Source organism: Acidovorax sp. GW821-FHT09B03, from assembly GCF_059418305.1.
In genome coordinates this window covers 1-43,477 of record NZ_JBWKPP010000033.1, presented here as the reverse complement: position 1 = coordinate 43,477, position 43,477 = coordinate 1, and the positions used below count along the sequence as shown (strand labels likewise).

The window sequence follows — 43,477 nt, the reverse complement described above, 5'->3', positions numbered from 1 at the left end:
TCCTCGTAGAAGGTGGCAGGTGTGGAGAAGAGACGGGGGGCGGGCTGTGCCAGCACGCCCGCCCCGGCGCAGGCCAGGCACAGCACGCCCGCCACCACGCCCAGCAGGTTGGCGCCCAGCAGGCCATCGGTCAGCACGCGCGCCAGGGTGGCGACAAAGCTGAGCACGGCGCGCCAGCCGTCCAGGGCCGACTGGTGGTAGCCGCCCACGCCCGCAAACACCACGATGCGCAGCACCGCATAGCCCAGCGCTACGGCCAGGACCGGCGCAGCAAGGCGCCAGCGCGCCATGCCCCGGGGCGTGCCCGCAGGCAGCGGCAGCAGCAAATACAGGGCGATCCAGGGGACGTAGACCTCCTTGCACAGGGTGGACAGCAGGTAGAAGCCCGCGGCCAGCACCGCCCAGCGCCATTGCGCCTTCTGCACCGCATGCACATAGGCCCACAGGCCCAGGCAGGCGAAGAGCATGCCGTTCACGTAGTGTCCGGACATCAGCTGCTGGGCCATGTGCACGGCCGGGGCACCCACCAGCAGCAGCGCCGCGGGCAGCAGCGCCTGCCAGCGCCCGAGCCAGTGGCGCAGCAGCAGGTACAGCGCGCCTGCTGCGCCCGCCAGCGACAGCAGGTGGTGCACGTAGTAGGGCAGGGGCTTGAGGCCGAAGAGGGCGTGGTTGACCTGGTAGATGAACAGATTCCAGGGCGCGAACTGGTTGCCCGAGACGGCGCGCGTCACCTGCGGGTCCAGGAACACCGACCAGGGGCTGTACAGGCCCAGGTAGAACAGGTGCTGGCCGTCGTCCCAGCGCCAGGAGCCCTGCAGGGCGCTGCCGTGCACGGCAAACGCCAGCAGGCACAGCGCGCCCAGCACGGCCAGATCGGCCGCCCGGGCGGGTTTGGCGGGGGGGCTCATGCGCTGCTGTGTCACAGGGGGCGCGTCCTGGCCGGCATCAGCGCGTTCTGGCAGCGTGTGCCGCCTTCGATGGGCAGCATCAGGAACTGGTGCTCCTGCCCCGGCAACTGGCCGGCAACCACCGCGCACAGGCTGGCGGCGGCGGCCTGCGCGGCCTCTGGGCTGGCAAAGCGCAGCGTGGCGCGGAATCCCGAATCCAGCATGTCGGGGCGGCCGTGCGCGCCGGCCACGTCGGGCCGCTGCACGTTCTCGATGGTCACGGGCGGTACGCCGGTGAACCCGGTCAGGAACATTTTTCTGCCGGCGCCCAGCGTCGGCGTCCAGCCCCGCACATGCACCACGCCGTCTTGGGTGGTGATGGCGTCGATGGCACCGCCCCAGGCGTTGGCGATATAGGGCAAGGGCTGGCGCAGCGGTGCCGCAAAGGCCTGGTTGTCCAGCTGCGCCTGCAGTGCCGCCTGCTGCAGTGCGGGCGCCAGCGTGTCCAGGGGCGCAAGGCACTGGCAGCTGTCCTGCCAGACGCGGATGCGCGCGCGCTCGCCCGCATCCACCGGCCACTGGCGCAGCAGCGCGGGCTGGGCATGCGCCAGCCCGGGCTCCATGCGCTGGCGCGCGGCATGGGCGCTCATCGCCACCGCGGCCACATAGCCGGGCGTATTGAACTGGATGGGGAGCAGCACTTGGCCGGGTGGTGGCTGCAGGGCAAAGCCGTAATGTGCATCGAACATGGCCTCGATGGGGCGGTCATGCTGGCGCTGCACCCAGGCCTGCTGGCCCGCCGCCACCCCAAAAACCAGCAGCGCCAGCGCATGCCAGCGCGCCAGCCGCGGCGGCCAGGGCAGGCACCACAGCACGCACAGCGCCACCCACGGCACCCACAGCAGCCGGGCGTGGAGCTGCCACTCCAGGCCCGGGCGCGCCACGAACAGCAGCGGAAAGACCACCACCGTGATGGCCGCGCCCAAAGCCACCACCGCCCTCAGGCGCGCCTGCGGCGGCTGCGTGGCCAGGCTCACCCCGATGCATGCCAGGCCCAGGGCCGTGGCCAGCAGCCCCAGGGCGCCCGCGCCCACCAGCCCATGGGTCAGCATCAGGGCCACCGCATCCAGCACACCGGGCACGTCGCGCCAGCCTGTCAGCGTGCTGGGGTGGTACCCGCCCGCCCCGGAAAACACCAGCACGCGCACCGCGGCGTAGCCCAGTGCGACCGCCAGGGCCGGCAGGGCGTAGCGCCAGCGCTGCAGCCACGGCATGGGGGCCACTGCGGCGCCCAGGGGCATGAACAGCGCCAGCGCGATCCACGGCACATAGACCTCCTTGCACAGCGTGGACAGCAGGTACAGCACGGCCGCCAGCCAGGCCCAGCGCCATTGCCTGCGCTCCACCGCGCGCAACTGGGCCCACATGGCCAGGCAGGCGAAGGTCAGGCCGTCCAGGTAGTGCCCCACCATCAACTGCTGCGCCATGTGGAAGGCCGGCGCGCCCACCACGAGCAGGGCCGCGGCCAGCATCGCCCGCCACGCCGGGAACCACTGGCGCATCAGCACATACAGGGCGAAGGCCGCCGCAGCCAGCGACAGCAGGTGGTGCAGGTAGAACGCCCGCGGGTCCATGCCGAACAGGGCGCTGTTGACCTGGTAGACGAACAGGTTCCAGGGCGCGAACTGGTTGCCCGACACGGCCCGCGTCACCTCGGGGTTCAGGAACACCGACCAGGGCGTGTACTGCGTGCTGTTGAAGAGGTGCGTGCCGTCGTCCCAGCGCCAGTTGCCTTGCAGCGCGGCGCCATGCAGCACGAAGACCAGCAGTGCCAGCAGGCACAGGGCGATGAGGTTCTGGCGCCAGCCAGATGCTTGCGATAAAGGGCTCACGGGACTAGCGCACGCGGTAGGTGAAGAACCGGTGGCCCAGGTAGCTGAAGGCCGGTATCACTGTCACCACCAGGGCGATGCCCAGCGCATAGTGGCCGCCGGCCTGCTCCACCACCCAGGTGATGCAGGTGCTGACCACGCCGCCCGAACCCGCCACCAGGCCGAAGCGCCAGGCGGTAGTCGCGCTCAGCCGCTGGCCAAAGCTCAGCAGGGTGTTGGCCGTGTACGAGAACATGGTGGCCACGGTGAACGCCACCACATTGGCTACGGGCGGCCGCGCGCCCAGCAGCTCGATGCACAGGGTGGCAACGCACACGTGCGTGAGGGTGGACAGCACGCCGATCAGCGCGAATCCGATCAGGGACCGAGAAGTGTTCATGAAAAAAGACGGAAACAGGGCATGGCGCCGCTCAGCGGGCATCGCGCTGGGGCGGGGCATCGCCCTCGGCCGCCTCGCGCACGATGTAGACGGGACGCCCCTTGGACTCCATGTACACCCGGCCCAGGTACTCGCCCAGCACGCCCAGCCCGATGAGCTGCAGCCCACCCAAGAACAGCACCACCGTGATCAGCGAGGCATAGCCCGGCGCATCGCGCCCGAACAGCAGCACCTGGCCCACGATGAACAAGCCATAGCCGAAGGCCAGCAGCGCGACGACCAGGCCCAGGTAGGTCCAGATGCGCAGCGGCACGGTGGAAAACGAGGTCAGCCCCTCCACCGCCAGGTTCCACAGGCCCCAGCCCGAGAATTTGGTGTCCCCGGCCGAACGTGCCGGCCGGGTGTAGGGAATCGTCGCCTGGCGAAAACCCACCCAGGCGAACAGGCCTTTCATGAAGCGGCGCCGCTCGGGCAGGCGCTTGAGCGCATCCACCACCTGGCGGTCCATCAGCCGGAAATCGCCCACGTTGGGCGGTATCGGCGAGTCGGAAATCCGGTTGTGCAGGCGGTAGAACCACTCCGAGGTCTTGCGCTTGAGCACGCGGTCGGCGCTGCGGTCCGTGCGCTGCGCCAGCACCACGTCAAAGCCCTGCTGCCACAGCCGCACCATCTCCAGGATCAGCTCGGGCGGGTCCTGCAGGTCCGCATCGATGGGCACCACCGCCGCGCCCAGCGCATGGTCGATGCCTGCGGTCAGCGCCGCCTCCTTGCCGAAGTTGCGCGACAGGTCGATCACCCGCAGGCCCGGCACCGTGGCGCCCAGCGCCTGCAGCCGCGCCAGCGTGCCGTCGCGGCTGCCATCGTTCACGCACACGATCTCGAACGCCAGGCCGGTCTGCGCCAGCACCGGCAACAGCTGCGCAAAGAACAGGTCCAGCGTGGCCTCTTCGTTGAACATCGGGCAGACCACCGAGAGCAGGGCGGGCGCGTTGCTGCCGTCGCCGCTGCGCTGGCCGGTGTCTGACAGAGATGGAGGTACGGTGGGGCTCAATGGACTTCGTGGTGGTTGGCCACTGGATGGCGGATATCCCTGCGTGCCAGGGGCACCGCAAGTGGCTGGTCGTCGAAGATACTACATGCGCGACCGCACACGGCCCGTCCGAGGCAGAGCACCGTTGCCGGGGTGTGCCCCGGCGCACACGCACCGGCGCCTTGGGGGCTCAAGCCAGGGCCTGGTTTGTCAAGCACCTGCCGCAGCGCTGCTGCGCACCCCCCGCGGTGCCGACAGGTACAGCAGCTCGAACACCCGCCCCGCGGTGCCCGCTGGCGGTGGGCCCTGCCACAGCACCGTGCGGTTCACCTGCCAGCCCTGGGCATCCAGGCCCGCGAACACGCTGTGCACCCCCGGCGCGCTGGCCAGCTCGGCAGCGGCGCCACGCTCGTCGGCCGCGCGCTGCACCAGGTCCGTGGTGTCGGGCAGGTCCTCGAAGTACTGGGTGGCAAAGCGCGGCACCTGGCCGGCCGCCGGGCCCTGCAGGTGGGCGAGTGGGTTCCAGCCATGCACCACGGGGCGCCCGTAGCGGGCCTGCACCGCGGCAAAGTCGGGCGAGGTGACGAAGCCGGCCGCGCCGGCAGGGTCGTCCCACAGGTAGAAGGGCGCGTAGCGGTTGGGCGCCGTGGCCGTGCGGTCGGCCAGCAGAAAGGCCTTGAGGTGCAGGTCGGGCAGGGCGTCGAAGCGGCTGCCGATCTCCGGGATGCGGCGGCGCAGGGTGTGCATGTCGAAGTCATCGGGCAGGTCGAATCCGTATTGCATGGCCAGCATGTCAGGTGTCCTTCAGGGGTAGAGCAGGGTGGAGGTGCATGCACTGTAGAAACTACCGTTGCTTTAAACAATCGAATTGTTTTGATTGAAACGTTTAAAGCGGCTAACCTATTGGCCATGCTGCTCGACCTGCCCTCCCTGCAAACCCTGGTCACCGCCGTCGAACTCGGCGGCTTCGGCAAGGCCGCCGAACGCCTGCACCGCACGCCCGGCGCCGTGAGCCTGCAGATCAAGGCGCTGGAAGAGCGCGTGGGCACGCCCCTGTTCCGCAAGCAGGGCCGCCAGCAGGCGCTGACCGAGGCGGGCGAGCTGCTGCTGGGCCACGCGCGGCGGATCCTTGCGCTCAACGACGAGGCCGTGCTCTCGCTGCAGGGCGCGCGCATGCAGGGCAGCGTGCGCTTTGGCATGCCGCAGGACTTTGCCGATGGCTGGCTTCCCGCCACCCTGGCCCGCTTTGCGCGTGCGCACCCCGCCGTGCGCATCGACATCCGCGTGGACCGCAGCAGCGCGCTGCTGGCGCAACTGCAGGCCGGCGACGTGGACCTGGTGCTGGCGTTTGGCGAGCCCTCCGCTGCACAGGCAGGCGGGCAGGCAGGAGGTCAAACCATTGCGCGCCTGCCCACGCAGTGGATCGCGCAGCACGGCCTGCCGCTGCCGCAGGGGGAATCGGTGCCCCTGCTCCTGCTGGAGCAGCCCTGCAGCTTTCGCCAGGCCGCCATCGCCGCGCTGGAGCGCACGGGCCGGCCCTGGCACGTGGTGCTCACCAGCGCCAGCGTCTCGGCCATCTGGGCCGCCGCCCAGGCCGGCCTGGGCGTGGCACCCCGGGCCACGGCCCAGGTGCCCGCAGGCTTGGCCGCGGTGGGCAAGCCGCTGGGGCTGCCAGCGCTGCCGTCCGTGGGCGTGTCACTGCACCTCGACAGCGTGGGCACTGCCAGCCCCGCGGTGGAGCATTTGCGGGCGGTGGTGCAGGAAGTGGCGGCGGGGCAACTGGGGTCCGCTGCCTTACATTCAACGGCCTGACGCCGATGCAAAGCTCTGGGCGTACCGGGGCAACCGGCGCAGACCATTCCACAAGCAACCACCGGGAGGATAGAGACACATGAAGTTCTTTGGATTCTTGAGCCTGTTCGGCGCCATCGTCGCCGCGCTGGTGCTGCTGACGGGCATGTTCACCGCCCAGAGCGCTCCGCAGGAAGCGGCCATTGCGGGGCTGGCCATCGCCATCGCGGTGATCCCCTACGTGTTCTTCCGCGTGCTCCAGGCCCTGCGGCAGGCCGATGACCTGGCCGCCATCCGCCGCCTGCTCGAAGCCCGCCCCGGCGGGTCGGCCGCGGCCGCGGCACAGCCGCCCCAGGTCGCCGCGCCGGTGCTGGTGGCCCCCGAGCCCGCCCCGCCACCGCCTGCTGCCGAGGTGCTGCAAAGCGGGTCCATGGGCGTGGAGGGGTGGACCTGGCACCAGCTCAGCGATGGCAGCCTGCGCATCACCGATGCACACGGCTCCGACTATGCCTACCCCTCGGTGGCCGCGGCCCGCAAAGCCTTCACCTGGTGGCAGGGGCCGGGATCGGCATGAACCGCAGCTGCCCTCACATGCCTTTCAAGCCCGCATGCGCGTCGTAGTCGTCGGCACCAGCGGTGCCGGCAAGTCCACCTTTGCCGCCGCGTTGGCGCAAGCCACCTGCAGCCCGCACATCGAACTCGACAACCTGTACTGGGGCCCCGGGTGGGTGGCCGTGCCGCACGCGCAGTTCGAGGCCCGTGTGCGCGGCGCGACCGAAGGCGAACATTGGGTGGCCGACGGCAACTACACCGCCGTGCGCGAGCTGCTGTGGGCGCGCGCCACGCATATCGTGTGGCTCAACTATGGGCGCGCCACCGTGTTCCCTCGCGTGCTCTGGCGCACGCTGAGCCGCGGCCTGCTGCGCACCCAGCTGGCCCACGGCAACCGCGAATCGCTGCGCATGGCGTTCTTCTCGCGCGAATCGGTGCTGTGGTGGTCGTACACCACCTTTGCACGCAACCGGGTCAAGTTCGCAGGGCTCCGTCAGGACCCGGCGTATGGACACCTGCAGTGGGCCGAACTCACCAGGCCGGCGCAGGCGCGGGAGTTCATCCAGCGGCACGCTGCCCACGCGGCATAGCACCCGCCCGGTGCTGCCGCCTCAGATCGAATCGTCATTGTGCTGCGCCCACACCGGCGCCGCCGCCTCGTGCGACTCGACCCCGCGAAAGAACGCATCGCCCAGCACTTTGTAGTCCGCCGTGCCCGGCCCCTGCCAGCCCATGAACTTGGGCCGGTGCACGGCAAAGCCGGCGGGTGATTGCGCGTTGCGGTAGGGCACGGCCATGGTGAGCGTGGTCGAGGCCACCGCGGGCCTGGCATACGACCGCACCAGGATGATCAGCGCATCCGTGCGGCCCGAGGGCAGGGTGATGAAGCCGTCGTAGACCAGCGCTGCACGCTCCGCCTGGCCCGGGTTCTGGTCCAGATACTCCTGCGCCTGGGCCACGCCTTCTTCCAACTGGTCTGCCGCAAACCGCAGCATGTTGCGCCCATAGGCCGCCGACTCTTGCGCCAGCATGGGCGTCAGCGGCTCCCCCTCGGCCACGCACCAGATGCCGTGCGCGGCAAAGAAACCTGCGAGTTCGACGGCGCTTTCCATGGGGGCTCCTTGCGTCTCGGTGATCGCGGCATTCTGCATGAGGTGGCTGGGGCGCGGCCAGCCCGGCATCCTCTCACGGTCGTTATTGACCAACCGTTCCAATATGGCTATACTCGCCCTATGGCAAGACCCCGACAGTTCGATCCGCAGCAAGCGCTGGACGCGGCCGTTGGCGTCTTTCGCGAGCATGGCTATGCGGCCACCTCGGCCGAGATGCTGACCGAGGCCATGCAGATCGGCAAGCAAAGCCTGTACAACACCTTTGGCGGCAAGTGGCCGCTGTACTGCGCAGCGCTGGAGCGCTATGCGGCTGGCGAGACACAAAGCCACATCGCAGCGCTGCAGCTGGGCGCCACCGCCTGGGCCGGCATCGAGCACATGCTCAAGCGCGTAGTGGCCGAGGCCCACAGCCCCTGCCTGGGCGTGGGCTCGGTCAGCGAGTTCGGTGGCACCCACGAAGAGCTGGTGGCAATACGTGCAGTGGCGGCCAAGGTTTTGCAGACGGCCCTGGTCTCGCGCATCCGCGAGGCGCAGGCCGCAGGCGACGTGGCGGCCGATGTGGACCCTCGCCATGCAGCCAGCTTTGTGCTGGCCCAGGTGGCAGCCTTGCGCATCGCCGCGCGCGGCGGTGCGCCAGACGCGGAGCTGCGTGCCATGGCACGCCTTGCACTGCGGGCTCTGGGCTGAGAGGCTGAGAATATTTCGTCCATGCCCGCCTTGCCCGTCAAAACGCCCCGGCTCGTCGTTGCAAATGCTCGCCATAGCCCGAGCTATGGCTGTGCTTTGCGCCTGGATCCAGGGCGTTGTGGCGCGCCTTTCGGGCACGGTCAAAGATTCGCAGCCTTTGAGTTCCTTTTTTTTGGTTTGTTTTGGAACGATTGTTCAATTAAAGGAGTGAAACCATGGACAGCAATGCAGTAGCAGTAACAGCAGTGGAGACGGCGCGGCCCGGTGCAGCGCAGGGTTGGGATGCCGCACAGCGGCAGGCCAAGGCAACCGGTGGCCGTGGTGTGGCGCTGGTCTTCGGCGGCTCGCGCGGCATCGGCGCGGCAATTGCCGGCCGGTTGGCGCACGATGGTTACGACGTGGCCATCACCTATGTCTCGCGGCCCGACAGTGCCGATGGCGTGGTGGCCGCGGTCGAGCAGGCCGGCCGGCGTGGCCTGGCCATCCAGGCCGACAGTGCCGACCCGGCGGCGATCCGCGCCGCGGTGGACGCCGCAGTGCAGCGGCTCGGACCGCTGAGCGCGGTGGTTGTCAACGCAGGCATCCTGCGCGCAGCGCCCATCGGCTCTGTGGCGCTGGACGACCTGAACGCCATGCTCGATGTCAACGTGCGCGGCGTGTTCCTGGCCATCCAGGCTGCCGTAGCGCAGATGCACGATGGCGGGCGCGTCATCACCATCGGCAGCAACACCGCCATCCGCACCGGCTCGGCGGGCAGCAGCGTCTACGCCATGACCAAGGCCGCCGTGGCCGCACTGGTCAAGGGCGTGGCGCTGGACCTGGCGCCCCGGCGCATCACCGTCAACAACGTGCAGCCCGGCCCGACCGAGACCGACATGACCGCACCCATGGCCTCGTGGCTCAAGGACGTGATCCCACTCAAGCGCATGGCCGAGCCGGGCGAGATCGCCGCCCTGGTTGCGTACCTGGCCAGCCCGGAGGCGGGATTCGTGACCGGCGCCAGCATGACCATCGACGGGGGCTTTGTGCTGTAGCGCGGTGCGTGGCGCAAGCGGGCAAGAGGGCGGGCCAAACCTGCGTTGCCGAGGCTATGATGGGCCGAACCCGTCGCATCGGCCTGCCAGGGCGGGCCGATAGACAAGTGATCCACGGCTCCATCGCTTTCTTCCCATGACCTTCGCGACGACCTTTCTCCTCACGCGCGTGCCGTCCGCCGCACGCGCTTGCCCCGCGCCAGATTCTGTTCGACGCCGCGTTGTTCCACGCACCGCCGCCGCCCTGGCCGCCCTGGTGCTGACGGTCATCACCAGCGCACACGCCAAGGAGCCCATCGGCCCTGACGCTGCCAAGGCGCTGGCCGCTTTGCAGCAGCTGGCAAAGCAGGGCGCGCTGCCCAGTGTGCAAGTGCTGCCCGCCCAGGGCATCGTGCGCATCCAGGGCGCCTCGTTCGCCCGCAACAGCCATTGCCTGCCGGCCACCGTGCAGCAGGAACTGGCCACGCGCGTGGCGCCGGTGCTGGACGCCGCACTCCAGGCCGACCAGCGCCTGTCGCTCAAGGTCATCGGCTACAGCGACGTGTATGCCCCCGGTGGCCCTCCCCCCACGGTGGACGCCGATTGCCTGTCGGTCAACGCCGACGAGGCCCTGTCCGCCCGCCGCGCCAGCCGCGTGGCCCTCGCCGCCGCCGCCCGGGCCGAAAAGGAGGGGCGGGTGGACACCGTGGGCTATGGCTCCGACAACAGCCTGCTGGTCGAGGCCGAGCCGCAGTCGCCGCGCAACCGGCGGGTGGATATCGTGCTGGTGCGGGAGCCGGTGTATTGAGAGAGGCCGGTTCTTGTTGATGCAGGCTCTTGTGCGAGCAGCGTGCTCGGTGACGATGTGCCTGGCACGGCGGAGATCCGTGAGAGTTCCGGCTCCTTGCGGGTATGCCCGTCTCGCTAGCCCGCATGGATATGTCAGGGTCGGTTTGCGAATGCAAGTCGGGCGCACTTTGGCTGTCTGTGCGAGATGGATTTGCGCTTTCTTTTAAAAAGGCAAGCATGACGCAACGGGACTTCGGATTTCTCGCAGCACTGCTTGGGTGCATTGCCGCAAGCCTTTGACTCCCTTCATGGGCCATGCAAACGCGCTGGGCCGCGCCATTCCACGACCTGGATGCTGCACGTGGCCGATATGATGACGGGGCCAGGAGGGGGACGTCGGGGCACCAGGTCGAGGTGGCGTCTCGGTGCGCTGTGGCACCGCATTCAACGCCGCAGCCCCCGTCAAATTTGATCTTGAAACATCAATCATTCAATCGATGAAATTCAATACCGTCACGTGCGTCCGCCAATGCAATGCGGCGCTGCTTTTGCTGTCCGGGGTGTTGTCCGTTCCTGCATTCGCACAGAACCAGCCGCCTGCCACCAAGGCCGTGAATGCGGCACCGCCTAAACAGCAGGCAAGGAAAGTGGTCGAGCCGCCTGCGGTTGCGGTTCAGGCACCGGCGGCTGTACCTGAGGAGGTGCCCAAGGCCTTTGCTCCCGTGTTTTTCGATCCGGCAGTGCCGGTGCTCCAATACGCCCCCAATGATCCCAAGAAGGTGTATGAGTGGGTGGTGGGTCAATTGGCGTCGACTCCCGGCAAGCCCGACAAGTTTTCCAGCCCGGAGGAGCGCAGCGCCTACGATGCTGCCCTGGCTGCCCGCATGGGGGGCATTGGGCCGATCCCCATCATCGGCCGGTGCATCACGAAGTACGACCCCGCGCTGGAGGTGTATGAAGCCAAGGGCCATGCCGGGTCGATCAAGGCATCCATCGATGGCTTCAGCATGAAACCCGAGGCGATGAATCTGCGCCGGGTGTTTCTGGCGAGGATGAATGAAAAAGTCGATTCGTATGAGGCCAGCAATGCCTATGGTGCGGTCACCAAGGTCTTCCAAAAGAGCAGTGACACCTATGCCGTGGTGCTCCAGTCGGGGCCTGGCAACGAGCCTTCTTCGTCCATCGAGCGGGGCAACAGTCCCGGGTACGGGGGTTATCTGTACTCGTTCTACTATTACAAACAGACCTTCAAGATGCCCAGGGACCAGGCCCGGTCCGTGGAAAAGGACATTGGATGCCTGTACGTCGCTTCGCTCACCGCTCCCTGGGTGGTTGCGTACAAGGAGCAGACCTATCCCACGCGGAGCGAACCTTTTGACGAGACCGAACAGTACTTCGGCCTGTACGGAAAGCTCGACATGATTGCGGTGATCAACAAGGCGAGCGGAGAGATTTACGCGAAGGTCGAGCGAAGCCGGTAACTAACTAACGGCACGGTCCCTCAAGGGCATGGGCCCGATGGCGGTTGGTGGGTAGCTCGATAGGTTGGTACCGGCTGTCAGCCTGCCTGTTCAGCCGGTTGCGGCGCCTCGGGCGGCGCTGCTTCCTCCGCCACACCCCCCGCCTGCACCCTGAGCAACTTCCTGCGCACCATCTGGATATGGTTGCGCAGCGCATACAGCTCGTCCGCATACGACAGCGGCACGCTGATCTTCTCCACCTGGGCCTCCAGCGCGTCCAGGGCCTTGAGCATGTCGGGGTGGCCGGCGGGGTTGGTCTCCAGGGTGTCTTCGATCTCGCGCAGGCGGCCATACCAGCGGAACACGCGTGAGCGCACGCGGAACTGGTACAGCGGCGGCACGATGCGCGACAGGGGCAGCAGCACGGCGATCAACAGGCCCATCACCAGCCACATGCGGTCGATCAGGTTGGCGATCCAGAACGGCAGGTAGCGCTGCATCATCGGCACGGGCTCGTTGATGGCGCGCTCGCCCTCCTTGGCAATGGGCAGCTCGCTGTGGCGGGTGCTGGGGAACTCGCGCGCGCGGTTGAACCAGCTGGCGCCGCCGTGCAGCTTCTGCGCGGTCTGCGCAAACAGCGTGAGCAGGGCAGGGTGGGTGCCGTCGCGTGCCAGCAGCGAGGTGGTGGTGGCCACCAGGCGCGCGTCCAGCGGCGGGATGTTGCTGGCCAGGTCGACCACGCCGCGCGGCAGGGTCACCGGCGTCAGGTACGGAAAGCGCCGCGCGTAGGCCTCGTGCTGGGCAAAGTCCATCAGGTGCACGCCGGGGGTCTGCAGCAGCATCTGCACCATCAGCGATTCGGGGGCCGAGGCGAACACCAGCGCATCGAGCTTGCCGTCCAGAAAAGCCACGGTGGCGGGCGTCTGCTCCAGCTGCGACAGGCGCACCTGTTTGGGCTCCACGCGGTTGGCCTCCAGCAACTGCTCCGTCAGGCGCGGCACGCCACTGCCTTCGGACCCCACGTTCACGCGCAGGCCGCGCAGCTGGCGCAGGCTGTCCAGCCGGCCAGTGGCCGTCACGCGCAGGGCCGAGTCGGCGCGGTAGAACAGCCAGATCGGCTCGACGAACAGGCTGCCCAGCGATGCCAGGTTGTCCGGGTCATCGGGCAGCAGCTCGGCCGTGCCGCCCTGCACAAAGGCCAGGTCGGCCTCGCCGTCGCGCAGCAGCTGCAGATTGTGCGACGAGCCCGCGCTGGGCTTGAGCACCACCTCGATGCCATCGACCGCCAGCGCCTTCTGGTAGCGCTTGCCGAACTCTTCGTACGCGCTCTGCGCCGGGCCGGTGGCCAGCGTGACGGTCTTGGGCGGGTTGGGGTTGAGCCACCAGTAGGCGGCGATCAGCAGGCCCACGGCCAGAAAGGCCAGCGGGCCGGCCGAGACGATCAGGTCGCGCAGCGTGAGGAAGGTGTTGCGTAGGGCCTGGGGCATGGGGGTGGGTACAAAGGAGGGAGGGGGTGGTCTTGTTCTGGCTGCGCCGGCGCTGGGCCGATGGTGGCGGTACCTGCCGCCCCCGATTGGCGATGGCGCGATTATCCGTGCAGGTGGCCGGGCGCTGGTCGGGCGGGCCGGGTTCAAGGTATCCCAAGGTATCCATTCGTACGGCCGGGCCTGCGGATCGACACGGCCATGGCAAACTTGCGCCTTCTCCTCTCTCACGAGCGATCCTGGCGTTCCCTTGCTCCATGACCATCCTGACCCGCGAGAACCTCCGCAACGGCAGCTTGCGCCGCCGCATGAATCTGGTTGCCCACCCGGGGTGGTCCGACGAGCGGGTGGAAGAATCCTTTGCCCACGCCTGGGACAGCCGGCCCGAAGGGCCCACCTGGGTGTTCGGCTACGGTTCGCTGATCTGGAACCCGCTGATGCCGTTCGAAGAGCAGCACACGGCCACGCTGGCGGGCTGGCACCGCAGTTTTTGCCTGCGCTCCATCTCCGGGCGCGGCAGCCCCGAGCGCCCGGGCCGCGTGCTGTCGCTCATGCCCGGCGGGGCCGTACAGGGCGTGGCCCTGCGCCTGCCCGAGGCCGATGCGCGCGACGAGGTGCGCATGCTCTGGACGCGCGAGATGACCGGCGGCGGCTACCACCCGCAGTGGCAGGCCGTGCAGCTGGAGGACGGCCGCAGCGTCACCGCCATCACCTTCGTGGCCAACCCCGACCACCCGCAGCACGAGCACGACGCCTGCGCCGAGACCGTGGCCCGCCTGGTGGCGGTGGCCAAGGGCGTGTTCGGTCCCAACATCGACTACGTGCTTTCGCTGGACCAGGCGCTGCGCGAGCGCGGGCTGCACGACCCGTATGTGGAAGCCATCGTGCAGGGGATCCGCGAGGCGCAAAGCCAGGGGCAGGAGCAAAAGCAGCAAGGCTAGGACCGCATGGTCTGCCGACAGGCAGGCGACAATGGCTGCCAACTGCGCCATAACCCGCCCCATTTTTCTTTTTGTACCCTCCGCCCGCATGCCTGCCATCCACGCCGCCATTCCCAGCCGCACCCTGTTGATCGCCGTCGACCCCGATGGCAGCTGGTCCCTGGCGGACGAGGGCACGCCGGGCTCGGCGGACGTGGACTTCCGCCTGGAGATCACCGATGACGGCGGCAGCGGCTGCCTGCTGGTGTGCTCGTCGCTCGATGGCCGGCTGGCCGCCGACCACTGGTTCGCCACGCTCGGCGAAGCCCAGGCCTTTGCGGCCGATGCCTTTGGCATCGAGGCACAGGAGTGGGGCAGCGGCGGCTGAGGGCCGCCGCAAGCCGGCCCGCCCGCCCTCCCAGGACACCCTGCGCGTTGTTTGTTGTTTGTTTTACCCGGACAAAGACCTTTCGATGATCCAGCCCCCCATACCCTACGAGCCCGTGGAACCCGCCACGCAACCTGCGCAGCTGGCCGCCGACGACTACGACGATGCGGAAACCACACAGCCCGCCGGGCTCGACGAGGGATCAGCGCAGCCCGCCGAGCCGGACCAGGACGCCCCGGCCGAAGTGGTGCGCCTGATCGCCGCGCTCACTGCCGTACCGGGCGTGACCCAGGCGCAGCTGGACAACACCTACCTGCCCGAGGTGGCGCTGGCTGACCTGTCGCTGCCCAACGGCCCGCATGCCGACCTGCCGATTGCCGCGCTGCGCCGATCCAATGGCGCGCTGGAGAACGAGGTGCTGCTGTCGCTGGAATTCCGCATCCAGCGCAACGAATCGGGGCTGCGCGCCGCGGAATTCCTGTCGTGGTGGGTGCGCGAGCAGTCGCGCCTGGGCGAGAACATGCAGCTGCGCACCCTGGGCCAGCCCCCCATGGTGGCGGGCGAGCAGCAGCTGGGCCGCACCCTGCGTTTCACCATCGACTGGTTCTATGCCGACACCTCCGAGGACATGGCCAACGTGCTCAGCGCCGTGGGCGGCAAGGCCCTGGCGCTGGAGCTGGCGACCGAGATGTACAAGGATGCGTTCTAGCCGCCGCGCACCCTTGGTGCGCCAGCGGCACGCCCGCGTGCGGGCTGCCGCATGATCATCTACCCCACCGAACTCATCGCCCTGGGCCTGTGGCTGCTGGCGCCCGCGCTGGCGCTGGGCCTGCTGGTGCTGTATGCCGTGCATGCCCGCTTCGGCGCCCGCATGGGCCTGCGCCCCTGGCGGGCGGCCAGCCTGCTGGTGGTGTTCGGCATCTCCCTGGCAGCGATACTGCTGATGTATGCGCCTGCAGAAACGGCGCGGTCCCTGGGGCTGCGCGACATCCGCATCCTGGGCTGGCAGACCTTCTGGGCGCCCGTGGGCTTTGTGGCCGAGTTGCTGGCGCTGCCCATGGCGCTGTGGCTGGGCCGGGGGCGGTGATCCAGTCCCAGCCATCTTGCTTCAAATTGGCGGCTTTATATCGTCCAGCAAGGCGCGAACCGATTGCAAGGATTGCGAGGACGGATTTTTCTCGATGAACTCGTATGCCTTCGAGCGAGCCTTCGATATCTCAGCAGAGTACGTTTTTTCCATTGCCAACTCTCTCCCGCGGGCCGATATGAGAAATGCGATCGCGAAGCGAGGATCGGTATCCGCCATTTGAAGCTTGTCAAAAATGACTTGGTCGTTGGGCCTTGCTGAGGGGCCTTTCTTTTCGAATTCGCTCATGGCGCCGAGCCACTTTTCTACGCGAATGGCTTCAAACATGCTGAACGCGGTGGGCGCTCCAGTGAACAAAGGTTCGTTGGCTTTGAGGAAGCTCTTGAGCGCACCCAATTCGGCGGCGGTCAAAGCGCCCGCGTTTCCTCCGCTCATGTAGTCTGCAACGATGTCCGATGCATAGCGATTATGGCTTTCCGCCAGTTCCTTGATCATCGCGGCCCGGGTGTCCGGCGGTGCGCCAGGAAAGGCATGGGCCAACTCTCCGTAGTAATCGTCGAAGCTCAAGAATTTCTTTTTGTAGGATGCGGAGAGATTGTCCAAGGTATTGTTGTCGAAAAGAAGGCGTGAATGGCTCAATGCCAACTCTCGACCTACCTTGGCGTCGGCCTCTGCCCAAATCAACTCCGTCAGAGTGGCCGATATCTTCTCTCTCAGTTGCTGGTCTTCTGTATTGAAGTATGCGGAATTATAAAAGCGTGCCAATCGCAATCGCTCTTGCGGATCCTTGCTGTCCTTGAAGCGTTGGCTTATCTGGTTGATCATGCTGTCGCTCGCTGGGATTTTTTTGGACAAGAGTATGTCCAATTTGCTTGACAGATCATCCGCGCCGGAAGAGTCGATGAGCGAAGACAATGACTCCTGCTTTTTATCCTGGGCGCTTGCTCTTTGAGCTTCAGCCGCAAGCATCGCCCATTTGGGCGGATTGAGGGGGGCTTCATCTCCCTTGAGATTTATCGCCGCATATACCGCCAGGCCGGCCAGGCCGACGATCAAAACAGGAGCCATTATTTTCCTCAAAGATGCAGTGCCGTGGAGATTAATCCAAACCATGGTCAGTCGAGCTGCGTGCGCCCCCAGTGCGAATTCGAGCGAGCGCGGGTCCTGCCGCACCGATTCGCCCTCGCCATTGAAGTTGAAGCTCCAACTGCCACTGGCCTGGCTGGGGTAGTGGATCAAGCGCCGGTAGCGGTTGCCGGCCCAGCCCAAGAACCTGTTCACGCTCTTTGCGGGGTCGCGCAAGTCCCTTGCGCCCGGCACAGCAGGGTGGGCCAGTCGATGGCGGGCAATTGGTGGCCGGTGGTGTTGCGCATGGGGCTCTGCCTCGCTCAGTCCCGGTCCGGCGCGCCCAGCGGAAAGTACGGCCGGAAGTACCGCGCCTCGTCCACCGCGCGTGCGAACGAGGGGCGCGCCAGCAGCCGCGCGCGGTAGGCGCGCAGCACCGGGTAGGTTTCGGCGATCGGGTGTGTCCAGTCCGCATAGAACAGCGAGGGCGCCGCCGCGCAGTCGGCCAGCGTGAAGTGCTCGCCCGTGGCCCAGGTGCGGCCGGCCAGCCGGCCCTCCAGCCAGGCGTAGGCGCGGTCCAGCTTTTCCACGGCCAGGGCCATGCCGTCCTGGCGCTTGACCGCATCGCCCGTGAGCGCGCCGTTCACGGCCAGCTGCATGGCGTTCATCACATGCAGGTCGAAAAAGCGGTCCATGAAGCGCACGCCGAGTGCGTCCACCGGGTCGCTCGGAATCAGGCGCACCGGGCCGGGGTGGGCGATCTGCAGGTACTCGATGATGATGCTGGTCTCCACCACGTCGCGCGCCCCATCCACCAGCAGCGGAAACTGACGCAGCGGCCACTTCGCCAGCCATTCGGCCGCATGCTGCGGCGCATCGGGCCCCAGCACGCGGAACTCGAAGGGCGTGGCGTTTTCGTACAGCGCGGTCAGCACCTTCTGCGTGTACGACGAGAAGGGGTGGCCGTAGAGCACCAGCGGACCGGGAGCGGGTGGTTGTTGCTGCTGATTCATGCAGGGTTCCTCAGTGGCTGAGAGCGGGCTCATGCGGTGGTATTTGCTTGCGGGGACAACACGGCAGGCTCTGAAATTCTAGGCCCCCGGGCCGGTGCCCGATGGCGTTGCATTCGGTTACCAAGGGCTTGCGTAGACTCCCCCTCCCGCACCGCAGCCAGCGCCCTGGCGCACGCCCCCGCGCGTGCACTGTGCCCAGCCAACTTCCTTCGTTTGCCACAGGATGCTGATGAGCGCCCCCCTGCCAAGCCACCACCCCGACCCCCGCCCCCTGTCCATTGCCGATGTGCTCCAGCTGCACACCTTCCATGAAACCCATGGAAGCTGCTTTGCCTTTTCGCCCGATGGGGCCAGGCTGGCGTTTTGCGTGCAGCGCCCGCTGGCGCAGGCCACGCGGCATGCCGACGTCTTCTTCTCCGGCATTGCCCGGGGCGAGCTGTTCACAGCGGACCTGGCCACGCTGCAGGTCCGGCGTCTGGCGCTGCCGTTCGACTGCTTCGCACCCACCTGGTCGCCCTGCGGCAACTACCTGGCCTTGGGCCTGGCAGGTGAAGACGGTGCGTCCGTTCGCGTGGGCTGGCTGCATGCCGATGCAGCGGTGGCCGGTGGCGCGCAGCAGCCCGCCATGCCCGACCTGGGCCCGCTGCAACTGCTGGGCGTGCGCCCGTTCGAGTGGATCGGCGATGACCTCCTGGCCTGTGCCTGCGTGCCCGATGGCAGCACGCCCTGGCTGGCGGGGCTCGACGCGCGCGGTGCGCGCAAGGCCGCCGCCTTCTGGCAGGCGCTCGACGTGCCGGGCCAGCCCACGGTCAGCGTGCTGTCCTCTGCTGCAGTGGGGGCGCCGAAACATCTGGATGCACAGGCCACCATCGGGCTGGCGCATCTCCCCCGCGAACTGGTGGTTTGCGACGTGCGCCAGGGGCGGCGCCTGCCCCTGGCCGGGCACGCGGACAACCCGGCGCTCATCGCCTTCGGCGAGCGCCTGGCATCCGGCCACCAGGCCGCGCTGGAACGCAGGCAACTGGCCTGGAGCGGTGAGGCGCCGGCTGCCGATGCCAGCGAACTGGTGGCCGTGCACGGCGCATCGGGCCAGGCCCTGTTCCTGGTGCAGGACGGCCTGGGCAGCCGCCTGGTGCTGGCCGGGCAAGGCGGTGCAGCAGCCGTGCGCGGGCTTTTTCACACCAACACCCACCTGGCCGGGGTGCAGGAGGGCGAGGTGCGCGATGTCGATTTCACCGGCAGCGATGACGGCCAGCCGCGCAAGGCCCGTGTGCTGCTGCCGCCGGCCTGTGCAGGCGGCAGCGCGCCCTGGCCTGCCGTGGCCTGGGTGTACCCGGGCGCGGTGGCGCACCCGCGGCCGCGCCCGTGCTTCGGCCTGCACGAGGCCGGCCAGTTCAACGTGCAGCTGCTCGCGGCCCAGGGCTATGCCGTGATCGACGTGCCCTTGCCCCTGCCCGCAACGCCCGGCCCGCTGGACCTGGCCGCCGTGGTGGCCCAGGCCACGCAAGAGGCCATGGACGCCTGCGTGGCCACCGGCCTGGTCGACCCGGCCCGGCTGCATGTCTATGGCCACAGCCTGGGCGGCTGGGCCGCCATGAGCCTGCTGGCCACCACAGCGCTCTTTCGCTCGGGCATCGCGGCGGCGGGCATCTCCAACCTGGTCAGTTTTCATGGCGCGGCCGATCCGCGCATGCGCTACGACGACGGTACCGGGCATGGCATGCTCGCGCTGGCCGAGATGTGCGAGCGCCAGTTCCACCTGGGCGGCCCGCCCTGGAAGGACCCGGACCGCTACGTGCGCAACAGCCCCGTGTTCATGGCCGAGCGCATCACCGCGCCCCTCCTGATCGCGCAGGGCGACCAGGACTACGTGCCTATGGCCCAGGGCGAGGAGATGTACGCCGCCCTGGTGCAACTGGGCAAGGAAGTGCAGTTCGCGCGCTACTGGGGCGAGGGGCATGTGCTGGCCAAGGCCGCCCACCTCGAAGACCTGTGGACGCGGATCTTCGCCTGGCTGGGTGCGCATGGCGCAGGGGCTATATTGCCCCCCAACCACTCCGCCATGGAATGAAACGCCTGCTCCAACAACTTGCCATCGCTGCCCTGGCCTTGCTCCTGCTCGCCGCGGCAGGCCTCTTTGCGCTGTCGCTTCTGTTCCCGGATCTGTGCGGCAATACCGTGGTTGCCGAGGCCTTCTCGCCCGACCAGCGCCTCAAGGCCGTGGTGTTCCAGCGCGACTGCGGCGCGGCTACGGGATTCTTGACGCAGGTGTCGGTCATCGGTGCCACGGATGCCTTACCCAGTGCATCCGGCAACGTCTTCACGGCCGACGACAACCGGGGCGCCGTGCCCGTCAGCGCTGCAGGTGGCCCTGTGGTGCAGGTACGGTGGGCGTCGGGCCGCGCGCTGGTCATCACGCACCACGCGGGCGTCCGGGTCTTCACGCAGAAGGATTCGGTGTCCGGTGTCGCGGTGGCGTACGAGCGCCAGTGAGGCGGTGCCCCCAGTAGACTGCGCACATGGCCGCCACGCTGCTCTACCAACCCGACCGCCACGAACCGCTCTCCCTGCAGCCCTGGGACGAAGCCGCCGCCCGCGAGGCCATCGCGTGCACCGTGCAGGACACCGAGGCCCGCTTCACCCCCCAGGGGCTGTGGCCCACCCACCCCAACGACAGCCGCCACGCCGCGCCCTCGTACATGCTGTACTGGGGCGCCTGCGGCGTGATCTGGGCGCTGCACTGCCTGCAGGCCCGGGGTGCCTGCCGGCTGCAGCGCGACTACGGCCCGCATGTGCGCGCACTGCTGGCGCCCAACCGAGTGGCCATGGGGCAGGGTGAGGGTGAGGGTGAGGGCGGTGCGCCGTTTGGCAGCTACCTCATGGGCGATACCGGCATCGAGTTGCTGGCGCAGTGGCTGGCGCCCTCGGCCGACACCCTGGGCCGGCTGGGCGTGCTGGTGGATGCCACGCGCCAGCACCCGGCGCGCGAGCTGATGTGGGGATCGCCCGGCACCTTGCTGGCCTCGCTGTGGCTGCACCAGCAGACGGGCGATGCCGCCTGGGTGCAGCGCTACCGCGACACCGCGCAGCAGCTGTGGTCCGAGCTGCACTGGTCCGACGAGCACCGCTGCCACTACTGGACGCAGGACATGTACGGCCAGACCTCCAGTTACCTCGACGCGGTGCACGGCTTCGTGGCCACGGCATCGGTGCTGGTCCAGGGGCGGCACCTGCTGGCGCCCGCCGACTGGGCAGCGTGGCAGCAGCGCATCGCCACCACCATCCGCCAGACGGCCGAGTGGGACGGCGCCTGCGCCAGTTGGCGCGCGCGGCTCAGTTCCAAACCCCTGCGCGAGGCCCCGGGGCTCATGCAGTTCTGCCATGGCGCGCCGGGTTTCGTGATCTGCCTGGGGGATTTCCCCGGCACGGAGCTGGACGACCTGCTGCAGGCCGGCGCCGAGGCCACCTGGGCCGCAGGGCCGCTGCGCAAGGGCTCCAACCTGTGCCATGGCACGGGCGGCAATGGCTATGCCTTTCTCAAGCTGTACCGGCGCACGGGCGATGCGCTCTGGCTGCAGCGTGCCCGCGCCTTCGCCATGCACGGCATAGGCCAGACCGAGCGCGACCGCGCGCAGTTCGGCCAGATGCGCTATTCGCTGTGGACGGGCGATCCGGGCTTTGCGCTGTACCTGCTCGATTGCATCGAGGGCACGGACCGCTTTCCCACGCTGGACACCTTCTTTGTCCCCAGGGGCCACGCCAACGCAGCCGCCTGACCGATCGATCGAATCCCACGCGCTCGCCCACCATGCCCCGCAAGCCCGCACCGACCCCAGCCTCAACGGCGCCGAACCAGGTGGCCCAGCCGCAGCCCGCCGACCACCCGGCCTTCGACCTGCCGCGCGCCGCCAGAGCCGGCATGCGCCCGCTGCAGCCCTTCGACGGCGCGCTGCTGCTCATGCACTTCGCCTTCCGCGGGCTGGTGGTCAAGGCCGATGCATTCTTGGCAAGCCAAGGCCTGTCGCGCGTGCACCACCGGCTGCTCTACGCAGTGGCGCGGGCCGAGGGCATCTCGGTCGGGCAGCTCATCGAGCTGTTGGGCGTGAGCAAGCAGGCGCTGCACCGGCCGCTCCGGTTTTTGCAGGACGAGGGCTACCTGCTCGCGCAGCGCGACCCCGTGCAGCACCGCACCAAGCGCCTGTCGCTCACCGAGCGCGGCCGCGAGGTGGAGGCGACCGCGTCGCGCCACGAGCGCGAGGCGATGGAAGAGGCCATGCGCAGTGTCTCCCCCGAAGGGCAGGATGCCTGGCGCGAAGTGATGACGGCGCTGGCGCGCAAGGCCTGACGGCCAGGCCGGGTGCGGCTCAGCGCCCCGGGGCCACCATGGCCGTTGCCATCGCCATGGGCGGGCCTTCAGCCGCCGCTGCCGGGGCGAGAAAGCCCTCGGCGAACGAGAAGTTCCGGGCCGAGCGGACCACGTGCGCGTGGAACGCCAGCGGCTCCGTGGCCAGTGCCAGCGACAGGAACTTGACGGACAGCTCCAGCGTGACGACGACTGGCGTGTCGTACTGCCCCAGCCCCGCCAGCACGAAGGCGGCATCGAAACCCGCCGCGATGACGCCGCCATTGATGGCCGCCGTGCCGCCTCCACCCTGCAGGCCGGCACCTGCCCCGGTGAAGGTGATGAGCGCCGACCCTGGGGCCCGCAAGGCGCCCGCGAACCCGAACCACTGCACCTCCGCCCGTGCGTTGAACTGCGCCAGTTGTTCCGCCAGGCGATCGGCGGGCAGGCGAAACGGAACCGTGGGGCTTTGCATGGGCGGCGGATGGGCAAGGGCGTGTCTGCTGCCATGCTAGCAGCGGGGGCGGCTCCAGGCGCCTTTTTATGCCTTGACCATCAGCGTCGCCGACGCCATCGCATGCAGCTTGCCATCCGCCCCGCGGATCTCGGCGCTGCAGATGCCCAGGCTGCGCGTCTGCTCCACCAGCCGGCCGGTGGCGGTGTAGGCCACGCCTTCGGTCAGCGGCCGCACGTACTTCACATTCAGGTCCACGGTCGAATACTGCGCGCCCGGCCCCAGGGCCGAGAGCAGGGCCAACGCGGCCGCGCCGTCCAGGCAGGTGGCGGCAAAGCCGCCATGCACGGCGCCCGCGGGATTCAGGTGCCGGGCATCGGGGCTCACCTCCATGACCACCAGGCCGCGCTCCACGGTGACGAGCCGCATGGGCATGGTGGTGGCAATGCCCGAGGGCGGGATGCGCCCGGCCTGCATGGCCTGCAGGATCTGCAGGCCGGTGGGGCCCGAGGAGGTGTTGCCTGGGGGAAGGCTGTCTTCAGGATTTTTCATGTCAACATTATTGACTTGAAGGCGCGCGCAGGCAAGCCGTGCCGCGGGGTGGACGACCGACCGTCCAGCCATATTTCTCTGGCGCAAAGCCAAAGCGGTTTTGATAATCGCCGGGCGGCACCTGAAACAAGGATCCTGCCGCCGTCAAATCAAACCAACAGGGGTGTCTTCCATGCGTCGTCCACGATCTACCTCCCTCCGCAGGCCTGCGCGCCTGGCGCTCGCCACTGCCTTGCTGGCTGCCTGCGGGCTGGCCGGTGCCGCCACCACCTGGTCCCCCGACCGCCCCACCGAGGTGCGCATCGGCAGCCTGGTGGTGGGGGACAACAAGTACGACAACGTCGTCGTCACCCTGGGCGGCGTGCTGGGCTTCAGTGCCACGGGGCCCAACCGCAGTTATGACAGCTTCAATCCGTCCAACGGGCAGCTCACCATTGCCACCCTCACGGTGGGCAGCCAGTCGTTCTACGACGTGGTGATCACGTTGGGTGGGCTGGTCAGCGTGGGCGGCGGTGCGCCGCTGGCGGCGCTGGTGCCCAACGACCCGCTGTTCAGCCGCCAGTGGCACCTCAAGAACACCGGCCAGAGCGGCGCGGGCGGCCCGGCCGCGCTGGCGGGTGAGGACCTGAACATCGGCAAGGCCTGGCAGCTGGCCACGGGCACGGGCATCCAGATCGCGGTGATCGACGACGGCCTGGACATCTTCCACGAAGACCTGCGCGTGGTGGCCGGCAAAAGCTGGGACTACCGCACCAACGCCTATGGCGACCCCTCGTCCTCCACCAGCTCGCACGGCACCAGCTGCGGTGGCCTGGCGGCGGCCATCGGCAACAACAACCTGGGCGTGACGGGCGTGGCCTTCAACGCCCGCCTGGTGGGCTACAACCTGCTGGCCGCCACCACGGGCGCCTTTGGCGCCGACGCGGTGACCAAGGACCTGGCCAGCAACCACATCTACACCAACAGCTACGGCGCCGCCGACAGCAATGGCCTGCTGGCCCCGGCCGACGAGCTGTGGCGCGACGCCATCCGCACCGGCATCACCAGTGGGCGCGGCGGCAAGGGCGCCATCTACACCTGGGCGGCCGGCAACGGCGCGCCCGAGGACCGCTCGGACTACGATGGCCAGGCCAACTTCCAGGGCGTGCTGGCCATCGGCGCTCTCAACGACCAGGGCAAGCGCTCCTCCTACTCCGAGCCGGGCTCCAACGTGCTGGTCACGGCCTACGGCGGCGAGTTCTGCAGCACCCAGACGACCACCACCACCGACGTGTCGGGCGCGACCGGCTACAACGACGGCAACAAGCCCGAGGACATCACCGGCAGCCCCAACTACACGCGCTGCATGAACGGCACCTCGGCCGCCACGCCGCAGGCGGCCGGTGTGGCCGCGCTGCTGCTGGAGATCAACCCCGCGCTCACCTGGCGCGATGTGCGCGCCATCCTGGCCCGCACCGCGCGCAAGACCGATCCCGCCAACACCGGCTGGGCCACCAACGGCGGCGGGCTGCCAGTGAACCACGAGTACGGCTACGGCGCCATCGACGCGCTGGCCGCCGTGCGCGCGGCCGCGGGCTGGGCGCTGCTGCCCGCGCAGAAGACCGCCACCCAGGCCGCCCCCCTGGGCAGCCCCCTGGCCCTGGCGGACGACGGCCCGGCCGCCACCAGCAGCCTCACGCTGCAGGGCAGTGGCATCGGCAAGCTCGAGTTCGTGGACCTGTCCATCACCTCCAACCACACCAACGTGGGCAACCTGGAGATCACGCTCACCAGCCCTGCCGGCACGCGCAGCACGGTATCGGTGGTGCGCGACTGCAAGGACACCGGTGGCAATGCCGTGACCTGCGGCGCCGCGCTGGAAGGGGGCTTCACCTTCGGCATCGTGCGCCTGATGGGCGAGGCCGCCGACGGCAACTGGACCCTGTCCGTGCGCGACGGCAAGACGGGCGAGACCGGCAGCGTCTCTGCCTGGAGCATCAAGGCCTATGGCTACTGATGGGTTGCACCGCATGCCCTGCAGCACCCCATTCCATTCCCCCGAACACTTGCCGAGGTCCCGCACCATGAAGAAGCTCTCCCCACTCACTACCCTGCGCCGTGCCGCGGTGGTCCTGGCCGCCTGTGCCGCCGCCACCGGCGCGCTGGCCGCCACCACCGCCCACTACTTCGATGGCGACACCCAGCGCACCATCACGCTCGACACCAGCCAGGTCGCCATCATCACCCCCACGCCCGAAGCGGGCAGCACCCAGGCGCGCAGCGTGGGCGAGGGCAGTGCACCTCTGGTGCAACTGCAGCCCGCCAACCAGCCCGTGGCCAAGGGCGCCGGCACGCACATCTCGCCCGTGTACCGCGAGGGCAACTCCCCCGCGGGCCGGCTGATGGCGCTGCCCGGTGGCGTGATCGTGAAGTTCAACGCCGACTGGAGCGACGCCCAGGTGCGCGCCTGGGCCCAGGCCAAGGGCCTCACGGTGACCCAGCGCCTGGGCACCCTGGGCAATTGGTACATCATTGCCACGGCCCCTGGCAGCGCCGCGCTGGAGCTGGCCAACAGCCTCAAGGCCGGCGGCGAGGTGCTGGCCGCCATGCCCAACTGGTGGAAGCAGACCGCGGCCCGGTAACGGAGTGCTGAAAGGTCTGGCCAGCGCCGCAGCCCGCCCCCTGCGTGGGGCGCGGCTGTGCCATGATGCGCGCGCGGTGCACCCGCCGCGCAGGCCCTCGACGACCATGTCCCCCGTTCTCGCACGCCCGTTCTTCAACCTGTCAGTGGTCCGCACGCCCTTGTCCGGGCTGGTCGACCAGTTCGCCGGGCTGCCCCCGCTGGTGGCGCGGCGGGCGGAGCACACCGCGCTGGCCTTCCCAGTGCAAGGCTACCAGCGGGGCACTTTGCCGCTGCTGCTGTGGTCCCCTGCCTGCGATCCAGGGCTCACGGCGGTCATGCCGGGCGTCGCTTCGGGCGACTATTTCGTGGTGGCGTATGCGTGCGAGCGCTTTGGCCACGACGGTGTGGCCGTGCGCAGCAGCGGCACTGCGTCGGATGCAGAACCCATCAACGAATTCATCACCTACGCCGGCAAGCGCATGCAGCGCGCCGTGCGTGCGATGAAGGACTCGCCGCGCTGGGACTTCTACCAGCAGGGCGAGCCACTGCCGTTCGAGGCCGTGCAGGCCTACACCGCCCGCCGCGTGCGCGATCGCCTGCAGCGCGAGGCCGTGCTCGACTACCTGCACGCCTGGGGCGCGCCCGTGCGCGATGCCGCGTTCTGGCAAAGTGCGCAGCAGGCCGTCACCCTGGCGCCTGCCAACCCCCGGTGAAGCAAGGACCGATCGAACCATGGACGCAACACCGGCCGGATTCGCCGCCACCCTTGTAGACCGGTGCTATGGGCGCCTGGTGCTGCCCCTGCTGCTTGGCCTGGTGGCTGCCGTGGCGCTCACGCAGTGGGTCGCATGGTTCACGGGCGGCATGGGCATCTGGCTGGTGCTGGGGGCCGCCGGCATCGGCATCCTGTGGCACGCCGATGCCATGGCTGCCGCCGCGGGAAAGCCCGCGACCGTGCGCACCCCCGTCGGAACGCCAGCGGATTTTGCCTGGCAGGGCGAGCCCTGGAACATCTCCCGCCCCGTCGCCGCGCTCGGCCTGTGCCTGCTCGGCCTGGTCTGGGGCGGGTTGATCGGCTGGTGGACCGGCGCACTCTGGGTCGGCGCCGCCGCGGTCGCCGTGGCGCCGGTTCCCATCGCCTTTCTCTGGGCGCTGGGCAACGGCCGGCCCATGCCCTGGGGCTACACGGCGTTTGCGGCCTGCGCGCTGCTGTCGGGTGTCGGGGTGCTGTGGGGGCTGGTGCACGCGATGGGGTGAGCCATGGGGCGTTGCCGAATGGAGTCGCTCGGCCGAACTGCACTGGACAAATGCCCTGCGGGCCCAAGCAACTCAAGCGCCACTTGACCTGGCATGCTTGCCGGGTAGGTCGCGGCCACGCGGTGCAACAAAAAACGGGGCTGCGAAGCCCCGTTGTGCGTCCTGAAGGGTGCCTGGCTCAGGGCCGGGCGGCCCGGCGCTTCTTCTCGAAGGCCACGCACTCCTGCACCGACAGCAGGTCGTTGTTGTCCGCGTCGGCCGCCTCGAAGTAGGCCATGCGCGTTTCCACGACCTCCTTGAAGGAGAGCTTGCCGTCACCGTCCTTGTCGGCGGCGGCCAGGCGCTTGATGCGGCCCTTGCCCATGCGCGGCACCTGGGCCAGTTCGAGCAGCACGACGTGGCCGCTGGCGTCCGGCCCCAGGCTGTGCCAGCTCTGCACGATGTCCTGGTGGAACTCGTCGAGCGAGACATTGCCGTCGTGGTCCAGGTCGGCCGCCGTGCAGATGGCCTGCAGGCGGTCACCGGCAGCGCGGCCGGGGCCCTTCTTGTGGGCATGGGGGGCGGAGGCCGGCTTGGCTGCGGCGGGGGTGTCGGCGGTCTGTGCGATGGCCGCCGTGGTGAGTGACAGGGTGCACGCGGCAACGCAGAGCAGGGCGATAGATCGGTTCATCATTTTCATGAGGTAGTCCTCTTGGCTGTTTCTGCTGGGAATGAAAGCCGTTCAGAGCGGCTGAAAAAACTCAGCGAAGCGGTTCTGGCCAGGCGCTGTGTCGCAGGCAGTACGGTAGTACGACAAGACATAGCAACAACGCCAGAAGAGTTTTTTAAGACGCTCCTACCACCACCAGCGCTGGCTGGGGCTGCGATTGCACTGCCACACCATGGCGGGTTGCCCCTGGCGGATCTGGCCGTCCACCACGTCCAGGCACTTGCCGGACAGCTGGCTCACGATCTGCCCGCCGCGCGTCGTCCAGCTCTGGCTGGGGGCGCCCGAGCACGACCACAGCACCACCCGGGCGCCGTCGCGCGGGTCGCCGCGCTCCACGTCCAGGCAGAAGTCGCGCACGCGGATCTCGCCGCCGCGGCCTACGCGAAAGCGCTGCGAGTCGGTGCCGTTGCAGGCAAACACCTGCAGCGGGTTGCCAGGGCGGAAGTTGCCCTTGCTCACGTCCAGGCACAGGTTGCCGTTGACGCGGATCTCGCCGCCCCGGCCGCCGCCACCACCGTTGCCATAGTCGGGGTAGTCGGGCCGGCGGTCGTTGTCGTGCTTGTTGTGGTTGGCCAGCAGCGCAATGCCCGCAATGGCGGCCACGGCCGCGACGGCTGCGCCTGCGTTGTTGGAGCTGTTGTTGCCATTGCCCTGGGCATAGGTGCGCGTGATCTTGAAGCGCCCGCCGCAGCCGCCATTGGTCCACAGCTCGCGGTTGGTGAGGTCGTAGCCCCAGGTGCGGTTGAAGCGGCAGGCGCCCTGGGTTTGCTCGGCCAGGTCCACCTGGGTCACGTCGTCCGCCAGGCGGGCCGAGGTGTAGCCGCCGTTGGAGCGCAGGTCCACGAACTGGTCCTGTGCCTGCGCGGCATGGGTCTGGATGAGCATCAGCGGAACGCACAGCAGCCAGGCGTGCCGTGGTCGGGTCGGGTGTGTTTTCATGGCTTCTTTCCTCCTTGTCGCAATGGGCTACTTGCTGCAGCCGTACCGGTGCGCCCCGGGGCGGCTCGGCAGCTATCTCTTGTTGCGCATTATGTGGGTTCCGTGTGCTGCCATGGTGACTGCAAGGCATCCACTTGTTAACAGGCAGCCACTATCATCGATGTCCAACATCCCTGAGGCATTGCCACCCATGCTCGCCACCGCTGCTGTCCTGATCTGGCTGACCGGGCTGGCCCACTCCATCCTGGGCGAGCGCTACATCCTCGTGCGACTTTTCCGGCGCGAGAACAGCCTGCCCAGGGTACTGGGCAGCACGGCCTTCACCGCCGGCACGCTGCGCTTCGTGTGGCACCTCATCACCGTGGTGTGGTGGGCCCTGGCCTGCCTGGTGTTCGCGCTCGGCCGCGGCCCGGTATCCCGGGACGATGTGCTCCTGGTCGTCGGCGTGACCGCTCTGGTGTCTGCCGCCTTTCCGCTGTATTTCACCCGCGGCAGGCACCTGTCGTGGGTCGTGTTCCTGGCCGTGGGGGTGCTGCTGCTGGCCAGCCGAAGCGCAATGGCCTGACGCCCAACGCAGCCGCGGTGAAGCACCCCAGTCAGCAGGCCAGCACGACTGGTGCAGCCAGCGTCACGCGGGGGCGTCCTCCAGCAGGCAGCGACGTGCGCAAGCCAGGTAGTGGGCCAGCGGCGGCGTGGTGAAGTCGCTCTGCTTGGCCAGGTCGTCCCACAGCCGCACGCGCACCGCGTCGTGGGCGTGCGGGCGTGCGAGAAACTCCTGTGCCTCTTCGGGTTTGAACACGCCGCCCTGCAGCTGCAGGCTGCGCCGCGAATCCTCGGACAGGGCCGCCAGGTACTGCGGCTGTACCGCGCACAGGTAGCGCTTGGCATCCACATGCCAGCGGATCGCGTCGAGCACGCGCTCGGAAAACAGCCCGCGCAGAAAGGGCAGGGCGTAGAACTGGTGCAGGTCGTCGACGCCGCGCAGCGTGGGCGATTCGCCCAGGTCGTTGAGCAGATGGCCCAGGTCGTGCAGCAGCGCGGCGGTGATCAGCTCGTCGTCGGCGCCCGACTGCTCGGCCAGGTGGGCGCACTGCAGCGCATGTTCGAGCTGCGTGACCGGCTCGCCGCTGTACTGCGCCGCACCCTTGCGCGTGAACAGGGTGCGGATGTCATCCAGTGTCAGTGCCATGGCGTGCGCCCCTTTTTTGCGTATCTGTCTATCAGGCCGCGACCGTGCGCCGCGCGCCCGGGTTGGTAGCCGGTACCGCTTGCGCTGAGTGCCGGGCCTCGTAGTTCAGGCGCGTGCGCTCGCGGCTGTTCATCACGTGGTCGTGCATGGCCTGGCCGGCGGCCTCGGCGTCGCCCGCGGCGATGGCCTTGACGATTGCCCGGTGCTCGCGCGAGTACACGGCCATCGATTCCTCCGTGAGGTTCTGGCGGCGGAACAGCGACAGCTCGTTGACCAGCTTGCGGTAGGTGGCCACCAGCTTGGCATTGCCGGCCAGCTCCAGCAGCCGGTCGTGGAACTGCAGGTTGAAGCGGTGGTAGTCCTGCGCATTGCCGCCCTTGACGGCCTGGTCCATGGCGTCGACCAGCTGGCGCAGCTCGCGCACCTCGGTGGCGGTGGCGGTCTGCGCGAGCTTGCGACCCACGTACAGGTCCATCACGGCGCGCACCTCGAAGATCTCCAGCGCCTCCTCGATCGGCACGGCGCGCACGAACACGCCGCGGTTCTTCTCGGTGCGCACCAGGCCGGTTTCCTCCAGCAGGCGAAAGGCCTCGCGCACCGGCCCGCGCGACACGCCCAGCTGGTCGGCCAGCGTGGCTTCGGTGAGCTTGGCGCCGGGCAGCAGAGTGCCGTCCAGAATCATGCGCTCGATCTCGTTTTGCACCAGCTTGGGCAGCGAATTGCCCTGAAGCTGTGCAATGGTGGTCTGGGTGGTGGAAGGGGGTTTCGCCATGGGGTGCAATGGTACGTCGCAGAGTACAGATTGTCTACAATCTACGATATTCAATAGACAATCAACCGGGTTGGCCTGCATTTTGCATCAGCAATGTGTCATGAAGATGACTTGTCGCGTCGGCATATTCGCCGCTTCTCTGACCCGGAGTTCTTCCATGCAAATTGCCAAACACTTCATTGCCGCAGCCCTCGGGCTGGTTCTTGCCGCTGCCGCCCATGCGCAAAAGACCGAGCTCGTGGTCTACACCGCGCTCGAGACGGACCAGCTCAAGGCCTACCAGGAGGCCTTCAACAAGGTGCACCCCGACATCGCCATCAAGTGGGTGCGCGACTCCACCGGCGTCATCACCGCCAAGCTGCTCGCCGAAAAAGCCAACCCCCAGGCCGACGCCATCTGGGGCGTGGCCGCCTCCAGCCTGGCCCTGTTCGACAAGAGCGGCATGCTCGAGCCCTATGCGCCGTTGAACCTCGACGCCCTGATGCCGCAGTACCGCGACAAGAAGACCACCCCCGCCTGGTGGGGCATGGACGTGTTTGGCGCGGTGGTGTGCTTCAACACGGTCGAGGCCAAGAAGAAGAACATTGCCCTGCCCACGACCTGGAAGGACCTGCTCAAGCCCGAGTTCAAGGGCCAGGTGGTCATGCCCAACCCCGCCTCTTCGGGCACCGGCTATTTCGACGTGGCCGCCTGGCTGCAGCTGTGGGGTGATGACAACGGCAAGGGCGGCGGCTGGAAGTACATGGACGCGCTGCACGAGAACATCGCCCAGTACACGCACTCGGGCTCCAAGCCCTGCAACATGGCGGCGGCTGGCGAGTTCGTGGCCGGCATCTCCTTCGAGTACCGCGGCTACACCAACAAGGCCAAGGGCGCGCCCATCGAACTGGTGTTCCCCAAGGAAGGCCTGGGCTGGGACCTGGAAGGCTTTGCCGTCTACAAGGGCACCAAGAAGCTCGACGCCGCCAAGAAGCTGGCCGACTGGGCTTCGTCCAAAGACGCGATGATCCTGTACGGCAAGAACTTCGCCATCACCGCGCAGCCCGGCGTGGCGCCCAAGCTGGCCCACATCCCGGCCGACTACGAGGCGCGTCTGATCAAGATGGACTTCGACCAGTCGGCCACCAGCCGCGAGCGCGTGCTGGCCGAATGGACGCGCCGCTACGACACCAAGAGCGAAGCGAAGAAGTGATGTTCGCCCCCCGAGAGGCCCTGGACGGGCGCGGCGGTGAGCCGCTGCCCGCAAAGGCGACCATGCACACCACCACCACCCCCGCTGGCGATACCTACCTGGAACTGCATGGCGTGCACAAGCGCTATGGCGGTTTCACGGCGCTGGAGAGCATCGACCTGGCGATCGCACGCGGCGAGTTCGTGTGCTTCCTGGGCCCCTCGGGCTGCGGCAAGACCACACTGCTGCGCACCATCGCGGGCCTGGAGACGCAGACCACCGGGCGCATCCTGCAGGCCGGGCGCGACATCTCGGTGCTGCCGCCCGCGCAGCGCGACTACGGCATCGTCTTCCAGTCCTACGCGCTGTTCCCCAACCTCAGCATTGCCGACAACGTGGCCTACGGCCTGGTCAATCGGCGCCAGCCGCGCGCGCAGATTGCCGCGCGGGTGGATGAACTGCTGGCCCTGGTCGGCCTGCCCGGCAGCGGCGGCAAGTACCCGGCGCAGATGTCCGGCGGCCAGCAGCAGCGCGTGGCGCTGGCGCGCGCGCTGGCCACTTCGCCCGGGCTGCTGCTCCTCGACGAACCGCTGTCGGCGCTCGACGCCATCGTGCGCGTGCGCCTGCGCAACGAGATCCGCGCGCTGCAGCGCGAGTTGGGCGTGACCACCGTGATGGTCACGCACGACCAGGAGGAGGCGCTGTCCGTGGCCGACCGCATCGTGGTCATGAACCACGGCGTGATCGAGCAGGTGGGCACGCCCGCGCAGGTCTACCGCGAGCCGGCCTCGCCCTTCGTGGCCGAGTTCATCGGCAAGGTCAACCGCCTGCAGGCCGTGGCAGAGGGCGGTGGCTGGTTCCGCTGTGGCGACAAGCGCCTGCAGTGCGCCCCCGGCGCGGGCGCTGATTTTCGCGCCGGCCGGGCGGTGCAGCTGTACCTGCGGCCCGAGGACCGCATCGTCGGCACGCTGGGCGACGACACCCCGGGCCTGTGCACCGGCCGCGTGCTGCGCATCGAGTTCCTGGGCGGCAACTGCCTGGCCGAGGTGGATGTGGACGGCCTGCCGGGCCAGCCGCTGCAGCTGCAGTACTCGCTCAACCAGATGGACGAGTTCGGCGTGCGCGAAGGCGCGCTGCTGCGCTTTGCGCTGCGCATGGACCGGCTGCGCGTGTTCCCCGCCGCCGAAGGAGTGCAGGCATGAACGCCATGGCGGCCACCGTGGCCGCGCCCCCGCTGCGCCAGCGCCTGCACTGGAGCGACCGAATCGCCCACGGGGGGCTTCTGGCCATCGTGCTGCTGCTGGTGCTGGGCCTGCTGGCGCCGCTGGTGGCCATTCTCTCGCAGTCGCTGCAGGGCAACGGCGCGGGTGCCGGCCTGTCGGCTTTCACCTCCTACCTGGCATCGCCCGCGCTGCTGGGCAGCCTGTGGAACAGCGTCTGGGTGTCGCTGCTGGTCACGGCCATCGTGGTGCCGCTGGCTTTCACGTTTGCCTACGCGCTCACGCGCAGCTGCATGCCGGGCAAGGGCCTGTTGCGCAGCACCATGCTGCTGCCGCTGCTGGCGCCCTCGCTGCTGTCAGCCATCTCCATGATCTACTGGTTCGGCAACCAGGGCATTGCCAAGGACTTCTGGCAGGGCCTGGGTTTCAGCGGCATCTACGGCGCCCCCGGCATCGTGCTGGCGCAGTGCTTTGCCACCTTTCCGCATGTGCTGATGATCCTGGTCACGGCCCTGTCGCTGGCCGATGCGCGCCTGTACGAAGCCGCCGACGCCATGGGTACGGGCATGGTGCGCAAGTTCTTCACCATCACGCTGCCGGGCGCCAAGTACGGGCTGATATCGGCCGCGCTGGTCTGCTTCACGCTGGTGATCACCGATTTCGGCGTCCCCAAGGTGGTGGGCGGCAACTTCAACGTGCTGGCCACCGATGTGTTCAAGCTCGTCATCGGCCAACAGGATTTTCAGCGCGGTGCCGTGGTGGCCCTGTTGCTGCTGCTGCCCGCGGTGCTGACCTTTGGCGTTGATGCGCTGGTGCAGCGCAAGCAGACCGCCACGCTCACCGCACGTGCCGTGGCCCTGGTGCCCCGGCGCCGGCGCGGCTTCGACACGCTGATGGCGCTGTACTGCCTGGCCATCGCGGCGCTGGTGCTGGCCATGTTCGGCATGGCGGTGTTCGCCTCCTTCGCCAAGTTCTGGCCCTACAACCTGGCGCCCAGCCTCAACCACTATATCGCCGGCCTGGTGGATGCGGGCGTGTCCACCGCGCTGTTCAACAGCCTCCAACTCGCCGCCGGCACCGCCGTGGTGGGCACCGTGGTGGTCTTCGTGGGGGCCTACCTGCTGGAGAAGACGCGCGGCATGGACGCACTGCGCCCCGTGGTGCGCCTGCTGGCCATGCTGCCCATGGCCGTGCCAGGGCTGGTGCTGGGCCTGGGGTACATCTTTTTCTTCAATGCGCCCGGCAACCCGCTGAATGTGTTCTACCAGACCCTGCCGCTGATGGTGCTGTGCACCGTGGTGCACTTCTACACCACGGGCCATATCACCATGGTCACCGCGCTCAAGGCCATCGACGCGGAGTTCGAAGCCGTCTCGGCCTCGCTCAAGGTGCCGCAGTACACCACCTTCTGGCGTGTGACCCTGCCGATCTGCCTGCCCGTGCTGCTCGATGTGTCGCGCTACTTCTTCATCAACGCCATGACCACCATCTCGGCCGTGGTGTTTTTGTACTCGCCCGACACGCGCCTGGCCTCGCTGGCCATTCTCAACCTCGACGAAGCCGGCGACACCGGCCCCGCCGCCGCCATGGCCGTGCTCATCGCCGCCACCTCGGCCGTGGTCACGCTGGCGTACCTGGGCCTGGGTAAGCTCGTCGACAAGCGCACCCAGGCCTGGCGGGCACCGGCAAGATGAAGCACCCCCTGAGTCGCTTCGCGCCTTCCCCCTCTCTCGTCTCGCTACGCGAGTCGGGAGGGGGACGCTCCCGGTGCAGCGGGGCGGCCCTTGCACGGGAGCACTTGCCTTGGACGCGCCAGTTTCATGCCCCCTGGGTCATACGCAGCACTGTGGATATCTGAAATGCACCCCCGCCTTGCCATCTTCGACCTGGACAACACCTTGCTCACCGGCGACAGCGAGGTGCTGTGGCTCGACTACCTGCGTGCCAAGGGTCTGCTCGATGCCACCATGGCCGAGCGCAATGCCGACATGGACCGCCGCTACCACGCCGGCACCGTCGCGCCCGATGCGTTCTGCAGCTTCTACGCCGCGCTGTTCGCCGGCCGCACGCCGCAACAATGGCAGCCCCTGCTGGACGGGTGGTTCAGCCATGTGATCGCCCCGCGCATCCCCGAGTCCGCACACGCGCTGGTGCAGCGCCACCGTGATGCGGGCGACATGCTGGTGCTGAGCACCGCGTCGAGCCGCATCCTGGCCGAGCCCAGCGCGCAGGCGCTGGGCTTTGACCACCTGATCGCCACCGAGCTGGCACTGCTGCCCGATGGCTGCTTTGCCGGCCGCACCGAGGGCACGCTCAACATGCGCGAAGGCAAGCTGCTGCGGCTGTATGACTGGCTGGTTGCGCGCGGCGTGGATGCCGATGCCGATGCCGCGCTGGCCAGCGCCGCGTTCTACAGCGATTCCATCAACGACCTGCCCCTGCTGCAGGCCGTGGGCCACCCCGTGGTGGTGGACCCCGACCCGCGCCTGCTGGCCGAGGCCCAGGCACGCGCCTGGCCCGTGCTGCGGCTGGCGCGCCATTCTCTTGCCACCGAGACAACATGACGACAAGCAACCCTTCTGAATCCCACTTCGACCTCATCGTGGTCGGCGCCGGCATCGTCGGCCTGGCCCATGCCTACACCGCCGCAAAGCGCGGCCTCAAGGTCTGCGTGGTCGAGCGCGACGCCGCCTGCGTGGGCGCATCGATCCGCAACTTCGGCTTCATCACCGTCACCGGCCAGGGCGCGGGCGACACCTGGCGCCGTGCCCGGCGCGCGCGTGAGGTCTGGGGCGACGTGGCGCCGCAGGCCGGCATAGCGGCCGTGCACCACGGCCTGTACCTGAGTGCCTTCCGCCCGCTGGCGCACACCGTGCTCGAAGCCTTCATGCGCACCGGGATGGCCGAGGGCTGCGAGCTGCTGGACACGACCGAGGCCGCACGCCGTGCACCCGCACTGCAGTTGGGCGGCGCCCAGTCCGTGCTCTACAGCCCGCACGAGATGCGCGTGGAATCGCGCACAGCCATCGGCCTCTTGGCGCGCTGGCTGGCCGAGGCGCACGGCGTGCAGTTCCGCTTCGGCGAAGCCGTGCTGGAGGTGGCCACGCCGCGCGTGCGCACCTCGCGCGCCGTGCTGCATGCCGAGCGCGTGGCCGTGTGCACCAACACCGAACTGCACGGCCTGTTCGCCGAGCGCCTGGCGCCGCACGACCTGCGCCTGTGCCAGCTGCAGATGCTGCGCGTGGTGCCCGAGCCCGGCTTTCAGCTGCCCGGCTCCGTGATGGCCGACCTGAGCCTGGTGCGCTACCACGGCTACAGCCGCCTGCCCGAGGCCGCGCCCCTGCTGGAACAGATGCGCCGCGAAGAGGGCGAGTCGCTGGACCACGGCATCCACCTCATCGTGGTGCAGAGCGCCGACGGCTCGCTGGTGGTGGGCGATTCGCACCACTACGGCGCCGCCCCCGAGCCCTTTGCCAGCGAACGCGTGGATGCCCTCATCCTGCGCCACCTGCGCGAAACCCTCAAGCTGCGCGAGGCCACCGTCAGCGCGCGCTGGGTCGGCACCTACCCCTCGTCGGCCAGCACCGACTGCCTGATCGACGCCCCCGACGACGCCACCCGCGTGGTGCTGGTCACCAGCGGCACCGGCGCCAGCACCGCCTTCGGCATTGCCGAGGACGTGTTCGCCGCCTGGTAGAGCCCCTCACATATTCAAGCCACAGAACCATGAGCAACACCACCCCGTCCGTCCCCGCCGTATCGACCGCGCGCGACCAGTTGAGCGCCGTCGTCTTCGACTGGGCCGGCACCATCCTCGACTTCGGCTCCTGCGCGCCCATGGGCGCCTTCGTGCGCCTGTTCGAGCAGTTCGGCATCACCCTCAGCATCGCCCAGGCGCGCGGCCCCATGGGCATGGCCAAGTGGGACCACATCCAGGCCCTGGGCCGCCTGCCCGAGGTCGCCGCCCAGTGGCAGGCCAAGTATGGCCGGCCCCTGACCGACGCCGACGTGGACCAGCTGTACGAAGTCTTCACCCCCCTCAACGCCGCCGTGGTGCCCGACTTCAGCGGCTTCATCCCCGGCGCACTCGATGCCGTGGCGGCCGTGCGCGCGCGCGGCCTCAAGGTCGGCTCCACCACCGGCTACAACCGGCCCATCATGGACATCGTCAGCCCCATCGCCGCCCAGGGCGGCTATGTGCCCGACAATCTGGTCTGCGCCGGCGACCAGGCCACCGGCCGGCCTACCCCGCTGATGATGTGGCAATGCTTTGCCGACCTGGGCATCTGCTGGCCCGCCACCGTGGTCAAGGTCGACGACACCGAAGTCGGCGTGCAGGAAGGCTTGGCCGCCGGCACCTGGGCCGTGGGCCTGGCCGTGAGCGGCAACGCCATGGGCCTGCCCCTGGCCGAATGGCAGGCCCTGGGCCCGGCCGAGCAAGCCGTGCGCCGCGCCGCGGCCGAGGCCAAGCTGCGTGGCGCCGGGGCGCACTACGTCATCGACTCGGTGGCGGAGTTGGCGCCAGTGCTCGATGCCATTGCTGCGCGGCTGGCGCGGGGGGAGCAGCCGGCCTAAGGTCGGCAGGACGTTGGTGGAGACGACCCCTGCGCCTGTGGCTGCAAAAACGACAGGCAGCAATCCCGCAGGGTTGTCCGCTGCCGCGGGTGCACAGGCGGGCGGACCGTCAAACCCGCCGCGCACTCACCAGCGAACACCCGCCGCCCTGCACCGTCGCCTCTCCCTCGAAGCGCGCCGTCGGCGCCCAAGCCCCGGCCAGGCCCGAATCGCTGACCAGGCCCTGCCAGGTCCAGTGGATGCGCACAGACGCCTGCTGCGCCGCCTGCGCGAGGTCGGGGAAGCTGCGCGACAGCGGCACCACGCCCTCGGCGTGACCGGAGGGCAGCACCCTGACCGAACCCGATGGGGTGGGGGCCACCGCTGCCGCAGGCCCCTGGAGCCGCTGCGCGCTGGTGCCCTGGCGCTCCGCCGTGATGCGCAGGCTGCGAGAGGAGGGCGTCCACGGCGCCGTATCACCCGACACCCAGACCGTGCGCTCGCTGCGGTTGCGCAGCTCGAACACCAGGTCGATGCCGGCCGTGCCGGCGACGCAACGGGTATGCACCTCCAGGATGTCCGGGGGTACGTCGGCGGAGAAGGCGGCGCCAGCCAGCAGGGCGAGCAGTGCGGTTGCCAGCAGGCGCCTGGACCTGGGCTTGGTCATGGAATCGGATGGCATCAGAGGGTGATGGACTACATTGGCCGGCAGTGTCCCACGAAACAGGATGCACATGCCAATCCGTATGCCGACGCGGCGCCAGATCTTTGTTCTTTTGCTCTTGCTGTTTGCAGTGACGGCAGTCAGCTACGGCTGGCTGTTCAACAGCGAACCATACCGTTTCGCACGGGATTTTGTGGTCCGCGATGAACGGGTCCTGCAGGTGACGGGAGTGCAAAGATCCAGCCGGTTGTCGCTGCTCTTTGCACGGGGCACTTTCGGGGAGCGGCGGGGCGAAGGGGCGCTTACCTTCGTGGTGAAGGTGGAGCGCGGTGATTTCGATGTGATTGTCGGGCTTGAAAGGCGCGACGGGCGCTGGGCCGTGGTCAGGGCGCAGGCGGTGCCTGCCCAAGGTGCGACGGTGGACATCGTGGGCAAACGGGACTGCGAGCCCTGCCGGCCCTGACACGAAGGTGGCCGCCCTGGCGCCATCGCCTCCGCGGATTGCCACCGGGCTTCTCCCCTGAGACGGCGTGTAAGCTGCCACACCGGAACCACAGGAGACAAGCCACATGGACGACCCGCAAGCACAACCCTGGGACCTCGGCCCCCACCTGCAGGTGCGCATCGCCGATGACGGCGTGGCGCACGTCATCTGCGGCCCCGCAGGCGGCATGCCCTTCACCGACATACAGGGCCATGCCCACCTGGGTACCGTGTGGGGCCGGCTGCATGCCACGCCGGGCGTGCGCAGCATCCTGGTGCGCAGCGAGGGCAAGGGCTTTTGCGCGGGCGGCTCGCCCGAGCTGGTGTCCGCCATGCTCGACAGCCACGACGCCCGGCTGCGCACCATGCAGGAGGCCCGCGCCATCGTGCAGGGCATGATGGACTGCGACCTGCCCATCGTCTCGGCCATCAACGGCGCAGCCGTGGGGGCAGGGGCTGCAGTGGCGCTGATGGCGGACATCACCGTGGCCGGCCAGCGTGCCAAGATCATCGACGGCCACACGCGCCTGGGCGTGGCGGCCGGCGACCATGCCGCCGTGCTCTGGCCGCTGCTGTGCGGCATGGCCCGGGCCAAGTACCACCTGCTGCTGTGCAACACCATCTCGGGCCAGGAGGCCGAGCGCATCGGCCTGGTCAGCCTGGCCGTGGCCGATGAAGAGCTGGACGCCCGGGCCCTGCAGATCGCGCAGGAGCTGGCGCGCGGCAGCCCCACGGCGCTGGCTTTCACCAAGCGCAGCCTGAACCACTGGTTGCGTGCGGCCTGGCCGGCCTTCGAGCATTCGCTCGCGCTGGAGATGCTGGGCTTTGCCGGCCGCGATGCGCGCGAGGGCTTTGCCGCGCTGAACGAGAAGCGGCCTGCCAGTTTCGGAGGGGCGCAGTAATGAAGTTCGCCGAATTCCATGCCGGCCAGGTCATTTCGGCCGGGCCTTATACCGTGACCGAGGGCGAGGTGCTTACCTTCGCCAAGTCGTACGACCCGCAGTGGTTCCACACCGACCCGGCCGCCGCGCAGGAAGGGCGCTTCGGCGGCCTCATCGCCAGCGGCTGGCACACCTGCGCCATCGCCATGCGGCTGGTGGCAGACAAGGCGCTGCACGGCTCCGAATCCTTTGCCTCGCCGGGCATCGAATACATCCGCTGGCCGCACCCGGTGCGCCCGGGCGACCAACTGGTGCTCACGGCCACGGTGCAGGAGGTGCGCCGCTCCGCCAGCAAGCCCGGCCTGGGCATCCTGCGCTGGCGCTGGGAGTTGGTGAACCAGGACTCGGCCGCAGTGCTGGACCTGGTGGCGACCAGCCTGTTTCAGCTGGATGGTGAAGCTGTGGGCTGAGGCTGCAAGGCCACGGACCAGCCCGTCACCGTCTCTCGCTCGCCCACCAACTCCATCCCCGCCACCCCGACCTGCACGATGACATTGCGCCGGGGCCGGGCGCTGGTGTTGCCGGGGCCACCGTGGACCACCTTGGGGTGGATCAGCACCAGGTCGCCCGGTGCGCATTCCGCCGCCACGCCGTGGTGCGCGGCGTAGCGGTGCTTGCCTCCGCCACGTTGCTCCGCGCTCGCGTAGCCATCGTCCACCCGGTGGCTGCCCAGTAGGAAGCGCGTGTCACCGCCATGCTCGGCCATGCCATCCAGGCACACCATCACGCGCAGAAAGCGCGAATCCGTGCCGCTCAGGTAGCCGTTGGGAAAATCCCGGTGCCAGCCGATGGCGCGGCCAAAGCCCGGGTGCTTGGTGGTCGCGTTCATGAAGTGCGCGACCAGCCCGGTGCTGCCCAGCGCGTGCGCGCAGGCATCGACCAGCGCTGGCAGTTGCAGCAGGGCGCCAAACTGCGGCGCATAGCGGCACAGGTCGCCCAGGATGAAGAGGGCATCGCCCACCTCGGTGGCTGGGATGCCGTTGCGCCCCGCGTCGGGCAGGTCCTTCTCGAACACCAGGTCGCGCGCCTGATCCTCGGCGCTGCATTGGAGCGCTGCGGCTTCGGCACGGGCCAGCCATGCGCCCATGGCGGTGAGCAGGTGGGCGGGCACGGCATCGGTCACCACGCCGTAGCCGGCGGATTCATAGCGGTGCAGATCGAATGGCATGCGGGGTGTGTTGCGGGCATATCCCTTGGCCTGCAAGGGCGCTGAGGCTATGAATTGAGAATTGTTCTCAATTATAATTTCTGCGATACCCCCATTCTCTTTGCCCATCCCTGCCGCATGAGCACCGCTGACCCCGGCCTGGTCCACACCGACCACGACACGCACACCCTGTACAGCCACCACCATGGCTGGCTGCGCGCGTGGCTGCAGCGGCGGCTGGGTTGCCGGGACGAGGCGGCCGACCTGGCGCAGGACACCTTCGTGCGCGTGCTGCTGCGCCCCCAGGCACTGCAGGGCCTGCGCGAGCCGCGCGCCTACCTCACCACCATCGCCAAGGGCCTGGTGTCCGACCTGTGGCGCCGCCGCGCGCTGGAGCAGGCGTACGTGGACGCACTGGCCCTGATGCCCGAGCCGATGGCCCCGTCGCCCGAAGAGCGCGCGCTGGTGCTCGAAGCCCTGCACGAGATCGACGCCATGCTCGACGGCCTGGCGCCCAAGGCGCGGCAGGCCTTTCTGCTGTCGCAACTGGAGGGCCTGGGCTATGCCGAGATCGCGCTGCAGCTGCAGGTGAGCGAGCGCACCGTCAAGCGCTACATGGCCCAGGGCTTTGAGTGCTGCCTTCTGGCAATGGAATGAGTGAACCAGCCATGGGCAGCGCCACCTCCGCCACCAATCCGGATTCCGCCCCTGTCAGCCGCGCCGCCCTGCGCGAAGCTGCGCAGTGGCTGGTGCGCCTGAACTCCGGCCAGGCCCGGCCCAACGACTGGCAGGCCCTGGCTGCCTGGCGCGCCCAGGATGCCGCCAATGAACAGGCCTGGCAGCGGGCCGAGCGCCTGTCGCGCACCTTCGGCGCCGTGCCCGCGGGCCTGGGCCTGCCGGTGCTGGCCCGGGCCGAACGCACGGCCGCCGCCAACCGCCGCGCCGCGCTGCGCGTGCTGGCCCTGGTGGGCACCGTGGCACCGGCTGCATACCTGGGCTGGCGCCACGCGCCCTGGCAGCAGTGGGCGGCCGAGCACCGCACCGCCACGGGCGAGCGGCGCAGCGTCACGCTGGCCGATGGCTCCGAGGTGCTGCTCAATACCGCCAGCGCGCTCGACGTGGCCTTCGACGCCCACGAGCGCCTGCTGCGCTTGCGTGCGGGCGAGGTGCTCATCACCACGGCCAGGGAGTCCGCTGCCCGCAGCTTCCGCGTGGAGACGCCCGGCGGCTGGCTGCGCGCCCTGGGCACCCGCTTTGCCGTGCGCCTGCTCGATGAAGACACAGTGCACCTGGCCGTGGCCGAAGGCGCGGTGGAGATCACGCCACGCCACGGAGCGCCCCAGCGCATCCTGCAGGCGGGCGAGCAGTGCCGCTTCACCGCCGCCGGCGTGCAGGCCCCCACCGCGCTGGGCGAGCAGGCCCTGGCCTGGGCGCAGGGCGTGCTGTATGCCGACGGCATGCGCCTGGACGACTTCGCGGCCGAGCTGGCGCGCTACCGCCCGGGTGTGGTGCGCTGCGACCCGGCCGTGGCGGCGCTGCGCATCTCGGGTGCCTTCCAGCTGCACGACACCGAGTACATCCTGGCCATGCTGCGCGAGACCTTGCCGGTGCAGGTGGTGACGCGCACGCGGTACTGGGTCACGCTGGTCCCGGCCTGAGGGGCTGCCTGCCAGCTCCCGCTGGCGCCATGCGTGCCTTTTTCTCACGCATGGCCGCTGCAAATCTCGTTTGTCCGTACGCCGGTCTGTGGCCAGCATGGAGGCCTTCACCATCCCCGGGAGGCCTTTGTCCATGCCTGCAGACAACAACAACAACAACAACGACCACAAGCTCGCCGCCACCATCAACCGGTCCGCCGACGGCAGCGCGGGCGACGTCAACTACGGTGCCGTGGGGGCCAGCTACTCCGCGTACCGCCAGCCCGAGCCGCGCATCGCCGCGCTGATCGAGCAGGCCCTGGGCGACGCGGCCGCCACCGTGCTCAACGTCGGTGCCGGGGCCGGGTCGTACGAGCCCACGGGCCGCACCGTGACCGCGCTCGAGCCCTCGCAGTCCATGCGCGAGCAGCGGCCTGCGCACCTGCCGCCTGCCGTGGACGGCGTGGCCGAGCACCTGCCGTTTGCCGATGGCGCCTTTGACGCAGCCATGAGCACGTTTTCCATCCACCAGTGGAGCGACGTGGAGGCCGGCCTGCGCGAGATGCGGCGCGTGGCGCGCGGGCCCGTGGTGGTCCTCACCTGCGACCCGCTGGCGGTGCAGAATTTCTGGCTGGCCGGCTATGCGCCCGGGGTGCTGGCGGCCGAGGCGCGGCGCTATCCGGCCATGGACCGGATGGCTGCGGCGCTGGGTGGGCGGGTGGAGGTGTTGCCGGTGCCGATTCCGTGGGATTGCAGGGATGGGTTCAATGAGGCGTATTACGGGCGGCCGGAGATGCTGTTGGTGCCGGCTGCGCGGACGGCTTGTTCGGCATGGGGGTTTGTGCCGGCTGTATCGGTCGATGCGAGTGTGGAGGCGTTGCGGGGGGATCTGGTGTCGGGGGCTTGGGATGCGCGGTATGGGTTTTTGCGCAGGCAGGCGGTTTATCAAGGGGCGTTGCGGTTGGTGGTGGCGCGTTGAGTTTTTGCTGCTCTTGCTGCCTTTGCTGCCCTTGCTGGCGGCGTGCTTTTGCTAAGTGCGGGGGCCGGGATGTGCGCCCGGCGGCGCAGTAACTTTCTCTTGCGTCGCCAAAGAAACGTACCCCAAAGAAAGGCGACCCCGCTGCCCGTGTCCCCCTCGCCTGTGGCGAGGGGGCAGCCTGTGATGCTCGGTCCTGGGGTGTGCCGCAGAACTCGCTGCGTTCTTCGAACTCCGCTCAGACAGCTGCGGCAAGCCAGACAACGATGCGCGTGTCCTTCGGCACGCGCTCACCCCAGGCCCTGCGCTTCTCGGCACG

48 protein-coding genes and 1 pseudogene are annotated in these 43,477 nt (G+C 68.7%); 32 read left to right on the top strand and 17 right to left on the bottom strand.

All coding sequences use genetic code 11. The annotated features are described in order from the left end of the window. The 5 genes and pseudogenes from AC07PA_RS31820 to AC07PA_RS31800 form a co-directional block, all read right to left on the bottom strand. A pseudogene (locus tag AC07PA_RS31820) lies at positions 1-908 on the bottom strand (hypothetical protein); the annotation flags it as partial. Between the two features lie 11 nt (positions 909-919). Continuing rightward, entirely contained in the window at positions 920-2,779 is a 1,860-nt protein-coding gene (locus AC07PA_RS31815; protein WP_494609573.1) for a glycosyltransferase family 39 protein, read from the bottom strand. A 4-nt stretch (positions 2,780-2,783) separates the two neighbouring features. Then, on the bottom strand, positions 2,784-3,158 hold the full coding sequence (locus AC07PA_RS31810) for a GtrA family protein (protein ID WP_494609572.1): 375 nt from the start codon (positions 3,156-3,158) through the stop codon (positions 2,784-2,786). Positions 3,159-3,189: 31 nt separating this feature from the next. Further along, positions 3,190-4,137, bottom strand: coding sequence for a glycosyltransferase family 2 protein (locus AC07PA_RS31805; protein WP_255344583.1), 948 nt, complete (start codon positions 4,135-4,137; stop codon positions 3,190-3,192). Between the two features lie 261 nt (positions 4,138-4,398). Beyond that, on the bottom strand, positions 4,399-4,980 hold the full coding sequence (locus tag AC07PA_RS31800; protein ID WP_007856823.1) for a DUF4865 family protein: 582 nt from the start codon (positions 4,978-4,980) through the stop codon (positions 4,399-4,401). 117 nt (positions 4,981-5,097) lie between these two features. Here AC07PA_RS31800 and AC07PA_RS31795 point away from each other — a divergent pair, with 117 nt between their 5' ends. The 3 genes from AC07PA_RS31795 (at position 5,098) to AC07PA_RS31785 (ending at position 7,121) form a co-directional block, all read left to right on the top strand. Then, entirely contained in the window at positions 5,098-6,000 is a 903-nt protein-coding gene (locus AC07PA_RS31795; RefSeq protein ID WP_494609571.1) for a LysR substrate-binding domain-containing protein, read from the top strand. Between the two features lie 79 nt (positions 6,001-6,079). Further along, positions 6,080-6,553 (top strand): hypothetical protein, encoded by a 474-nt coding sequence (locus AC07PA_RS31790; RefSeq protein ID WP_494609570.1) that lies wholly within the window; start codon positions 6,080-6,082, stop codon positions 6,551-6,553. A gap of 34 nt (positions 6,554-6,587) precedes the next feature. After that, positions 6,588-7,121, top strand: coding sequence for a P-loop NTPase family protein (locus AC07PA_RS31785; protein WP_494609569.1), 534 nt, complete (start codon positions 6,588-6,590; stop codon positions 7,119-7,121). A gap of 21 nt (positions 7,122-7,142) precedes the next feature. On the opposite strand, the gene AC07PA_RS31780 is transcribed toward AC07PA_RS31785, so the two are convergent. Continuing rightward, the gene (locus tag AC07PA_RS31780) at positions 7,143-7,643 is read right to left on the bottom strand and encodes a hypothetical protein (protein WP_494609568.1); all 501 of its coding nucleotides are present in this window, start codon (positions 7,641-7,643) and stop codon (positions 7,143-7,145) included. A gap of 120 nt (positions 7,644-7,763) precedes the next feature. Between AC07PA_RS31780 and AC07PA_RS31775 the strand changes: the two genes are divergently transcribed. From AC07PA_RS31775 to AC07PA_RS31760, 4 genes are all read left to right on the top strand, one after another. Beyond that, positions 7,764-8,330 (top strand): TetR/AcrR family transcriptional regulator, encoded by a 567-nt coding sequence (locus tag AC07PA_RS31775; RefSeq protein WP_494609567.1) that lies wholly within the window; start codon positions 7,764-7,766, stop codon positions 8,328-8,330. 215 nt (positions 8,331-8,545) lie between these two features. Beyond that, positions 8,546-9,364, top strand: a complete 819-nt coding sequence (locus AC07PA_RS31770) for an SDR family oxidoreductase (protein WP_494609566.1) — start codon at positions 8,546-8,548, stop codon at positions 9,362-9,364. A gap of 136 nt (positions 9,365-9,500) precedes the next feature. Further along, a complete protein-coding gene (locus tag AC07PA_RS31765) occupies positions 9,501-10,151 on the top strand; it encodes a hypothetical protein (protein ID WP_494609565.1) in 651 nt (216 codons plus the stop codon). Positions 10,152-10,629: 478 nt separating this feature from the next. Then, positions 10,630-11,613: a hypothetical protein gene (locus AC07PA_RS31760; protein WP_494609564.1), complete on the top strand. Its 984-nt coding sequence runs from the start codon at positions 10,630-10,632 to the stop codon at positions 11,611-11,613. Positions 11,614-11,690: 77 nt separating this feature from the next. Here AC07PA_RS31760 and AC07PA_RS31755 read toward each other — a convergent pair whose 3' ends face one another. Continuing rightward, the gene (locus tag AC07PA_RS31755) at positions 11,691-13,079 is read right to left on the bottom strand and encodes a TAXI family TRAP transporter solute-binding subunit (RefSeq protein ID WP_494609563.1); all 1,389 of its coding nucleotides are present in this window, start codon (positions 13,077-13,079) and stop codon (positions 11,691-11,693) included. A 254-nt stretch (positions 13,080-13,333) separates the two neighbouring features. Between AC07PA_RS31755 and AC07PA_RS31750 the strand changes: the two genes are divergently transcribed. From AC07PA_RS31750 to AC07PA_RS31735, 4 genes are all read left to right on the top strand, one after another. After that, positions 13,334-14,017, top strand: coding sequence for a gamma-glutamylcyclotransferase (locus tag AC07PA_RS31750; protein ID WP_494609562.1), 684 nt, complete (start codon positions 13,334-13,336; stop codon positions 14,015-14,017). A gap of 88 nt (positions 14,018-14,105) precedes the next feature. Next, positions 14,106-14,384 (top strand): hypothetical protein, encoded by a 279-nt coding sequence (locus tag AC07PA_RS31745; protein ID WP_494609561.1) that lies wholly within the window; start codon positions 14,106-14,108, stop codon positions 14,382-14,384. An 85-nt stretch (positions 14,385-14,469) separates the two neighbouring features. Next, positions 14,470-15,093 carry a hypothetical protein gene (locus AC07PA_RS31740; RefSeq protein WP_494609560.1) on the top strand — a complete coding sequence of 208 codons (624 nt, stop codon included), beginning with the start codon at positions 14,470-14,472 and terminating at the stop codon, positions 15,091-15,093. Positions 15,094-15,144: 51 nt separating this feature from the next. Continuing rightward, positions 15,145-15,471 carry a hypothetical protein gene (locus AC07PA_RS31735; protein WP_494609559.1) on the top strand — a complete coding sequence of 109 codons (327 nt, stop codon included), beginning with the start codon at positions 15,145-15,147 and terminating at the stop codon, positions 15,469-15,471. Positions 15,472-15,492: 21 nt separating this feature from the next. On the opposite strand, the gene AC07PA_RS31730 is transcribed toward AC07PA_RS31735, so the two are convergent. Next, complete coding sequence (locus AC07PA_RS31730) at positions 15,493-16,773, bottom strand: hypothetical protein (protein WP_494655419.1); 1,281 nt, start codon at positions 16,771-16,773, stop codon at positions 15,493-15,495. Positions 16,774-16,859: 86 nt separating this feature from the next. Next, the gene (locus AC07PA_RS31725) at positions 16,860-17,549 is read right to left on the bottom strand and encodes a glutathione S-transferase family protein (protein ID WP_494609557.1); all 690 of its coding nucleotides are present in this window, start codon (positions 17,547-17,549) and stop codon (positions 16,860-16,862) included. 229 nt (positions 17,550-17,778) lie between these two features. Here AC07PA_RS31725 and AC07PA_RS31720 point away from each other — a divergent pair, with 229 nt between their 5' ends. Genes AC07PA_RS31720 through AC07PA_RS31705 form a run of 4 tightly spaced genes read left to right on the top strand, consistent with a single transcriptional unit; the run spans position 17,779 to position 21,894 of the window. Next, positions 17,779-19,620: a S9 family peptidase gene (locus tag AC07PA_RS31720; RefSeq protein WP_494609556.1), complete on the top strand. Its 1,842-nt coding sequence runs from the start codon at positions 17,779-17,781 to the stop codon at positions 19,618-19,620. Beyond that, positions 19,617-20,042: a hypothetical protein gene (locus AC07PA_RS31715; protein ID WP_494609555.1), complete on the top strand. Its 426-nt coding sequence runs from the start codon at positions 19,617-19,619 to the stop codon at positions 20,040-20,042. Before AC07PA_RS31720 ends, AC07PA_RS31715 begins: the two co-directional genes overlap by 4 nt. Before the next feature lie 26 nt (positions 20,043-20,068). Beyond that, positions 20,069-21,325, top strand: a complete 1,257-nt coding sequence (locus tag AC07PA_RS31710; RefSeq protein ID WP_494609554.1) for a lanthionine synthetase C family protein — start codon at positions 20,069-20,071, stop codon at positions 21,323-21,325. 32 nt (positions 21,326-21,357) lie between these two features. Then, entirely contained in the window at positions 21,358-21,894 is a 537-nt protein-coding gene (locus AC07PA_RS31705; RefSeq protein ID WP_494609553.1) for a MarR family winged helix-turn-helix transcriptional regulator, read from the top strand. Positions 21,895-21,913: 19 nt separating this feature from the next. On the opposite strand, the gene AC07PA_RS31700 is transcribed toward AC07PA_RS31705, so the two are convergent. Both AC07PA_RS31700 and AC07PA_RS31695 read right to left on the bottom strand, forming a co-directional pair. Then, a complete protein-coding gene (locus AC07PA_RS31700; protein WP_007851074.1) occupies positions 21,914-22,366 on the bottom strand; it encodes a hotdog domain-containing protein in 453 nt (150 codons plus the stop codon). 66 nt (positions 22,367-22,432) lie between these two features. Continuing rightward, entirely contained in the window at positions 22,433-22,897 is a 465-nt protein-coding gene (locus AC07PA_RS31695) for a PaaI family thioesterase (protein WP_494609552.1), read from the bottom strand. A gap of 172 nt (positions 22,898-23,069) precedes the next feature. Between AC07PA_RS31695 and AC07PA_RS31690 the strand changes: the two genes are divergently transcribed. From AC07PA_RS31690 to AC07PA_RS31675, 4 genes are all read left to right on the top strand, one after another. Beyond that, positions 23,070-24,893: a S8 family serine peptidase gene (locus AC07PA_RS31690; RefSeq protein ID WP_494609551.1), complete on the top strand. Its 1,824-nt coding sequence runs from the start codon at positions 23,070-23,072 to the stop codon at positions 24,891-24,893. 67 nt (positions 24,894-24,960) lie between these two features. Continuing rightward, complete coding sequence (locus AC07PA_RS31685; RefSeq protein ID WP_494609550.1) at positions 24,961-25,518, top strand: hypothetical protein; 558 nt, start codon at positions 24,961-24,963, stop codon at positions 25,516-25,518. 106 nt (positions 25,519-25,624) lie between these two features. Continuing rightward, a complete protein-coding gene (locus AC07PA_RS31680) occupies positions 25,625-26,212 on the top strand; it encodes a hypothetical protein (RefSeq protein WP_494609549.1) in 588 nt (195 codons plus the stop codon). A 19-nt stretch (positions 26,213-26,231) separates the two neighbouring features. Continuing rightward, positions 26,232-26,756, top strand: a complete 525-nt coding sequence (locus AC07PA_RS31675) for a hypothetical protein (protein WP_494609548.1) — start codon at positions 26,232-26,234, stop codon at positions 26,754-26,756. Between the two features lie 178 nt (positions 26,757-26,934). Here the strand turns inward: AC07PA_RS31675 and AC07PA_RS31670 are convergent, their stop codons facing one another. Together AC07PA_RS31670 and AC07PA_RS31665 are read right to left on the bottom strand one after the other, a co-directional pair. Next, positions 26,935-27,435: an EF-hand domain-containing protein gene (locus AC07PA_RS31670; RefSeq protein WP_494609547.1), complete on the bottom strand. Its 501-nt coding sequence runs from the start codon at positions 27,433-27,435 to the stop codon at positions 26,935-26,937. Positions 27,436-27,591: 156 nt separating this feature from the next. Next, the gene (locus tag AC07PA_RS31665; protein ID WP_494609546.1) at positions 27,592-28,404 is read right to left on the bottom strand and encodes a lectin; all 813 of its coding nucleotides are present in this window, start codon (positions 28,402-28,404) and stop codon (positions 27,592-27,594) included. A gap of 190 nt (positions 28,405-28,594) precedes the next feature. Between AC07PA_RS31665 and AC07PA_RS31660 the strand changes: the two genes are divergently transcribed. Then, a complete protein-coding gene (locus tag AC07PA_RS31660; protein ID WP_494609545.1) occupies positions 28,595-28,969 on the top strand; it encodes a hypothetical protein in 375 nt (124 codons plus the stop codon). Between the two features lie 63 nt (positions 28,970-29,032). Here AC07PA_RS31660 and AC07PA_RS31655 read toward each other — a convergent pair whose 3' ends face one another. Further along, positions 29,033-29,593, bottom strand: coding sequence for a phosphonate degradation HD-domain oxygenase (locus AC07PA_RS31655; RefSeq protein ID WP_007858503.1), 561 nt, complete (start codon positions 29,591-29,593; stop codon positions 29,033-29,035). Positions 29,594-29,624: 31 nt separating this feature from the next. Beyond that, entirely contained in the window at positions 29,625-30,365 is a 741-nt protein-coding gene (locus tag AC07PA_RS31650) for a phosphonate utilization associated transcriptional regulator (protein WP_494609544.1), read from the bottom strand. A gap of 157 nt (positions 30,366-30,522) precedes the next feature. Here AC07PA_RS31650 and AC07PA_RS31645 point away from each other — a divergent pair, with 157 nt between their 5' ends. The 6 genes from AC07PA_RS31645 (at position 30,523) to phnX (ending at position 37,331) form a co-directional block, all read left to right on the top strand. Further along, positions 30,523-31,557: a putative 2-aminoethylphosphonate ABC transporter substrate-binding protein gene (locus tag AC07PA_RS31645; RefSeq protein ID WP_494609543.1), complete on the top strand. Its 1,035-nt coding sequence runs from the start codon at positions 30,523-30,525 to the stop codon at positions 31,555-31,557. Between the two features lie 62 nt (positions 31,558-31,619). After that, positions 31,620-32,738: a putative 2-aminoethylphosphonate ABC transporter ATP-binding protein gene (locus tag AC07PA_RS31640; protein ID WP_494609605.1), complete on the top strand. Its 1,119-nt coding sequence runs from the start codon at positions 31,620-31,622 to the stop codon at positions 32,736-32,738. Next, positions 32,735-34,450, top strand: coding sequence for a putative 2-aminoethylphosphonate ABC transporter permease subunit (locus AC07PA_RS31635; protein ID WP_494609542.1), 1,716 nt, complete (start codon positions 32,735-32,737; stop codon positions 34,448-34,450). Before AC07PA_RS31640 ends, AC07PA_RS31635 begins: the two co-directional genes overlap by 4 nt. Positions 34,451-34,615: 165 nt before the next feature. After that, entirely contained in the window at positions 34,616-35,320 is a 705-nt protein-coding gene (locus tag AC07PA_RS31630; protein WP_007858510.1) for an HAD family hydrolase, read from the top strand. Beyond that, a complete protein-coding gene (locus AC07PA_RS31625) occupies positions 35,317-36,453 on the top strand; it encodes a TIGR03364 family FAD-dependent oxidoreductase (protein WP_494609541.1) in 1,137 nt (378 codons plus the stop codon). The genes AC07PA_RS31630 and AC07PA_RS31625 overlap by 4 nt, the downstream gene beginning before the upstream one ends. A gap of 29 nt (positions 36,454-36,482) precedes the next feature. After that, complete coding sequence (gene phnX / locus AC07PA_RS31620; RefSeq protein ID WP_494609540.1) at positions 36,483-37,331, top strand: phosphonoacetaldehyde hydrolase; 849 nt, start codon at positions 36,483-36,485, stop codon at positions 37,329-37,331. 109 nt (positions 37,332-37,440) lie between these two features. Here phnX and AC07PA_RS31615 read toward each other — a convergent pair whose 3' ends face one another. Next, entirely contained in the window at positions 37,441-37,977 is a 537-nt protein-coding gene (locus AC07PA_RS31615; protein WP_494609539.1) for a hypothetical protein, read from the bottom strand. A 67-nt stretch (positions 37,978-38,044) separates the two neighbouring features. On the opposite strand from AC07PA_RS31615, the gene AC07PA_RS31610 reads away from it, so the two are divergent. From AC07PA_RS31610 to AC07PA_RS31600, 3 genes are all read left to right on the top strand, one after another. Further along, the gene (locus AC07PA_RS31610) at positions 38,045-38,437 is read left to right on the top strand and encodes a hypothetical protein (protein ID WP_494609538.1); all 393 of its coding nucleotides are present in this window, start codon (positions 38,045-38,047) and stop codon (positions 38,435-38,437) included. Positions 38,438-38,543: 106 nt separating this feature from the next. Continuing rightward, entirely contained in the window at positions 38,544-39,359 is an 816-nt protein-coding gene (locus AC07PA_RS31605) for an enoyl-CoA hydratase/isomerase family protein (RefSeq protein WP_494609537.1), read from the top strand. Beyond that, entirely contained in the window at positions 39,359-39,808 is a 450-nt protein-coding gene (locus AC07PA_RS31600) for a MaoC family dehydratase (RefSeq protein WP_494609536.1), read from the top strand. Before AC07PA_RS31605 ends, AC07PA_RS31600 begins: the two co-directional genes overlap by 1 nt. Here AC07PA_RS31600 and AC07PA_RS31595 read toward each other — a convergent pair. After that, positions 39,781-40,566, bottom strand: a complete 786-nt coding sequence (locus AC07PA_RS31595; RefSeq protein ID WP_494609535.1) for a phytanoyl-CoA dioxygenase family protein — start codon at positions 40,564-40,566, stop codon at positions 39,781-39,783. The genes AC07PA_RS31600 and AC07PA_RS31595 overlap by 28 nt on opposite strands. A gap of 117 nt (positions 40,567-40,683) precedes the next feature. Here AC07PA_RS31595 and AC07PA_RS31590 point away from each other — a divergent pair, with 117 nt between their 5' ends. From AC07PA_RS31590 to AC07PA_RS31580, 3 genes are all read left to right on the top strand, one after another. After that, entirely contained in the window at positions 40,684-41,202 is a 519-nt protein-coding gene (locus tag AC07PA_RS31590) for a sigma-70 family RNA polymerase sigma factor (RefSeq protein ID WP_494609533.1), read from the top strand. Then, entirely contained in the window at positions 41,199-42,203 is a 1,005-nt protein-coding gene (locus AC07PA_RS31585) for a FecR domain-containing protein (protein ID WP_494609532.1), read from the top strand. The genes AC07PA_RS31590 and AC07PA_RS31585 overlap by 4 nt, the downstream gene beginning before the upstream one ends. 133 nt (positions 42,204-42,336) lie before the next feature. Then, complete coding sequence (locus AC07PA_RS31580; protein WP_494609531.1) at positions 42,337-43,161, top strand: class I SAM-dependent methyltransferase; 825 nt, start codon at positions 42,337-42,339, stop codon at positions 43,159-43,161. Positions 43,162-43,477 lie beyond the last annotated feature (316 nt).

Excerpts from the sequence above, each read along its gene's own strand:
- AC07PA_RS31630 (WP_007858510.1), top strand. The coding sequence starts at position 34,616 with ATGCACCCCCGCCTTGCCATCTTCGACCTGGACAACACCTTGCTCACC.
- AC07PA_RS31635 (WP_494609542.1), top strand. The coding sequence starts at position 32,735 with ATGAACGCCATGGCGGCCACCGTGGCCGCGCCCCCGCTGCGCCAGCGC.
- AC07PA_RS31675 (WP_494609548.1), top strand. The coding sequence starts at position 26,232 with ATGGACGCAACACCGGCCGGATTCGCCGCCACCCTTGTAGACCGGTGC.
- AC07PA_RS31625 (WP_494609541.1), top strand. The coding sequence starts at position 35,317 with ATGACGACAAGCAACCCTTCTGAATCCCACTTCGACCTCATCGTGGTC.
- AC07PA_RS31650 (WP_494609544.1), bottom strand. The coding sequence starts at position 30,365 with ATGGCGAAACCCCCTTCCACCACCCAGACCACCATTGCACAGCTTCAG.
- AC07PA_RS31595 (WP_494609535.1), bottom strand. The coding sequence starts at position 40,566 with ATGCCATTCGATCTGCACCGCTATGAATCCGCCGGCTACGGCGTGGTG.
- AC07PA_RS31755 (WP_494609563.1), bottom strand. The coding sequence starts at position 13,079 with ATGCCCCAGGCCCTACGCAACACCTTCCTCACGCTGCGCGACCTGATC.
- AC07PA_RS31800 (WP_007856823.1), bottom strand. The coding sequence starts at position 4,980 with ATGCTGGCCATGCAATACGGATTCGACCTGCCCGATGACTTCGACATG.
- AC07PA_RS31780 (WP_494609568.1), bottom strand. The coding sequence starts at position 7,643 with ATGGAAAGCGCCGTCGAACTCGCAGGTTTCTTTGCCGCGCACGGCATC.
- AC07PA_RS31665 (WP_494609546.1), bottom strand. The coding sequence starts at position 28,404 with ATGAAAACACACCCGACCCGACCACGGCACGCCTGGCTGCTGTGCGTT.
- AC07PA_RS31695 (WP_494609552.1), bottom strand. The coding sequence starts at position 22,897 with ATGAAAAATCCTGAAGACAGCCTTCCCCCAGGCAACACCTCCTCGGGC.
- AC07PA_RS31715 (WP_494609555.1), top strand. The coding sequence starts at position 19,617 with ATGAAACGCCTGCTCCAACAACTTGCCATCGCTGCCCTGGCCTTGCTC.
- AC07PA_RS31700 (WP_007851074.1), bottom strand. The coding sequence starts at position 22,366 with ATGCAAAGCCCCACGGTTCCGTTTCGCCTGCCCGCCGATCGCCTGGCG.
- AC07PA_RS31600 (WP_494609536.1), top strand. The coding sequence starts at position 39,359 with ATGAAGTTCGCCGAATTCCATGCCGGCCAGGTCATTTCGGCCGGGCCT.
- AC07PA_RS31720 (WP_494609556.1), top strand. The coding sequence starts at position 17,779 with ATGAGCGCCCCCCTGCCAAGCCACCACCCCGACCCCCGCCCCCTGTCC.
- AC07PA_RS31685 (WP_494609550.1), top strand. The coding sequence starts at position 24,961 with ATGAAGAAGCTCTCCCCACTCACTACCCTGCGCCGTGCCGCGGTGGTC.
- AC07PA_RS31790 (WP_494609570.1), top strand. The coding sequence starts at position 6,080 with ATGAAGTTCTTTGGATTCTTGAGCCTGTTCGGCGCCATCGTCGCCGCG.
- AC07PA_RS31605 (WP_494609537.1), top strand. The coding sequence starts at position 38,544 with ATGGACGACCCGCAAGCACAACCCTGGGACCTCGGCCCCCACCTGCAG.
- AC07PA_RS31795 (WP_494609571.1), top strand. The coding sequence starts at position 5,098 with ATGCTGCTCGACCTGCCCTCCCTGCAAACCCTGGTCACCGCCGTCGAA.
- AC07PA_RS31705 (WP_494609553.1), top strand. The coding sequence starts at position 21,358 with ATGCCCCGCAAGCCCGCACCGACCCCAGCCTCAACGGCGCCGAACCAG.
- AC07PA_RS31725 (WP_494609557.1), bottom strand. The coding sequence starts at position 17,549 with ATGAATCAGCAGCAACAACCACCCGCTCCCGGTCCGCTGGTGCTCTAC.
- AC07PA_RS31585 (WP_494609532.1), top strand. The coding sequence starts at position 41,199 with ATGAGTGAACCAGCCATGGGCAGCGCCACCTCCGCCACCAATCCGGAT.
- AC07PA_RS31680 (WP_494609549.1), top strand. The coding sequence starts at position 25,625 with ATGTCCCCCGTTCTCGCACGCCCGTTCTTCAACCTGTCAGTGGTCCGC.
- AC07PA_RS31765 (WP_494609565.1), top strand. The coding sequence starts at position 9,501 with ATGACCTTCGCGACGACCTTTCTCCTCACGCGCGTGCCGTCCGCCGCA.
- AC07PA_RS31770 (WP_494609566.1), top strand. The coding sequence starts at position 8,546 with ATGGACAGCAATGCAGTAGCAGTAACAGCAGTGGAGACGGCGCGGCCC.
- AC07PA_RS31760 (WP_494609564.1), top strand. The coding sequence starts at position 10,630 with ATGAAATTCAATACCGTCACGTGCGTCCGCCAATGCAATGCGGCGCTG.
- AC07PA_RS31810 (WP_494609572.1), bottom strand. The coding sequence starts at position 3,158 with ATGAACACTTCTCGGTCCCTGATCGGATTCGCGCTGATCGGCGTGCTG.
- AC07PA_RS31655 (WP_007858503.1), bottom strand. The coding sequence starts at position 29,593 with ATGGCACTGACACTGGATGACATCCGCACCCTGTTCACGCGCAAGGGT.
- phnX (WP_494609540.1), top strand. The coding sequence starts at position 36,483 with ATGAGCAACACCACCCCGTCCGTCCCCGCCGTATCGACCGCGCGCGAC.
- AC07PA_RS31740 (WP_494609560.1), top strand. The coding sequence starts at position 14,470 with ATGATCCAGCCCCCCATACCCTACGAGCCCGTGGAACCCGCCACGCAA.
- AC07PA_RS31590 (WP_494609533.1), top strand. The coding sequence starts at position 40,684 with ATGAGCACCGCTGACCCCGGCCTGGTCCACACCGACCACGACACGCAC.
- AC07PA_RS31615 (WP_494609539.1), bottom strand. The coding sequence starts at position 37,977 with ATGACCAAGCCCAGGTCCAGGCGCCTGCTGGCAACCGCACTGCTCGCC.
- AC07PA_RS31645 (WP_494609543.1), top strand. The coding sequence starts at position 30,523 with ATGCAAATTGCCAAACACTTCATTGCCGCAGCCCTCGGGCTGGTTCTT.
- AC07PA_RS31660 (WP_494609545.1), top strand. The coding sequence starts at position 28,595 with ATGCTCGCCACCGCTGCTGTCCTGATCTGGCTGACCGGGCTGGCCCAC.
- AC07PA_RS31775 (WP_494609567.1), top strand. The coding sequence starts at position 7,764 with ATGGCAAGACCCCGACAGTTCGATCCGCAGCAAGCGCTGGACGCGGCC.
- AC07PA_RS31785 (WP_494609569.1), top strand. The coding sequence starts at position 6,588 with ATGCGCGTCGTAGTCGTCGGCACCAGCGGTGCCGGCAAGTCCACCTTT.
- AC07PA_RS31610 (WP_494609538.1), top strand. The coding sequence starts at position 38,045 with ATGCCAATCCGTATGCCGACGCGGCGCCAGATCTTTGTTCTTTTGCTC.
- AC07PA_RS31750 (WP_494609562.1), top strand. The coding sequence starts at position 13,334 with ATGACCATCCTGACCCGCGAGAACCTCCGCAACGGCAGCTTGCGCCGC.
- AC07PA_RS31690 (WP_494609551.1), top strand. The coding sequence starts at position 23,070 with ATGCGTCGTCCACGATCTACCTCCCTCCGCAGGCCTGCGCGCCTGGCG.
- AC07PA_RS31640 (WP_494609605.1), top strand. The coding sequence starts at position 31,620 with ATGCACACCACCACCACCCCCGCTGGCGATACCTACCTGGAACTGCAT.
- AC07PA_RS31670 (WP_494609547.1), bottom strand. The coding sequence starts at position 27,435 with ATGAAAATGATGAACCGATCTATCGCCCTGCTCTGCGTTGCCGCGTGC.
- AC07PA_RS31710 (WP_494609554.1), top strand. The coding sequence starts at position 20,069 with ATGGCCGCCACGCTGCTCTACCAACCCGACCGCCACGAACCGCTCTCC.
- AC07PA_RS31580 (WP_494609531.1), top strand. The coding sequence starts at position 42,337 with ATGCCTGCAGACAACAACAACAACAACAACGACCACAAGCTCGCCGCC.
- AC07PA_RS31745 (WP_494609561.1), top strand. The coding sequence starts at position 14,106 with ATGCCTGCCATCCACGCCGCCATTCCCAGCCGCACCCTGTTGATCGCC.
- AC07PA_RS31735 (WP_494609559.1), top strand. The coding sequence starts at position 15,145 with ATGATCATCTACCCCACCGAACTCATCGCCCTGGGCCTGTGGCTGCTG.